Consider the following 50,977-nt stretch of genomic DNA (forward strand, 5'->3'; position numbering starts at 1 on the left):
GGTGAGGCCGGTCAGGGTGGCGTTGCGTCCGTTGCCCGAGATGTCGAGCAGGGCCGAGCCCGCGTCCGACACGTCGTAGTGCCCGCCGCGCCCCCCCTCCGCTCCCGTCTCGCCCCCTCGGAGCCGCCCGCCCGCAGCCCCCGCCGGTACCCGCGAGCCCCGCGCAGCCGCCGGACTCCGACTCTCCGCGTCAGCCGTCCCAGCCGCCGGGGAGGTCGCGGACCACCCGCCAGCGCGGGTCGAGCTGCGTCGCCGCCCCTCCGTTCCACGCGCGGCTGTGGAACCACGGCGCGATCACGTCGGCGCCGCCGTGCACGTGGTCGCCGAGATGCGCGCCCCAGTACGAGAAGGTCGAGTTCGTCAGCACCAGGCGGCGGGACGCGGCCAGCAGGGCGAGCTGCTGCGGCACCGGCGTCCCCGCCCCCGGGAAGCGCACCTCGAGGCCCTCGAGGACGCGGGCCAGCTTCACCCGGCACCAGTCGAGGTCGTCCGACACGATCAGGACGCTGCGCACGGGCTCCCGCTCGCGGGCCAGGGCGAGCGCCGCGTCGACGTACTCGACCACGTCGAAGGAGTAGCGGCCGCGGAAGGCCGGGACGCTGTAGTAGTCGCCGCGCCGGATGTTCACGGTGAGGTCCGCCTCCGGTCGCGCCGCCGCCGCCAGAGCGGTGAAGGGGCCGCCGGGCGGGAGCAGCATCGTCGCGACGAAGTCCGCCAGCTCGTCCGCTGTGAACTCCACGCCGAGCTCCTGGTGGACGCTCCCGAGCTCGCGGGGGCTGAAGAACGACATCTCCGCCGGGGGCACCACGAGCTCCTCGAGGACCCGCGGGAAGACCTCCGCCCACTCCGCGGTCCTCCGCGTCGCGCGCACCGCGGTCGGCACCCCGCGGCTCCGACGGGCGTGGGCCTGCAGCCAGAAGTAGGCGAGGTTCCCGATCCCGAACGACTCGCCGGGCAGCAGCATCGTCGTGCCCTTTCGGCGGAGGGGCGCCAGCAGTGCCGAGCGGACGTCGCCGAGCGTCACCACCGCGGGCCTCCCCCGCTCACGAGAGCTCTCCGAGCGCCACGAGCTGGGCGAAGCCGGGGTGCGCGGCCCGCACCTCCTCGAAGGTGCCGGCCCCCTCGATCCGGCCGCCGTCGAGGAAGAGCAGCCGGTCGGCGCCGCGCACGGTCGAGAGCCGGTGGGCGACCACGAGGACGGTCATGCTGCCGTGCAGCTCGGCGACGGCCCGCGAGATCTCGTGCTCCGTGCGGTTGTCGAGCGCCGAGGTCGCCTCGTCGAGGACGAGGACCGAGGGGCGCCGGTACAGCGCCCGGGCGAGGCCGAGCCGCTGGCGCTGGCCGCCGGAGAGGCGGACGCCGCGCTCGCCCACGCGGGTGTCCAGACCCTGCGGCAGCCCGCCGACGAACTCCTCGAGCTGCGCCGTCCGCAGCACCTCGCGCACGCGCTCGTGGTCGACCTCGGCCGCCGGCACCCCGAAGGCGACGTTCGCGGCGACGGTCGCGTCCAGGAGGAACACGTCCTGCGGCACCACGCCGAGCCCCGCGTACCAGGCCGCCGGGTCCTCGTCGATCGGCCGCCCGCCGCAGAGGATCCGACCGCTCGTGGGCGGGAGCAGGCCGAGGACCAGGTCGAGGAGGGTGCTCTTGCCGGCGCCGCTGGATCCGACGAAGGCGGTCGTGGCGTTCCGCTGGATCACCAGCGAGACGTCCCGCACCACGTCCACGTCGGAGTCGGCGTAGCGGTACGTGACGTGCTCGAGCGCGATGTCGCCGGAGTAGCGGCCGCCCGGCCCGGGCGTCTCGTCGTGCGCCCCCTCGGAGGCGAGCTCCTCGGCCGCCTCGGAGACGATCCGCAGCCCCGCCTGCCCGCTGCGCACGATCGCGAACGTGGCCGAGACGCGGTTGAGCGTCGGCAGGGCGCGGAGGGAGGCGGCCGCGAAGACGCCCAGGACGGAGAGCGCCTCGGCGCCGGAGCCGGTGGCGACGAGGATCCCCGAGACGCCCACGACGGCGACGACGAAGCCGATCTCGAGCAGGTACTTCGGCAGCTCCGAGACGAGCGAGAGGGAGCGCAGAGCCTGGGCGCTGCGGCGCTTGGCCCCGCTGAAGCCGGCGACCAGGCTCGCCGCGCTCGACGTGAGGCGCGCCTCGCGGAACCCGTCGAGCGAGGGGAGCAGGAACTGCCACGACTCCAGCGCCGCCTCCGCCATCTCCTCGCCGATCCGGCCCTGCCGCCGCCGCAGGAGGGCCTGGACGCCGCCGAGCAGCACCGCGAAGAAGACGGCCGCGAACAGGGTCGCGACCGGCGAGGCGACCAGCAGGATCGCCACGATCGCGACGAGCACCAGCAGGTCGGAGGCGATGCCGATCACGCCGAGCAGCACGCCGGCCGCCTGCGCGCTGGCGTCGTTGATGGTCCGGTACACCTCGGCGAGGCGCCGGGAGCGGTGGACGGCGTAGGGCGCGAGGACGTACCGCCGCAGCAGCTCCGTCGCAGCGTCGGCCGAGATCCGCGTGGTGCGGCCGAGCAGCCACCACCGGAAGACGATCGTCCCGGCGCTCTTGAGCACGAAGACGACCGCGACGAAGCCGGCGATGATCGGGAGGAGGGTCTGGACGTCCGTCGAGCCGAGGACGCCGGAGAGGACTCCGAGCGCGCCCGTGGTGGTGTCGGTCCCGGTGAGCAGCGCCATGAGCGGCACCATCGCGGCGACGCCCAGGGTGTCGAGGACCGCGAGCGCGAGGGAGCCCGCGACGGCGGCGGTGATCCACCCCGGAGAGGCGGCGCCGGCCAGCGAGAGGAGGGTGCGCAGCCCCGGTCGCAGGGACCCGCCGCTCACGCCGCCACCCCCTCGTACACGGCGGCGATCCCGCCGCACATGGCGGAGACGTCCCGCACGGCACGAGGAGCCGCGGCCCTCGACGCCTGCCGCTCCAGCGCCGCGGCCACCGCCTCCGGGTCGTCGGCGTCGACCAGCGAGTCCCGCTCGACGATCTCGGGGTTCCCGCCCACCGCGGAGGCGACCACGCCGATCCCGCGGGCGGCCGCATCGAGCAGCGTGTAGGAGCAGTTCTCCCAGACCGAGAGCTGGGCGACGACGTCCGCCGCGGCGAGCGCCGCCTCCGGATCGGCGAAGCCGGGGAAGGACACCGCGTCGCCGAGGCCGAGCCGCTCGGCCCGGGCGCGCAGGGCGCCGTCGAGCGGTCCCTCGCCCGCGACGGTCAGCGTGGCGCCGGGGACGCGCCGGTGCAGCACCGCGAAGGCCTCGAGCAGCGCGTCCAGGCGCTTCTCCGGCGCCAGGCGCGCGAGCGAGAGGACCCGGAGGGAGCCCGGCTCCCCCGGCTCGCGGTCGCGGGGCGCGGCGTCGACTCCGTTCAGCACGACCTGCACCGGCAGGCTCGGCCGCCACTTCTCGATCATGGTGCGGCGGGTGGCCTCCGAGACGGCGATCGCGCCGTGGAACGACTGCAGCCGCGCGTGGTGCGCCGCCGCGGTCGTCCGCGCCCGCAGTGCGGTGCGGTGGTAGACGTCGGGCCCGGCGATGCCGTGCTCCGTCGTGACGCGGCGGACCCCGCGGGGCAGCGGGGTCGCCGCGGTCACGAGGTCGGCGTGGGCGAGGTGGGAGTGGACGACCGCCGGGCGGAGAGCCGCCGCGGTCGCGCGCAGGGTCGCCACGGAGGCGGCGGCGCCGGCGGACGCTCCGAAGCGCCCGGTCGTCACGGCCGAGCCCTGCTCCCGCAGCCGCTCGGCGAGTGCTCCCTCCGGGCAGAGCACGACGAGGCGGTGGCCGGGGATCCCGTGCCGAGCGGCGTCGAGGACGTGGCGGGCCACCCCGCCGAACTCGCCGACCGGCACCGCCCAGAGCGCGAGCGGGGTCACAGCCACTCCTCCAGCCGCTCGAGCGCGGTCCAGAAGCCCTCGCCGCTGTTCACGTGCCCCTGCCAGATCTCGGGGATGAACGGCACCCCGGGCGCCAGCTCGTCGAGCGACGCCGCGAAGTCCGGCCAGTCGATCTCGCCCTCGCCGATCTGCACCCCCTCGCCGTCGACACCCGTCGCGTCGACGAGGTGCAGGTGCGCGCTGAGCGGAGCGAGCAGCGTCACCGCCTCCGAGAAGGCGAGCCCGAGGTGGTTCGCTGCGAGCTTGGTGTGCGAGGCGTCGAGGCAGAGCGGCGTGCCGGTCGCGGCCGCGAACTCGGCGGTGTCGCGCGGGTCCACGAAGAGGTTGTGGAACTGCTGCCCGCCCATGAGCCACGGGTAGGGCGGGAGGGTCTGCGCCAGCACGCGGACGCCGCTCGCGTCGATCCGCTCGAGGGCGTCGGCGACGCGCTCGTAGAGGGGAGCGCGCTGATCCGGAGCCACGTGCGCGTGCCGGGTGAAGCCGCCCATCGTGACGACCATCATCGGGTCCTCCTCCTGGCGGAACCAGCGCGCGAGGCTCCGGGTGGTCTCGACGGTGCGCTGCACCTCCGCGATCGAGCGCTCCCACACGTCATCGTCGAAGGAGGCGAGGTCGACGAGGAAGTCGCCCGCGAACAGGTCCGGCAGGTGGGTGGTGAAGCCGGAGTCGAGGCGGCGGGTGAACACGTCGTCCGGCTCGATCTCGAGGTCGCGGTACGAGAAGTGGAACTCGAGGAAGTCGGCGTTCGACTCCGCGGCGAGCGCCGCGTGGTCGTGGTACCGCACCGGCAGGCCCCAGGGGCGGCGGAACCGGAACGGCCGACCGGACGGCGTGCTCTCGCGCAGATCGCCGGCGAAGAAGAACCCGCCCTCCTCGACGTCGCGGTGGAGGGCGCGGCCGAGCAGCTGCGGCAGCTCGTTGGGCTGGAGGCCCCGGCCGGGGCTGCGGACGACGACGTCGGCGGCGCGCACCACGTCCCCGATCGAGAGGTCGCGGGAGGCGACCAGCGACTTCGCGAGCGAGACGCGGTTCATCGACTCCCCCGTCGAGACCGATCGGGCGTCGCGCGTGCCGAGCGAGTCCTCGATGTCGCGGATCTCGCCGACCATGCGGCGGAACTCGTCCGGGAGCAGGGACACCGTGTGGTCGTTGCCCTCCATCCCCCGGTCGACCGTGAAGTGCTTCTCGACGATGCGGGCCCCGCGGGCGACCGCGGCGACGGGGACGTGCCAGCCCCGCTCGTGGCCGGAGTAGCCGACGACGCCGCCGCCGATCTCGGCGAGCCGGTCGAGGTAGGCGAGGTTGAGGTCGCGGTAGGGCGCCGGGTACGTCGACTGGGTGTGCAGCAGGGCGAAGGAGGTGCCGAGCGAGCGCAGCAGCGCGACCGACTCGAGGATCTCGGACTCGCGGGACATCCCGGTGCTGAGCAGCAGGGGCAGCCCCCGGGTGCCGGCGTCCTCGATCAGGCCGTGGTTGGTGAGGTCCGCCGAGGCGATCTTGAGGCCCGGGATCCCGTAGTCGACGAGGGCCTGCACGCTCGGGGCGTCCCACGGGGTGCAGAGGACGTCGATCCCGGCCTCGGCCGCGTGGTCGAAGACCCGGAGGAGCGGCTCGGCGGGCAGCGAGAAGCGGCGCAGGAGGTCGATCGTGTACTGGGCGCCGAGGTCCTCCCCCGCGGTGGCCCCGCCGGCGCGCCGGTAGAGGGAGTCGAGGTCGCGCAGCTGGAACTTCACCGCGTCGGCGCCCGCCTCGACCGCGAGGTCGACCAGCCGCCGCGCCAGATCGACCGAGCCGTTGTGGTTGTTGCCGATCTCCGCGATCAGGAAGGCCGGGTGGCCGTCGCCCACCTCGTGGCGGCCGATCCGCAGCGCCCGGTCGCCCTCGACCGCGATCGCGACGAGGTGCCCGCGATCGTCGACGAGCGGGAGGTGGCTGATCCCGTCGCGGCCGAGCCGGGCGGCGATCGCGGTGGCCGGCTCGTCCGCTCCCGCCGTGCGGACGGCGGTGTTCGCGACGGCGAGGGCCGGGACGTCGAGGGAGGCCGTCGGGTTCGCGATGATCCAGCGGCGGAAGTCGCCGTCGGACACCGACCCGCGGAGGATCCCGTGCCCGTCGACGCAGAAGACGATCCGCTGCTTGTTCGCGTTGATCTTGGCCAGCGCGGTGAGCACCGGGTCCTCGGCGAAGACGATGAACGGGGCGAGGTGCCGGTCGATGATCATGCGCCGCCTCCCGCCGACAGGCCGAGGAGGGTCTGCTCGACCACCGCGAGGTCCGCCTCGGTGTCGATGTCCCCGCCCTCCGCCTCGTCCATGACGAACAGGCCGACCCGGCCGCCGATCCGGTTGCGCTCGCGCTCGTAGACCTCGGTGCGGGTGAGGTAGAGGGACCCGGTCTCCCGGTAGAAGAAGTCGGCCTCGGCGAGGTCCTGGCGCCGCGGCCGGGCCGTGACGTCGTACTGCGGCACGGAGGCGCCCTCCTGCAGCCGCCAGAGGAACGGCGTCTGCGGGACGACGCCCACCAGCGAGTCGACCCCCGTCGAGGCGAACTGCTCGAGCGCGCGGGCGAGGGTGCCCGGGAGCCGGATCGGCGAGGTCGCCTGGAGGAGCATCACCGCGTCCGGGCGGCGGCCCAGCGCGGCCCGGTGCTCGATCGCGTGGAGCACGACGGGCTCGGTCGCCGTCTCGTCGCGCGCCAGCTCGGCGGGCCGGAGGAACGGCACGTCCGCTCCCGCCCCCTCCGCGATCGCGGCCAGCTCGGGGTCGTCGGTCGACACGAGCACGTCGAGACCGGCGGCGAGCGCCTGCTCGATGCTCCAGACCACCAGCGGGCGGCCCGCGACGGGGCGGGCGTTCTTGCGCGGGACGCCCTTCGAGCCCCCGCGCACGGGGATGACGCAGAGAACGGTCACGGGGTGCCTCCTTCGGCGATGGCGAGTGCCCGGCGGGCGACGGCGACGGCCGGCTCGACGGACGGGACGGGCGGAGCCGCGGTCGGCGTCTGCCCGCCCCAGCGCGCGAGCCGGTACCGGCTCCAGAACTCGAGCACCCAGGCGGGCGGGTCCTCGCAGACGACCCACGCGGGGATCCCGGCGGCCGCGGCCTCGAGGACCCCGGTCGAGAAGATCGAGGCGACCGGCCGGGCCTGCGCGGCGAGGTCGCCGCCGCGGAGCACCCGGATGCCGCGGCGCTCCCACCGCGCGTGCTGCCAGCGCGAGCGGCGGTCGACCTCGGCGGGGTGGGGGCGGTAGTCGGCGCCCGCCTCGCGGCAGAAGCGGGAGGCGGTGGCCGCGGCCGTCCGCCGGGGCAGCTCCGCGCCGTGCAGCTGGCCGAGGAACAGGGGCCGCTCCTCGAGCCGCTCGGGGCGCGGGCGGCGCGACGCGGTCCAGAGCAGCTGGCTGCCGACGACCTCGGTCTCCACGTCGCTGCGGCCGGAGGTCCAGAAGGCCGCGTCCTCCTCCGAGAACGCCAGCAGCGTCGCTCCGGGCGGGAGCGGCGGGGCGGAGGGGGTGAGCAGGCCGTGCTGCACGACCAGGAAGCGGGCGCCGAGGATTCCGGACCAGCGGTGGGCGGCCGCTCCCGCCGCGAGGAAGTGGCCGGTGGCGATCACGGCGCGGAGGCCCCGCAGCTCGGCGGGCGGGTCCGCCTCCGGGTCGACCGGGTGCGCCCTCCAGCGGCCCGGCAGCAGCCCGGACAGCGCGTCGCCGGCTCCGGAGGGAGCGAGGACCGCCGCCGGAGCCCCGCCGAGAGGAGCGAGCGAGGCCGCGGTCGAAGCGAGGGCGCTCGCCGTCGACGCCTCCACCGCGAGCAGGACCGCGGGCCGGTCGCCGCGCACGTGCAGCACCAGGCGGGTCGGCTCGGAGCCCCGCAGCGCCGCCCGGGCGGTGCGCAGCGGGTCGCGGCCGCGCTGCCAGCGGCGCCAGGCCTCCAGGTCGGTCGGGTGCGTCAGCGCCACAGGGCCCTCACCTCCCGCATCCGGTGCACGAAGGTGTGCTCGGCGCCGGTGCGGCGCGCGCCCGCCTCGCGGATGCGCCGCGCCCACGAGGGGTCCGCGCCCGCCCGCCGCACGTGCTCGACGAGCTGGTCGCGCTCCTCGAAGACGAGCACCTCGCTGCCCACCTCGTAGAACTCCGCCACCTCGGGCCGGTCGATCAGGGTCAGCGCCCCGACGCCCGGCGCCTCGAAGGCGCGCATCGAGAGCCCGCCGTGGCCCGCGCCGTGCAGCGCCAGGGTCGCGGTCGAGCCGGCCATCACTCCGTAGTAGCCCGCCCGCGGGACGTCGCGGCGGGCGGGGACGCCGGCCGAGCGCCAGCGGCCGGTGCGCGCCACGTCCCAGGGATGGCGCGACCACTGCCGCCCGTACGCCTCGACCGCGACCCCACCGGCCGCGAGCTCCCGCAGCACGCGCTCGCGCTCGGGGTAGCGGGCGCCGACGAAGGTCACCGCGGAGGAGGGGCGGGGGCGGAAGGAGAGGAGGGAGTCGAAGGCGTCGGGCAGGTGCCCGGCCGGAACCCCCGCGCGGACGAGCTCGGCGACGTCGGCGACGGAGTAGCTGACGATCGACACCGCCTCCCCGGCGAGGGAGCGCAGACGGTCGACGGGGTGCCCCATGTTGCGGAGCTCGTCGTAGAGCCAGAGCACCACGGGGACGCCGGCGCGGCCGATCTCCTCCCACCAGGCGTCGCCGAGGGAGTCGCCCTTCACCACGAGGACGGCCCGGGGCCGGACGGCCCGCAGCGCCGCGATCGCGCGGTCGGTCTCGGCGCGCATCGACGAGCGCCGGAGCCGGCCCCCGGGGAGCCGGTGGCCGAGTGCGTCGCGCACGTGGCCCAGCCCGGTCGCGGCGTCGTAGCGGTGGACGACCACGTCGTCGCCCAGGTGGGCCAGCGCCGATTCGAGCGCCTCCCAGTAGCCGTGGAAGACCGGGCTCACCACGAGCACGGGCCCGCTCACCGGGACGCCGCCTCGGCGGCGGCGACGAGCCGGAGCTCGCGCCGGAGGACGGCCAGCGGGCGCACGTCGCTGCCGGCGGCGGCACGCACCGCGTTGGCGGCGAGGTTCACGGCGGAGGCGGCGCGCAGGGCCGCGGCGAGGGCGGCGGGGCGCCCGCCCCACTTGCGGGCGTAGCGCAGGCGCGAGGCGACCAGCCAGATCAGCCGGCGCGCGGGGTCGGAGGAGCCGCCTCCCGTGTGCTCGGCGACGACGGAGCCGGCGAAGACCGAGGGCACGCCGCGCTCGCGCAGCCGGCGCTGGAGGTCGACCTCCTCGCAGTTCATGTGGAAGGACTCGTCGAACCCGCCGACCGCGCGGAACTCGGCCACCGGCAGCAGCATCACGGCGCCCACCACCCAGTCCACCGGCACCGTCGCGCCCGGGGCGCACCGGGTGTCGTGGCCGACGGCGGCGTGCAGCCGCGGGCGCCAGCGCGCGAGCGGAGTGAGCCACTCCACGACGTAGTGGCGCAGCCGCGGGAAGCGCCGGCCGACCCACTGCCGCTCCCCGCCCGCGTCGACGAGGTCCGGAGCGACGACCGCGGGCAGCCACGGCCGTCCCGCCTCGAGCAGGTCGCGGAGGAAGGAGGGTCCGACGACGAGGTCGCTGTTGAGCACCAGGAGCAGCGGGTGGCGCGCCCGGGCGGCGCCCGTGTTCACCGCGGCGCCGAAGCCGCCGTTCCGCTCGCGCCGCACGACCTCCACTCCGTCGATCCCGGCCGGGAACGGGACCGGGGAGGCGTCGTCGACGACGACGATCTCGAGGGCGGGGGGCGACTCCTGGCTGCGGAGCCGCTCGACGAGGGCGAGCGCGGGCGCGGGGTCGCCGTAGTGCGGGATCACGACGCTCACCCCCTCGGCGGTCACCTCGCGACCGTCTCGGCGGCGCGGTCCCGGCGGAGCGAGCGGCGGGTGCTCCGGACGGTGGCGGCCGGGGGCTCCGCGCCGACGGGCAGAGCACCGAGAGCGGGGAGGATCACCCGGAGCAGGGCGTCGATGTCCTCGACGGCCGCCGCGGCGACGTCCGGTCCGCGCCCGAACGGGTCGGCGAAGTCGTCCTCGGCGCCGTAGGGGGCGGTGTCGTCGGCGAGCAGCCGCAGGAGCGGGACGCCGGGGGCGGCTCCCGCCAGCCGCGCCGCCCGGCGGACCGTGGTGGTGCGGCGCGCGGCGGCCGGGAAGTGGCGGGTGACCCACTCCCGCTGGCCCGCCTCGAACACCAGCACGGGATCGGTGCCGGCGAGCATCCGGCCGTCGGCCTGGCGCGCGCGGTGCCCGGCCGTGGAGAGTCCGCGGGCCCGCAGCGCATCGCTGAGCTCGGGGTCGAGCCCGCGGCCGGCCTCCGCGTGCGTTCCCGCGCTCTCGACCCGCCAGTCGGAGCCGGCGCCGAGCAGGCGCGCCGCGATCAGCTCGGCCGAGGGCGACCGGGCCACGTTCGCATGGCAGAGCAGGAGCAGGCGCCCGCTCATCGAGCCGCCCGGCGGGACGTCTGCGGAGGCAGGGCCCGCGACTCCACCGGGGCGAGCTCGGACCGGCGCGGTGCCGCCGCCGCGCGCTTGCGCCCCGTCGCCGGCTGCGGCTCGGCGTAGTACGCGTTCTTGCGGTCGTAGTAGTAGTACCCGGTGTCGCCGTCACGGGCGGTGACCATGTTGAGCACGGTGCCGAGCACGCGGGCGCGGACCTGCTGGACGATCCGCCGGGCGGCGACCACCTCGGGCCGGTGCGTCTGGTTCGAGGCGACGACGAAGACGACGCCGTCGACGACGGTCGCGACGATGGAGGCGTCGGTGACGGGCAGCACGGGCGGCGCGTCGATGATGACGAAGTAGTCCTTCGAGAGGCGCGCGACCAGGGCGCGCATCGCCTCGGAGCCGAGCATCTCGGACGGGTTCGGCGGGATGTGCCCGGCCGGGAGGGCGTAGAGGCCCGCGGTGCCGGTGGGGCGGATCGCGTCGTCCACAGGGATCTGGTGGCTGAGGACCTCGCTGAGGCCGATGGCGCCGTCGATGTCCAGCATCCGCGCCACGGAGGGCCGGCGGAGGTCCGCGTCGACCAGGAGGGTGCGCTGCCCGGACTCCGCGGTGACGCGGGCCAGTCCGGCGGCGATCGTGGACTTGCCCTCGGCCTGGTTGGCGCTGGTGATCACGACGCTGCGCGTCTCCTCGTCGACGCTGGAGAAGCGCAGGCCCGTCCGGAGCGAGCGGAACGCCTCCGCGGTGAGCGCGTCGGTGCCGCGGCGGCCGCCGGTCCGGCCCGGGCGTCCGGCCTTGGGGATGCGCCCGAGGACGCCGACGCCGAAGAGCTCGGTGAGGTCGTCGACGGTCCGCACGCGGATGTCGAGGGCCCGGCGGAGGAAGGCGAGACCGAAGCCGAGCACCAGGCCGCCCAGGGCGCCGAGCAGGATGTTCCGCACCCAGTCGGGGCTCGTCGGGGCGGCGGGCGGCTCCGCGTTCTCGAGCGGGACGACGGTGATCTGCGGTGTGCGGTCGGCGGTGGACTGCGTCTCGATGTCGGTGATGACGGCCGCCAGCGCCGCGAGCGCCCCGTTGGCCAGGGCTGCGGCGTTCTGCGCGGTCCCGGCCGCGGCGGTGACCTCGATCAGGGTGCTGCCCGGAGCGACCCTCGCGGTGAGGCGGCCGCTCAGGGCCTCTCCGCCGGGGTTCGCCTCCGGGTCGGCCTCGATCCGCTCGGAGACGGCGCTGCTCGAGATCAGCGGCAGGTAGGCGTTCGCCCGGGTCACCGCGGTCTGCGACCCGCTGATCGCATCGGCCGAGCTGCCGTCGCTCGCGGCGATCACGAATCCGGCCGAGCTCGACTCGTAGACCTTCGGAGTGAGGAACGAGAAGGCGGCCATCGCCAGAGCTCCGACGAGCACGGCGCCCACGAGGGTCCGCCAGTTCCGCCGGATGAATGCGATGAGATCGACGACAGTCACTGCGCACCTTTCTGCGTGCCGCGCATGCGCCGCACGACGATGCTGAGGTGTCGGTCACGCTAGCAATGCGGAGCGCCTTTCCCTAGGCGGTCCCCGACCCCTCGGGAGGCCCTTTCTGCGAGGATGACGACATGTCCGCGCCAGGGGGAGAGATCGTCGTCGAGAGGCGTTCCCCGCTCGTTCACGAGGCCTTTCCGATAGCACATTCCGCTCGGATACTCGATGCCGTCCTGATGGGCCTCCTGGTCTACCGGCTCCCCACCCCCTTCCTCCCGGGGAGCGTCCCGCTGGCCCAGACGGCGCTGGCCGCCCTGGTCCTCGTCAGCCTCTTCCGGCGGCCCACCCGCCGTCTCGGACGGGCCGCCTGGTACCCGTGGCTGTGCCTCGCCCTGCTCGCCTTCGTCCTCGCCGGCTCGTCCTTCGACGGCCTCGACGCCCTGCGCCGGGCGGCGAACATCGCGCTCGTCATGCTCGCCGCGGGCTTCCTCGCGAGCGGGCGGATCGACGTGGTCTCGGGGCTCAAAGGACTCGCCGCGGCGCTGTCGCTGAACGCCGTGCTGTTCGTCGCGGGACTCGCCCCGGACAGCTACCAGGGCGCCCTGACCGGCTACCTGCAGGACAAGAACGTGGCCGGTCTCGTCTACGGAGCGGCGGCGCTGCTGGTCTCGGCGCTCAGCTCGCGGCTGTGGCTGCGGGTCGGCGTGCTCGCGCTCGGGGCCGCCGCGGTCGTCGCCACCGACTCCCGCACGTCCATGGCGGCCTACGCCTGCGCGCTCGTGTGGCTCGTCGCGGCGCCGTACCTGCGCCTGCTCTTCCGCGCGCTCCTCGGCGGCGGCCTCGTCCTGCTGTTCCTCTGGGCCGAGCGGAACCTGGCGACGGCCGGCGACTACGGGGTGGAGCGGGCCGGCTCCGACGCCCTGCGCGCCCGCATCCTCGACGCCTCGGTCGACAAGGTGGCGCTCTCGCCGTGGACCGGCTCCGGGCTCGGAGAGGCGACCGCGCGGGTCGACGGGATCGACTGGTTCTTCCACAACTCCTACCTGGCGCTGATGGCCGAGGGCGGCGTCGTGCTGCTCGTCGGCGTCGTCGGCACCGTGCTCGTGGCCGGCTTCGCGACCACGGCCGCCGGGGCCGGGAGCCGCCCGGGGCACGCGGTCGGCGCGGCGAGCATCCTGGTGCTGCTGTGCGCGACGCAGCTGGGCGAGGTGTTCTTCGCCCCGATCTCGTTCGTCGTGATCGGCGCGGGTCTCGCTCTGCTCGCGGAGCGGTCCGCCCGCGCCCGCGCTCTGCCGCCGGAGTAGCGCCTCCCGCGTCCACCCGATCCGGCGCGGATCCACGGATCCGGGGCGCGGAGGTCCCGGTCGGCGGGCCCTTCCCGGTGGGGCGGAGGTCGCCCGGTGCGGCTCCGGTCGACCGCCGCTCAGGCGCGGCCGCGCTCGCGGACCGCGTCGCGGAGTACCGCGCGGACGCCCGCCCACATGCGCCGCGCGTTCAGCCCGGCCAGCACCCGCTCCCGGCCCGCGCGGGCGACCTCGGCCCGCTTCCCGTCGTCGCTCAGCACCGCCTCCAGCACCGCCGCGATCCCCGCTGGATCGTGCAGGGGCAGCGCGAAGGACGTCTCGCCGTCGCGGATGTAGCCGGTCATCGCGGCGCTCGCGGTGACCGCCGTGCAGGTCCCGCAGCCGGAGGCCTCCAGCAGGACGCTCTGGCCCGTCGGGTAGGCGAGGTCGTGGCTGGTGACGACGACGAGCTCGGCGTCGCGCAGGTTGTCGCGGTGCCGATCGACCGGGACGGGGTCGTGCAGGACGACGTTGGCCGGCAGCGCCCGGGACGGCCGCCGCGCAGGAGTGGTCACGATGTCGAACCGCCGGTGCGGCAGGCGCTCGGCGGCGGCGACCAGCGAGTCGAAGTCGCGCCCGCGGTCGACACCGACGGCGAGCACCTCGAACCGCTTCGGACGCGGCGGAACGGGCCGGTAGTAGTCGGAGTCGACCCCGAAGAGCACCGGTGCGATCCGCCGCTCGTCGACGCCGTGGCGGGCGAAGACCTCGCGCTGGTTCTCGCTGAGCACGACGAGCCGGTCCACGCCATGGAGCAGCCGGACCACCTGTCGGCGCCGCTCCGGCGAGCCGGTGAGCAGCTCCTCCGCCCACCAGCAGGAGAGGACCACGAGCGGCGTGCGGCCGTACGGCCCGAGCCGCGCGCGCCGGAGCAGGGCGGGGAGGCCCGCCTCCGGCTCGAGCACGCAGAGCACCGCGTCGGCCGAGCGGACCGCCCGGAGCGCGCGCAGCTGCGTGTCCACGTTCAGCCCCGTGCGGTGCTCCACGACGTCGCGGAGCTTCACGTGCGCGGGCCGAGACGCGTGACCGGGGACGAGGAGCCGCGTCGAGTCGTCCCGGAGGAGGTCGGCCCGGTACGGCAGCCTCCCGCGGGCGAAGGGCTCGCCCGGAGCCAGGCGCAGTGTCGAGTGCTTGAGGAACAGTCCGAGCACTCTGAGGACTTCCGGTTCGCGGGTCATCGTCGTCCTTTCCCGAGGGAGGAGGAGAGGCTCCCCGCGGCATTCCCCGGAAAGCGGATCGGTCTCCTGGCGGGAGGATCAGGAATCATCGGAGAGGGCCATCCGCGCCAGAAGTCCGTCGATAGCCGACTTCCCGGAGGACGGGGAGTAGGAATCGTTCCAGCGGGCACGATCCCTCTCCCGCGACTCCGATAGTCCTCTCTTCTTCCGGGCTCTGATCAGCTCGGCCAGAGCCCGCGGATCCCCGGCTCGGAACGTGGCGTCGATCGACGGGCCGACGACCTCGGGGAGCGCACCGCTATCGCTCACCACCACGGGGACGCCGGCCGACATCGCCTCCGTCACGACCAGGCCGAACGACTCCGGCTGCACCGACGGCACCACCAGGAGGTCGATCCGCGAGAAGAGGTCGCCGGGCTCGATCCACCCCGGCCGGTCCACCAGAGCGGCGACCGGAGCGAGGGCCGCCTCCACCTCGCGACGCTCCCGCTCCGCCACGAACCGGGGCTCGCCCGCCAGCACCAGGCGATACGCGCCCGGTTCCCCGGCCTCCAGCAGCGCCAGCGCCTCGGTGAGGACCCGCACCCCCTTCGCGAGCGAGGGACGCCCGAGGAAGCCGAGGACGGTCGTCCCGTCCTCCCGCGGCCGCGCCTCCGGCAGGTCGACGCGGCGGCTCCAGTTCGGCAGCACGGTCGACCCGGGGACGACCCCCGCCAGGTAGCGGGAGGGGACGAGGGTCGCCAGCGCGCCGCGGCGGGCCACGGGCGCGAGCAGCCGCTGCAGGCCGGACGGGCGCTGGTGCAGATGCACGATCCGCCGCGGACGCCCTGCGGTCGCGACGGCCGGCACCAGCCCGTTGCACCACAGCACGCCCTCGCGGGAGGAGGCGTCCCAGCGCCGCAGCGCGCGCATCCAGGCGGGTCTGCCCGTGGCCTCGAGCTCGACGACCCGGTGGCCGGCGGCGAGGGCGGCGACGACGAGCGCACGCGGCTCCGAGGGGCCGACGACCACGACCGGGACCTCGAGCGCCTCGAGCGCCTCCGCGATGCTCAGCAGCATCACCTCGCCGCCGCCGATGTCGCCGTTGTTGGTCGCGAGCGCCACCGGAGGCCGCCCGGCGCCGCCCGCTCCCCCGTGGATCATCCGCCGCCCCGCCCGCCTCCGTGCGGCGCCCCCGCGGCCCGCGGGCCCATCCTCACCGAGACGAGCGCTCCGCTCCACCGCCCCCGGCCGGGCTCCGCGGGCCGCAGGAGCGCTGGAATACTGACCGGATGGAGCTCGTGGGCGTTCTCTGGGCCGACGAGGCCGTGCCGCTGGTGTCGGCGTTCGTCCACCGGCGGGCCGACGCGGCGGGCCTGCGCGCACTCGTGCTCAAGGGACCGACCGCCGCCGCCGACCGGCTCCGGCCGCCCCGCGCCTCCGGCGACGTCGACCTGCTGGTCGCCCCCGACGACCTGCCCCGGATCCTGGCCCTCCTGGCCGCCGACGGCTGGACCGAGCGGCCCTGGCCGGACGGACCGACGCTCGCGGCCAAGCACTCGCGCTCCTACCGGCACGCCGCGTGGCCGGTCGACATCGACGTGCACTGGCGGTGGCCGGGATTCCTCGTGCCGCCGCGCGACGCCTTCGAGGCGCTGTGGAGCCGGCACCGGATCGTGGAGCTGGCCGGCCGTCCGGTCGCGACCGCCAGCGTCGCCGACTCGGCACTCGTGCTGGCGCTGCACGCGCTCCGCGACGCCTGGCAGATCACCGACCCGCGCCTCACGCGGCCCTCCGACTACGACCTGCTCGTCGAGGCGGTGGCCGCCCGCGCGGAGCTGCACGCTCCGCTCCGGGCGGCTGCGGAGGAGCTCGGCGCCGTCCAGACCGCGCAGCCCTTCCTCGACGCGCTCGGCATCCGCGCGCGCGCCGGGGAGGTGCCCGCGGCCGAGCTGCGGGCGTGGCGGATCAACGCGAGCTCGCCCCACGCCTCCGCGGGGTGGGTGCAGGCCGTGCGCGCGGCCGGCTGGCGGCAGCGGCCGCTGCTCCTCGCCCGCGCCGTCTTCCCCGCTCCCCACGCCCTGCGCGCCGCCGACCCCGCCATCGGCCCGCGCCGGATCGACGTGGCGGCCGGCTGGTGGCGGCGGCTGCGCCGCGGCGCCCGCACGGCTCCGCTCGCGTGGGACCACCTCCGACGGACGGACAGGACCTGACATGACCCGCCGACTGATCCGCGCCCCCTTCGGGCTCGGCGTGCGCTTCACCTTCGACGACACCGTCCCCGACCGCTTCGTGGCGGAGGTGGAGGAGTCGTGGAACGACGTGGACGACGACGCCGATCGCCCGGGCTCCGAGTACCGGGTGTCGCTGACCGAGCCGGTCGGGGAGCCCGGAGTGATCGCGCAGCCGACCGAGGACGCCCTCGCCGAGCACATCGGCGCCGCGCTCACCCTCGCGGCGGCCGACGCCTGCGAGGGCCGGCTGCTCAGCGTGCACGCCGCCGCGGTCGCCCTGCCCGACGGCCGCGTCGTCGCGTTCGCCGGCCGGCCCGGTGCCGGGAAGTCGACGCTCGTGAGCCTCGCCGCGCGCCGGTACGGGTACGTGACCGACGAGACGCTCGCCGTCCGCCGCGACGGGCGGGTGCTGCCGTTCCGGAAGCCCGTCGCCCTCCTCGACGGCGGCGACTGGAAGCGGCACCGCTCCCCCGCCGCGATGGGCCTGCAGCCGCTGCCGGACGCTCCGCTGCGCCTGGCCGCCCTGCTCCTGATCGCCCGCGACCCGTCCGGCCCGGCGGAGCCCCGGCTCGAGCCGATCGCCTTCGACGAGGCGCTCTCGGTGCTGCTGCCCGAGCTGAGCCACTTCGCACGACTGCCCGCGGCGCTGCACCACCTCGCCGGGCTGCTCGACTCCGTCGGCGGGGCGCAGGTGCTCCGCTACCGCGAGGCGGAGACCGTGCTGCCGCTCCTGGAGCGGATCGGGGAGCCGTCGCCGGTCGTCGCCGACGCGCCGGAGGCCGATGCGGCGGCGCCCGGCCCGGGCCTGCTCGCGCGAGCCGCCGGCGTCGAGTGGGTCGAGCGCGACGGAGTGGTCAGCTGCCTCCTCGACGAGCGGGTCGAGACGCTGAACGGGATCGGCCCGGTGCTGTGGCGCGCTCTCGGGACGCCCGCGACGGTCGACGCGCTGACCGGGGCCGTCGTCGCCGAGCACGGCGCCCCGCCCGCGGGCGACCCCCGGGCGCACGTCGAGGCCGTGCTCGACGCGATGGTCGAGCACGGCCTCGTGGTCCGCGGCGCCTGACGGCGCCGAGCGGGGCTAGCCCGTGCGGACGTTCGGCCCGACGGAGCCGCGGGCGATGAACAGGTCGAGCAGGTTCACGAGCCCCACCGCGCGGATGTAGAGCGCCGCGACGTCGTAGCGGCCGACGGGGAGCGCCTCGAGGGCGGCCGGCCCGGTCGGGTTGGTGGAGCGGTTCTGCGCGTTGACGTCGATCTGGATGACGTCCCGCAGGGCGGTGAAGACCGGGGTGATCGCGGTGGTGACAACGGCTCCGACAAGAGCAGGCAGGGCCGCGAGCAGCGGGTTCAGCACGTTCAGGACCAGGGTCAAGACGCTGGCGAGCACGCCAGCGCCGTTCAGCGGAATCCCAAGGATCCTGATGTTCTCGCGCAGCCGCTGTGTGAGCACGGTGACCAGCGACGTCGTGAAGGCGGTCAGGGCCGCCGCCGGAACGCCGAGTCCGCTGTCCACGAGGAGCGTCGAGTTCGGCGGGAGGTTGTTGAGGAAGGCGGAGTAGGAGCCGAACTGCGTGTTCCCGGGCTGCCCGGGAGCCGGCCCGAGGAGGGAGGCGAGATCGATGGTCAGTGTCGCCGGAGTCGTCCCGAGGCTCGCCTGGATCGGCTGACCTCCACCCGGCAGGTTCCCCGCGAGGATGGCGGCGGTGTCGACGGTGACAAGACCGATATTGCCGATCGTCGTCAGGGCGGTCGTCACTTGAGTGACGAGAGCTGTCAGCGCCGTCGACGTGAGCACCAGGTTCAGCCTGGTGATCTGGTAGTCGCGCTGCAGGTTGTCCGACCCGGGCACGCAGGCCGACTGAAGAGCTGCGCGTCCGGTGACGGCGCCGATCTGCAGAGTGAGCCCGGCAACGTTGGTCAGGAGGTCAGACAGACCAGGCCCGCCGACGGCGGCGAGGATCGCCTGCAGGTTGACGGTGCCGAAGTCGGGGTAGCTCCCCGACGTCGGGGTCAGCGCCAGCTGGCCGGCATTGGTGATCGCACCGGAGGCTCCGCGGACGGTGCCGGTGGTGCTCGCCTCCGCGTACTGGTTGAGGGTGCCGACGCCGGCGGGAGCCGCCAGCGTGAGGAGGGAGGAGAGCGTGCCGGTCAGCCCGGTCGCGTTCACGGCGATGCCGTTCAGTACCGTGGCGTTGACGCCGCCCGTCACGACGACCGGGTCGGGCGGATTCGGTCCCGACGCCGGCGCAGTCGCCGTCACGCCCGAGACACCGGCGACATTGTCGAGGTTCACGCCGCCGAGGAAGCCGCTGAGGAGGCGTCCGCGGGCGACCGCCTGGAAGACCGTGCCCACCGGGAAGCAGCTGATCGAGACGGCGGAGGCGGACTGCGCCAGCATCACCGCGGGCACCGACCAGACCGCTCCGGCCACGACCGTCCGCCGTGCGAAGACGCCCGCGGAATTCGCGCTCTTCTTCTCGCTCTTATCGCTGATATCGCTGGATGCGAGCGGATTAGACTCCGACATTGGCGGCCCTCCGGTGCTGTCGCTCGACGTACACCCCTTGGCGCGTCGGCGGCAAACATAGCGAGAGAGGCGTCGCGATAAGAGGCGCTGGCGGATTTCTACTCGCACTGGCGGTGATCAGCGGAGAGGACGCGGAGAAGATGGCAGAGGACCCCCGGCTCCTTCTCTGGCGGCGCCGCCCGGACACGGCCTCCGTCGATCTGAACGGGCGCGTCCTGGTGCTCCCGCTGGACGTCTCCCCGATGGGCAGCCCCTACGCGCTGCGCGAGAGCGTGGCCGCGACCTGGCGCGCGCTCGACGACGAGCCGCAGGACTTCTCCGGCCTGGCCGACCGGCTCGCCCGCCTCCACACCACCGATCCCGGCGCCATCGCCGACGACCTGGCGCGCGTGCTGAGCGGGCTGGAGGAGCTGCTCCTGGTCGAGAGCAGCCCGCGCGGCGAGGAGCCACGATGAGTGTCGCGAGCGTCGTCGTCCCCAGCTACGCGGGGGCGGCCCGCCTGCCCCGCCTCCTCGCCGCCCTCGCGGCTCAGACCCACCGCGACCTCGACGTGGTCGTGGTCCTCGACGGCGTCGTCGATGCCAGCGAGCCCGCCCTCGACGCCTCCCCCGTGCCCGTGCGCCGCGTCGTGCTCCCCGAGAACCGGGGGCGCTCCGCCGCGCTCACCGCCGGCTTCGACGCCGCGCGGGGCGACGTGCTGATCCGCTGCGACGACGACCTCGAGCCCGGCCCGGGCTGGGCCGCCGCGCACGTCGCGGCCCACCGGGACGCGGTCATCGGCGTCGTCGGCCTCTGCCCCGACGTCGACCCGGGCACCGCCTACTCCCGCGCCTACGGCCGGCCCGCCGGCGAGCGCTTCCGCCGCGGCGCCTACGCGGCGGGTTCCGACGCCTCCTGGCGCTACTGGGGCGGCAACGTCTCGGTGACGCGGGCGACGTACGACCGGGTCGGCGGCTACAGCACCGACTACCGCGAGTACGGCTGGGAGGACGTCGACTGGGGCTACCGGCTGCACCGCCTGGGAGTGCCGGTGCGGATCGAGCCCGGCGCCGAGGCCCTGCACCACGGCGCCTCCGTCTCGGCGGCGGTCCGCAGCCGGCGCGCGTTCCTCTCGGGGGCGGCCCGCCGCACCTTCGAGCGGCTGCACCCCGAGCAGGTGCGGGAGGCGGTGCCCGCAGCCGGCGCGTGGGACGCAGCCGTGCGCCTCCTGGCCCGCGACGGGAGCGAGCGGCGGACGGCACTGGTCGCGGGATTCGCGGACGCCGCGCTCGGAGTGGTGCCCCGCCCGGTCGGCGAGAAGCTGGTCGCGCTCGCCGTCGAGTCCGCAGCGATCGCGGGCTACGACCGCGGCAGAGGGCGTCCCGCGCACGGGTGACGGCGGCGCGGATCGACGGATCCGCGGGCCCGACAGCGGCGCCGACGCCGTGCGGGAGCCGATCTAGGCTCCCCCGCATGCGAGTCCTTCTGGTGGGCGGAGCGGGCTACATCGGGAGCCACACCGCCGTCGCGCTCCTCGAGAGCGGCCACGAGGTGCTGGTCGTGGACGACCTCTCGCACGCGAGCGAGCGGACCCTCGACACGGTGGAGGAGCTGACCGGCTCGGTGGTCCCCCGCCTGATCGCCGACGCGCGCGACACGGCCGCACTGACCCGCTTCCTCGCCGCCCACGGCCCGGTCGACGCCCTGGTCCTGCTCGCCGGGCTCAAGTCGGTCGGCGACTCGGTGCGGCGGCCCGTCGAGTACTGGACGGTCAACGTCGGGCTCGCCACCGCGGCGTTCTCGGTCGCAGCGGAGGCGGGGATCCGCACCGTCGTGTTCTCGAGCTCGGCGGCCGTCTACAGCCCGGGCGGCGCGATGCCGGTCGGGGAGGACTCCCCCGCCGGGCTCAGCGCGGCGAGCCCCTACGGCGCGACCAAGCGCGTCATCGAGGAGATCCTCGGCGACGCCGCGCGCGCCGATCCCCTCCTGCGCGCGGTCAGCCTCCGCTACTTCAATCCCATCGGCGCGCACCCGTCGGGGCGGATCGGCGAGGATCCGGCCACGGCGCCGGGGAGCCTCCTGCCCGTGCTGACGCGGGCCGCGGGCGACCCCTCCCGGTGCGTCGACGTCCTCGGCGACGACTACCCGACCCCCGACGGCACGGGGCTGCGCGACTACATCCACGTCTGCGATCTCGCGGCCGGGCACGTCGCGGCGCTCGAGCGCGCGCGGCCCGGGCACCGCGTCTACAACCTCGGCACGGGCTCGCCGACGAGCGTCCTCGAGCTGATCGACGAGGTCGAGCGGGCGAGCGGGGAGACGGTCCGGTGGCGGGTCGTGGAGCGTCGGCCGGGCGACCTCGCCGCGAGCTGGGCCGACCCGGCACGCGCCGAGCGGGAGCTGGGCTGGCGGGCGGTGCGCACCGTCCGCGAGGGCGTCCGCGACCAGTGGCGGTGGCAGACCCTGCAGCGCATCGGCGTCTCCTGATCCTTTCGGCACGGCGTCACTGAAAGAGTGACTTCTTCTTCTCCGCGGCTCTTCTCCATCGTTGTGACCTCCAAGGGAATAGCGCCTCCGCGACGCACTCCAGACGATCCTCGCCATTCCACTCGCGGCTTATCCGGATTATCGGACTCTCCTTTCCCCGTCGTTCTGCGACGACTCGTACTCGCCTTTCGATTCCTTCTCCACGAGCCGGTTAGCTTCTACTGCACTGCTGATCGGTCACCGACGACGGATAAGCATTCGGAGCCGCTCCCGTCTCCGGATGGCCGCCCGATCCTCACCGCACGCCCGGGGGAAGGGGCCCATCATCACTGCCGTCATCGACGCGACCACCCGTTCCCGATCCGTCCCCCCGGTCGGTCCCGGCCTGATCGTGCACGAGTGGGTCGAGCGCCGCGGAGGCGCCGAGCGCGTGCTCGAGGCGATGACCGAGGCCTTCGCCGACGCCGACGTCCGCGTCCTCTGGAGCGACTGCGCCGAGGTCGTCGGCAGGCCCGTCTCGGAGTCCTGGCTGGCGCGCACGCCGCTGCGCCGCCACAAGGTCCTCGCCCTGCCGGCGATGCTGCCCACGTGGCGGCTCCCGGTCGGCGCCTCCCGCGAGTGGGTGCTGGTCAGCTCGCACCTCTTCGCCCACCACGTCCGCACCAGCGGACCGACCCGCAAGCTCGTCTACGCGCACACCCCGGCCCGCTACATCTGGGAGCCCGACCGCGACGGCCGCGGCAGCAGCCTCGCCGCCCGCACCGCGAGCCTGCTCCTCAAGCCGATCGACCGCCTCCGCGCCGCCGAGGCCTCCTCCATCGCCGTGAACAGCCTCTTCACCGGGCAGCGGGTGCGCGACGCGTGGCACCAGCCGTCGCGGGTCATCTACCCGCCGGTGAACACCGAGCTGCTCTCGACGATCACCGACTGGCGCTCCCCGCTCGACGACGACGAGCTGCGCCTCCTCGACTCGCTCGCCCGGCCGTTCATCCTGGGCGCCTCGCGGTTCGTCCCCTACAAGCGCCTCGAAAAGGTCATGGACGCCGGAGCCCGCACCGGGCTCCCGGTCGTCATCGCCGGGCACGGCCCCTGGGAGGCGCGGCTCCGCGCCTACGCCGAGGAGATCCGGGCCGACGTGACCTTCGTCATCTCGCCCTCCGACCAGCTGATCCGCGCGCTCTACGCGCAGGCGCTCGTGTACGTCTTCCCCGCCGTCGAGGACTTCGGGATCATGCCCGTCGAGGCGATGGCCTGCGGGACGCCGGTCATCGGGACCGACATCGGCGGAGTGCGCGAGAGCGTGTCCCTCGCCGGCGGGGGCGTCATCGCCGACCTCGAGGGCGATCCCGACTGGAGCGACCTGCTGCGGCGTGCGCTCGCGCTCGACGTCGACGCCTTCCGGGCTCGCACCCGGGTCTTCTCGCGCCGGCGCTTCATCGCCGAGATCCAGGACTGGGTCGCCGAGCAGACCGCCTGACGACGGCGCTCCCCGCCGCGGGAGGCCGTCCGTGCGCGCGTCACCGTGCGTGCGGACGACCCTCCCGCGGAGGGATCAGAACAGGCCGCGCGGGGGCTCGATCGAGGCGAGGACGCCGGGAGCGGCGATCACGCTGAGGCGGCCGACCTCCTCCGGGGTCAGCTCGGGCAGGCGCTGCGCGAGGTCGAGGAAGCGCTCGATCTCGGACTCCTCGAGCACGTCGGCGGCGAGCGTGCGGAACTTCGACACGTACTGCTCGCGGCTGAACGGATGCGCGCCCAGCGGATGCGCGTCCGCCACCGCGATCTCGTCGACGATCGTCGTGCCGTCCGTCATCAGGATCTCGACGCGCGCGCCGAACGCCTTCTCGCCCGGATCGGTGGAGTGGTAGCGGCGCGTCCACTCCGCGTCCTCCTGCGTGGTGACCCGGTGCCAGAGCGCGATGGTGTCGGCGCGGGCGGCCCGCTCGGGGGCGTAGCTGTGCACGTGGTGCCAGGCGCCGTCCTGCAGCGCCACCGTGAAGATGTACGGCACGGAGTGGTCCAGCGTCTCGCGGGACGCGGCCGGGTCGTACTTCTGCGGGTCGTTCGCGCCCGAGCCGATCACGAAGTGCGTGTGGTGCGAGGTGTGCAAAACGATCCGCTCGACGCGCTCCGGGTCGGCGGCCTCGGGGTGCGTGCGGTGCAGGCGGCGGGCGAGGTCGATCAGCGCCTGCGCCTGGTACTCGGCCGAGTGCTCCTTCGTGTACGTGTCGAGGATCGCGCGCTTGGCCTCGCCGCGGTCGGGCAGCGGGACGTCGTAGCTCGCGTCGGCGCCGTCGAGCATCCAGGCGATGACGCCGTCCTCGCCCTCGTAGATCGGCGACGGGCTGGTCTCGCCGCGCATCGCCCGGTCGACCGCCTCGATCGCCATCTTGCCCGCGAAGGCCGGCGCGTACGCCTTCCAGCTCGAGATCTCGCCCTTGCGCGACTGCCGCGTGGCGGTCGTCGTGTGCAGGGCCTGCGCGACGGCCTGCTCGATCGTCGCGACGTCGAGGCCGAGCAGCGTGCCGATCCCGGCGGCGGCCGAGGGGCCGAGGTGCGCGACGTGGTCGATCTTGTGCCGGTGCAGGCTGATCGCGCGCACCAGGTCGACCTGGACCTCGTAGCCGGTGACGATGCCGCGGACGAGCTGCGCCCCGCCGATGCCCGCGTGCTGGGCGACGGCGATCAGCGGAGGGATGTTGTCGCCCGGGTGCGAGTACTCGGCCGCCAGGAACGTGTCGTGGTAGTCGAGCTCGCGCACGGCGACCCCGTTGGCCCAGGCCGCCCACTCGGGCGAGACCCGGCGGGCCGGGTCGACGCCGAGGACGACCGAGCCCTGGCCGCCGATGGAGGCGGGGTGCGCGAGAGCCTGCGCGCGGGCGGCGACGACCGGGCGGCGCAGGAGCGACGCGGTGGCGACGGCGGCGTTGTCGATGACCCGGTTGACCACCATCTCGGCGACCTCGTCGTCGATCTCGACCGGATCGGCGGCGACCTCGGCGAGCGCGTGGGCGAGCTGCCCGTGTCGCGGGAGCTCCTCGTCGCTGCGGTGGACGCGGACGTGGTGTTCGTGCACGGGCGGCTCCTTCGTCTCTCCCCCAGGCTATCGCCCGCCTCCGGCCCCGGCCGCGCGGGCAGAATGGGCGGATGTCCTCCCCCACGCGCGTCGCGGCGCTCGACTGCGGCACCAACTCCCTCCGCCTGCTGATCGCCGACGTGGAGGGCGGCCGCCTCCGGGACGTCCAGCGCCGCACCGAGCTCGTGCGGCTGGGCCGCGGGGTCGACCGCACCGGCCGCTTCGACCCGGCCGCGCTCGAGCGGACCCTCGCCGTCACCCGCGAGTACGCGGCCGCCGCGCAGGAGGCCGGCGCCGAGCGCCTCCGCTTCGTCGCCACCTCGGCCACCCGCGACGCCGCCGACCGCGAGGACTTCCTCGCCGCCGTCGAGCGGATCCTCGGCGTCACCCCGGAGACGATCTCCGGCGAGGAGGAGGCGCGGCTCTCCTTCCGCGGCGCGGTCTCGGCCGTCGACTCCGCCCGGCCCGTGCTGGTCGTCGACCTCGGCGGCGGCTCGACCGAGCTCGTGCTCGGCGGAGCGGAGCCGGAGCAGGCGCACTCGATGGACGTCGGCAGCGTCCGCCTGACCGAGCGCCACCGCCGGGCCGCCGCACCGACGGAGGGCGAGCGCGCGGCGATGCGGGCGGACGTGGCCGCCGCGCTGGCCGCCTCCTCCGTCGACCTCTCGCAGGCCCGGAGCGTCGTCGGCGTCGCCGCGACCGTGCTCACGATCACCGCGCACGTCCTCCGTAGCACCGACCGCGCTGCGCTCGAGACGTCCCTCCCCCTCTCCGACGTCCTCGCCGCCTGCGACGAGCTCGCCGCGCTGTCTCCGGAGGGGACGGCGGCCCTCCCCTGGGTGCGCCCGGGGCGCGAGGACGTGCTGGCGGCCGGCGCGCTGGTCTGGGGAGAGGTCCTCCGCGCGGTCCACGAGGCGTCGCCGGGCGTCGACCGGGTCCGCTCGACCGCGCACGACATCCTCGACGGGATCGCGCTCGGCCTCGCCTGACGCCCGCGCGGGTCAGGCGGTGAGGGCGCTCCCGGAGTCGCGCGGGAGCCGGGCGGCGGCGGCGAGCGGCACGAGGGTCAGCACCGCGAGGGCGAGGAAGGCGACGCGGTAGGGGACGAGGCCGGGCCCGATCGCGGTGCCGACGGCGAGCGCCACCGCGCCCGCCGCGACTCCGAGTCCGGCCGCGATCTGCTGCGTGGTGGCGTTGAGGGTGTTCGCGCCCGACATCCCCTCCTGCGGGACCTCGGCGAACGTGACGGTGTTGTACGCCGTGAAGCCCGCCGAGCGGGCCACTCCGCTCAGCACCAGCAGCGCCACCACGAGCGCCACCGGAGTCGCAGGCTCGAGGAACGCCATCGCCGCCATGCACGCCGCCCCGACCGCGCTCGCCGCGACCAGCACCCCGCGGAAGCCGAGGCGCCGCAGCAGCGGAGTCGTGGCCGGCTTGATCGCCAGGTTGCCGGCGAAGAGCGCCAGCACCACGGAGCCGGCCTGCACCGGGCTCCAGCCGAACGCGTCCTGGAACAGCAGCGGGAGCAGGAACGGCACCGCGTTCACGGTCGCCCGGTAGAGCGATCCGCTCGCGTTGGCGACCCGGAAGGTGCGGAAGCGGAAGGCGTCGAGCCGCACGAGCGGATGCTCGGCGCGGCGCAGGTGCCGCACGGCGAGCGCCGTCACGACCGCGCCGACGAGCAGCGGCGCCACCGCCCGCCCGTCCAGCTCGGAGCCGGTGAGGAGCCCCGCCGCTCCGACCAGCGCGCCGAGCCCGACCGCGACGAGCACCAGCCCCGTGACGTCGAGCGGGGTCGGCGCGCTCTCGGAGGTGGCGGGGACGATCCGGCGCGCGATCGCGAACGCGACGACCCCGAGGGGCAGGTTGATCAGGAAGATCCAGTGCCAGGAGGCGACGGTGGTGAGCAGCCCGCCGAGGAACGGCGCGATCACGGGGGCGACCAGTCCCGGCCAGACCAGGATCGCGATGGCGTGGATGATCCCCTCCCGCGGAGTCGCCCGCAGCACCGCGAGCCGGCCGACCGGCACCATCAGCGCGCCGCCGACGCCCTGCAGGACCCGGGCGCCGACCAGAAGCGGCAGCGTGGGGCTGAGCGCGCAGAGCAGGGAGGCGAGGGTGAAGACGGCGATCGCGGTGGTGAAGACGCGGCGCACGCCGAAGCGCTCGCTGAGCCAGCCCGAGGCCGGAATGAGGACGGCGACGGTGAGGAGGAACGCGGTGACGGTGATCGAGACCGCGGCGGAGTCGACGCCCAGGTCGGCGGCGATCGCGGGCGCGGCGGTCGTCACGATCGTGGCGTCGAGGTTCTCCATAAAGAAGCAGCCGGCGACGAGCAGCGCGAGGGAGCGGTGGCGGGGGTCCGTGCTGTCCTCCTCGGCGTGGGGCTGTCGGCGGCGAGCGTAGCGCGGCGACGGCGCGGCCGCCGGGCGGGTACCGTCGCAGCATGAGCGCTGCAGCCGAGACCAGGACGATCCAACTCCGACGCTACGAGCTGATGGACGGGGTGATGGACGACTTCCTCGCCTGGTTCCCCGAGCGGATCGTGCCGGCGCGCGAGGCCCACGGCTTCCGGATCGAGTTCGCCTACGCCGACCGCGAGGTGAACGAGTTCGTCTGGGCGGTCAGCACGGCCGGCGACGCCGACGCGTTCGCCGAGATCGAGCGGGCGTACCTGGCCTCGCCCGAGCGCGACGCCGCCTTCGCGGGCGAGCCGAAGCGCGTCGCGGTGCAGCACGTGCGGCTGGTCGAGCGGATCGTCTGACCCGGGCGGCGTCCGAGCCGAGCGGCGTCCGACCCGGGCGCCGTCGTCTCCGGGGCGCCGCCGACTCCGGGCGCCGTCGGGTCCGGGCGCCGTCGGGTCCGGGCCCGTCAGCTCCGGGCGCGCCGCACGGCCGCGAGGACGCCGCGGACCACGAGCGTCCCGACCGCGATCGACCCGATCGCTCCGGTCAGGCGCGCCCAGACGTGCTTCGGCCGGTCGATCCCGGCGCGGTCGGCGGGCGAGGGGAGCGAGGCGGGCGCGAGCGTGCGGCCCGCGGCTCCCGCCTCGGCCATGTGGGCGAGCCGGCGCACGGCCTCGCGGTTGCGGATCCAGAGGAACGAGTGCATCAGCGGCTTCGGGATGAGCGTGCCCGGGCCCTTCACGGGCGCCTCGTGCATCCGCACCTTCGCGCCGCGCGCGTGCGGCTCGACCTCGACGCGCACCCGGGCCTCGCCGAGCGGCCAGCCGGCGGCCTGGATGACCATCCGGCGCGGCGGGTCCCACTCGAGAACCGTGGTGCGGTCGTCGATCACGAGCGGCCACAGGCCGAAGGAGTGGTGCAGCTGCGAGCCCACGTGCGGGAAGTCGGCGTCGACCTTCCGCATCCGCGACGCGCCGACGACCCAGCTCGGGAACAGCCAGCCGGAGGCGAGCACCGCGAAGACGGACTCGGGCGGGCAGTGGACGACGCGGGTGGTGCGGGACATCGCGGGCTCCTTCGAGTGGTGGTGGGGCGCGTGGCGGCGCCGTCCCTCAGCCTGGCAGGCCGGGGGCGGCGACGGGCGCAGCGCAACGGCGGCGGCTCAGGCCGGCTGCGCCTCCGGCGACAGGTCGGGCGACGCGCGCACCCCGAACTCGTGCCGCAGCGCGCTGCGGGCGGCGTGCCAGCCGGCCATGCCGTGCACGCCCGGCCCGGGCGGGGTGGACGAGGAGCAGAGGTAGAGCCCCTTCGCGGGCGTCCGCCACGGGTCGGTCGTGGGGACCGGGCGCGAGAGCAGCTGCGCGACGCTCGCGGCGCCGGCGGCGATGTCGCCGCCCAGGTAGTTCGGGTTGTAGGCCTGCATGTCGCGGGCGGTCATCGAGGAGGCGCCGATCACGCGGTCGCGGAACCCGGGGGCGAAGCGCTCGATCTGGGCGGTGATCGCCTCCTGCTGGTCGGCGGGCGAGTACCGGGGGACGTGCGTGTACGCCCAGAGGACGTGCTTGCCCTCGGGCGCCCGGGTCGGATCGGCGATCGAGGGCTGCGCCACCAGCACGTAGGGGCTGCGGCTGTGCCGGCCGCGCTTCACGTCGCGCTCGGCGGCCGCGATCTCGGCGCGGCTGCCGCCCACGTGCAACGTGCCTGCGCCGGCGAGCTCCGGGTTCGTCCACGGCACCGGCCCGTCGAGGGCGAAGTCGACCTTGGCCACGCCGTTGCCGTAGCGGAAGCGCTGGAGGGCCGCGGCGTACGCCGGGGGCAGCCGGTCCCCCGCCATCGCGAGCAGCGCCGTCGGCGTGCCGTCGACGAGCACGGCGCGGGCCGGGGGCAGCTCGGAGAGCGAGGTCACCTCGACGCCGGTCTCGATGGTGCCGCCGTGCGCCCGGAGGTCGTCGGCGAGCGCGTCGACGATCGACTGGCTGCCTCCGATCGGCACCGGCCAGCCGCGCGCGTGGGCGTAGGCGCCGAGCGCCAGGGCGGCCGCGGCCGTCGACGGGCTCGGCATCGGGCGGATCGAGTGCGCGGCGACCCCGGAGAACATCGCCGGGGCGACGTCGTCGCGGAAGCGCAGGTTCCACACCGGGGTGCCCTGCTCGAGCACCCGCAGTCCGAAGCGGATCAGCACGCTCGGGTCCGTCGGGATCCGCAGCAGCGCGTCGTTCGTGAAGCCCGCGACGCGGTCGGCCCGCTCGGAGAGAGGTCCCATCAGGGCGCGCCACGCCGCTCCGTCGCGCCCCAGCGCCTCGGCCGTGCGGTCGAGGTCGCGGTAGGCGATGCCCGCGCGGCCGCCGTCGAGCGGATGCGCGTACGAGATCTCGGGGACGACCAGCTCGATGCGCCGGTCGAGCCCGAAGGCGCGGAAGAAGCCGGACGCGAGCGCCATCGGGTGCACCGCCGAGCAGACGTCGTGGTGGAACCCGGGCAGTGTCAGCTCCGCCGTGCGCGCGCCGCCGCCGATCGTCTCGTTGCGCTCGAGCACGGTGACCGAGAGCCCGGCCCGCGCGAGCGTGACCGCGGCGGCGAGGCCGTTGGGCCCCGCCCCGATGACGACGGCGTCGACCACGGTCACTTCCTCCGCAGGGCCGAGACGACGCCCGCGGCGCCGGCGGCGAGGGCCGCGGCGGCCCCCGCGTAGCTCAGGGCGCGGTGGCGGATCATCCAGATCTGGGGCGTCATGGTGTGCGCGCGGTCGCTGAAGAGGCCGCGGGCGCCGTGATCGCCGGGGACCGGCTCGTACACGTTGTTCGGGAGCATCGGCTCCGTCTTGTCGGGGGCCTGCTGACCGTCGAAGGCGCTGCGGGCGAGGTACCAGTCCATGAAGCGCCCGGCGAAGCGGTCGCCGAGGATGGTGCCCGCGGTCGGCTCGCCGACCCAGGTGCGGCGGCGCGGCTTGTCGGCCACGTCGGCGATCGCGATCGCGCCCACCTCGGGCTCGTAGATCGGCGGCACGGGCTGCGGGTGGTGCGGCAGCTGCGACTTCACCCAGTTGAACTGGATGGTGTTGAGCGCCGGCATGTCGACCTCGGACAGGCGCACGCGGCTCTTCGCGTGCAGCAGCTCCGCGGTGACGGCCTCGGTGAAGCCTCGGGCGCCGAACTTGGAGGCGCAGTACGCGGCCTGCAGCGGGATGCCCCGGTGCGCGAGGGCGGAGCCGACCTGGATGACGTGCCCGCGGTCGCGCGGGGTCATCCGGGAGAGGGCTGCGCGGGTGCCGTTGACGAAGCCGAAGAAGTTGACGCCCACGGCGCGCTCGAAGTCGGCGGGCTCGGTCGAGAGGAACTCGCCGAAGACGCCGACCATCGCGTCGTTGACCCACAGCTCGATCGGGCCGAGCTCGGCCTCGACCCGGTCGGCCGCCGACTCGACGGCCTCGCGGTCGGCCACGTCGGTCGGGATGCCCAGCCCGCGCCGGCCCTTCTGCTCGATCTCGGCGACCGTGGCCGCCAGTCCGTCCTCGCCGCGCGCCAGCACGGCGACGTCCCAGCCGCGGGAGGCGAGCTCGCGGACCGTGGCGCGTCCGAGCCCGGCCGTGCCGCCCGTGACGACGGCGACTCCGCGGCTCATGCGCGGGCCTCGCGGGAGGAGGTCTCGAGGCGGGGGTGCTGCGTCATGGTGCGGGCTCCTTCGTGAGGGCGCGGTGTGCGTCGGGAGTCCCACGCTAGGCGGGAGCGGCGGCGCGGCGCGCGGGGTTGCGCCCGATCGGTGGAGAGCTCGGTGGATCCGCGCCCGGGGAGGAGAATCGCTCCCGACAGCTCCCGGCTCTCCTCCAGAGACCGCCGCCAGACTGACGCCCGCCCGAGCACCCTCCGACCGGATCGACGCATGACCTCTCTCCTCGACCTGAGCCTCGTCTCCGGCCCCCTCGTCGTCGCCGTCTACGTGCTCGCGATCGGAGCGCTCCTCCTCCTGCTCGCCGCCCACGTCCGCGCTCCCCGCCGCGGGCGCTCCCGGCGCGGCGGGATCGCCGTCGCGGTCCTCCTCCTGGGCCTGATCGGCGGCGCCGCCCTGGCCGCCCTCGTCGACGGGCCCGACGGCCCGTTCGGCGTCGACTTCACGCCGGTCACCCGGGTCGCGATCGGCCTCGGGATCGGCGGGCTGGGCGTCGCCCTGGTCGTCCTCGGGCACGCGATCGCCCGCCGCCGCGCGCGGGGGGTTCTCGCATCGCTCGCGGCCGGAGTGCTCGTCGTCGCGGCGGCCGCGATGACCGTCAACATCGACTTCGGCCAGTACCCCACGGTGCGCAGCGCGCTCGGGATCAGCGCGTACTCCGACTCCTCCGTGCCGGTCGCCGCCGCGGACGGACCGCACTCGGACCTCGCGACCTGGACGGCCCCGGCCGGGATGCCCGCCGTCGGCTCGGTCTCGACGGTCGCCATCCCCGCCACCGCGTCGGGCTTCCCGGCCCGCGACGCGGTGGTCTACCTCCCGCCCGCGGCCCTCACCGCGGCACCGCCGCTGCTGCCGGTGATGATCATGCTCTCGGGGCAGCCGGGGTCGCCCTCCGATCCGCTCTCGACCGAGAAGTTCCAGCAGACCCTCGACGCCTACGCCGCCGCTCACGCCGGCCTCGCGCCGATCGTCGTGTCGCCCGACCAGCTGGGCGATCCGGACAGGAACCCGATGTGCGTCGACTCGCCGCTCGGGAAGTCCGCCACCTACCTCACCGTCGACGTCCCGAACTGGATCCGCGCCAACCTGCCGGTGCTCGGCGACGCGCAGCACTGGGCGATCGGCGGCCTCTCGCAGGGCGGGACCTGCTCGATCCAGCTCGGCGCCGGCCACCCGTCGCTCTTCGGCAACATCGTCGACGCCTCGGGCGAGCTCGCGCCGACCCTCGGCAGCGAGGCGGCGACGGTCGCGCAGGGGTTCGGCGGCGACCAGGCCGCCTACGAGACCGCGAAGCCGGTGAACGTCCTCGCGGCGAACGCCCCCTACACCGGCACCGTCGCGATCTTCGGAGTCGGCGCCGAGGACACCTCGTTCCTCCCCGGAGCGAAGACCGTCTACGCCGCGGCCGTCGCCGCCGGCATGAGCGCCACCTACCTCGAGGTGCCGGACAGCGCCCACGACGTCACGGCGTGGTCGGCGACCTTCGACAAGGGCCTCGAGATCCTCGCCGACCGCTGGAAGCTCGTCCCCGCCTCCTGAGCGGCTCCGGGCCTCAGGCGCTCTCGACCAGCCGGACCGCCGCCTCGATCCCGCCGCTCCACGGCGCTCCGTGGCCCGGGACCACCCAGCGCGCCCCGGTGGGCAGGAGCGCCCGGAGCGACGCGAGCGCCTGCTCCGGCTCGTCGGTGAAGGGCGCGGGCTGCGGACCCGTGCGGCCGGTGAGCACGTGGCGGGTGGTCAGCCCGTCGCCGACGAAGACCGCGTCGGCCGGCGGCACGTGCACGGCGATGCTCCCCGGGGAGTGACCCGGGAGCGCGATCACGCGGGGAGCGCCCGGCAGGTCGAGCGTCTGCCCGTCGTGCACTTCGACGACCTCGGTGAGCGGCGGGACCTTCGCGATGCCCTTCCGCAGCGCGTAGGCCGCGAAGCCGAGGAGCGGCAGGACGCGCAGCCGCGGTGTCGCGGTCCTCGGCTTCGCCCCGCCCTTCGCCCGCTCGGCGTCGGCGGCGTGCACGTGGACCGGCACGCCGTGGTCGCGGCGCAGGCGCTCGGCGAAGCCCACGTGGTCGGAGTCGCCGTGGGTCAGCACGACGCCGCGCACGTCGTCGAGGGTGCGGCCCATTGCGCGCAGCTCGGCCAGGAGCTCCGGCCAGAGACCGGCCGGCCGCGTTCCTCCTCGTGACGGCCCCCGCTCCCGGCATGCCCGTCGCCGCCCAGGAGTACCGCGACGCGGCGAGCGCCCGCCTCCTGGACCTCGCCGCGCAGCTGGCGGGCGAGGAGGACGCCCTCGAGGCGGCGCGCATGCTGACCGCCTGGGCGACGGGGTTCATTGGGATGGAGATCACCGGCGCCTTCACCCTCGGCGGCGACGTGGAGAGCGCCTGGCGCTTCGGGCTGGGGCGGATCGTCTCCGCGCTCGCTCCGGCCGCGTCGCGCTGAGCGCCGCCGCTCAGGCCCGGCGGAGCGCCGCCTCGTCCTCGAGGAACCGCGGACGGCACGCGACGATCCCGCTGACCAGCAGCACCGCCACTCCGGCGAACAGCAGCGCGTACGCGCCGCTCCAGTCCCCCTGCGCCTCGTAGAGCACGCCGATCAGCAGCGGGCCGAGGCAGGCGAGCCCGTAGCCGAGCCCCTGCGTGGCGCCGGAGAGGGTCGAGGAGCCGGTGGTCGTCCGCGTCCGCGCGTTCACGAGCGTCAGCGTCATCGGGAACGTGCTGACGCCGAGCCCGAGGCAGACCACCCACGCCACGGCTCCCTCCAGCGGAGCGACGACGAGGCCGGCGTATCCGACGGCGAGCAGCGCGCAGCACACCACCACGACCACGACCGGGTTGCGCATCCCCAGCGTCAGCGGCGGCACCACGAAGGCGGCGGCGAGGCCGAACACCGAGAACAGCGCCAGCAGCGCACCGCCCTGCGCCGGATCCGCGCCCGCGTCGACGAGGATCGTCGGCAGCCAGGTGATGATCCCGTAGGTGGGCAGACCGGTCATCCCGAGCATCAGCACCATCGCCCAGAGCAGCGGCGTGCGCCAGGCCCCGTCCACGCGGCCGCCGGCGGCGGCCGGAGCCGCCCCGCCTCCTCCGCGGGCCGCGAGCGCCGCCCAGAGCAGGCAGGCCGCGGCCGTCATCACGGCCCAGATCCCGATCGCCCAGCGCCACCCCGCCGTCGAGGCCAGCGGCACCGCGACCAGCGGAGCGACGAACTGGCCCACCTGCAGCAGCGCCAGGTAGAGCGAGCTGACCGTCTTGATCCGCTCGGCGAAGTACCGCTTCACGATCGGCACGATGAGCACGTTCGTGGTGCCCACGCCCGCGAAGGCGACGACGGTCGAGAGCACCAGAGCGACCGGGCTCGGGCTGAGCGCGCGGAGGGCGATGCCCAGTGTGGTCACCAGCGTCGCGATCGCGAGCGTGCGCTCCAGGCCGATCCGGCGCGAGACGGCCGCGGCGACGAAGCCGAAGACGGCGAAGGAGGCGGTGACGATCGTCCCCAGCGCCCCGTAGAGCGAGGGCCCGAAGCCGAGATCGGCGCCGATCGTGTCGAGCAGCGGGCTGAAGCCGGTGACGGCGGTGCGGAGGTTCAGCGCGGTGATCGCGATGGCGGCGAGGGCCAGGAGGGCGGTGGCGCGGAGCGTCGGTGCTGCGGTCATGGAGTCCCCGAGAGATAGGATGATGGGATGAATCCTGGCGAGTCTAGCCCCGCGGCGCCGTTCCAGCGCGAGAGCGTGATCGACCACGTCACGGCGCTGTTCCACGAGGAGATCCGCTCCGGCCGCTGGGCCGTCGGCGAGCGGATCCCGGTGGAGGCCGAGCTCGCCCGCTGGACCGGCGCCGGACGCAACTCCGTCCGCGAGGCCGTCCAGGCCCTCGTGCAGGCGGGCCTCGTGCGGCGGGAGCAGGGGCGCGGCACGTTCGTCACCGCGCGCTCGCAGCTCGCCGAGTCGCTGCGCCGCCGCATCCCGAGCGCCGCCCGCCGGGAGGGCCTCGAGCTGCGGTTCGCGATCGACGGGGCGACGGCCGCGCTGGCGGCCGAGCGCCGCACCGGGGAGGACGTCGCCGCCCTCCGCGCCCTGCTGGCCCGCCGGGCCCGCTCGTGGGAGGCGCCGGAGCTCGCCGAGCGGATCGCCGCGGACACCGCGCTGCACCGGGCCGTCGTCGTCGCGACCCACAACGACCTGTTCGTCGAGCTCTACGACGGCCTCACCGGCATGTTCGAGTCGGTGCTGGAGGAGGACGTCGTCGGCGAGGAGGACGTGCACGCCCGCCAGCACGCCGAGCTGGTCGAGGCGATCGCCGCGGGTGACGCCGAGGGGGCGCGGCGCCGGATCGAGGAGCTGCTCGCGCCGCTGCTGGCCGAGGCGCAGCACGACGTCTGAAGGGAATCCTCCGCGGCCGGCGGCGGACGGCACGCGCTCGAGGCCGGTTCCGTGCCGCCCGCCGAGAGGGATCAGCCCCGCGGACGACGGGTCGACCAGAGCGCCCACGCCACCAGTAGCGGCTGGAACGCGAGGCGCACGGCGCGCTTGCGGTCGGTGTCGAGGCCGAAGGCGCTCGTCCGCGTCACCCACTGCGAGACGTTGCCCGGGAAGATCGCGGTGAAGAAGGCGGCGGCCACGGCTCCGACCAGCGGCGCCCGTCGGCGCGCGAGCACCAGCGAGGCGCCCAGGCCGATCTCGACCACGCCCGAGGCGAGCACGACCGCGTCCTTGTCCAGCGGCACCCACTCGGGCACCTGCGCCTGGAACTCCTCCCGCTTGCGGGTGAGGTGGCTCACCCCCGCGAAGAGGAGGGCGGAGCCGAGGAGCACCTTGGCGCCGGTGCGGAGGAGGGACGGGGAGGAGGATGTCATGCGCTCCATCGTTCCCGATGCGGGCCGCCGCCGCCGCCGTGGCGCGGCCACTGCGCACGAACGTGCCAGTGTCGGAGGCGGCGCCTAGTCTGATCGCGTGACTGACCGCATCCTCGTCCTCACCACCGGTGGCACCGTCGACAAGGAGTACTCGCTCGCGGGCGAGCTCGAGATCGGCGCCCCGATGGTGCCGCGCCTGCTCGCCCCGGTGCTCACCACGCTCGAGTTCCGCGTCGAGGAGGTCCTCGCCAAGGACAGCCTCGAGCTCGACGACGCCGATCGGGCCCTCATCCGCGAGCGGGTGCTCGCCGCCGAGGAGGACCGGATCGTCCTCACCCACGGCACCGACACGATGACCGCGACGGCCGAGGCCCTCGGCGTCGTCCGCGATCGGGTGGTCGTCCTCACCGGCGCGATGCAGCCCGCACGGATGCTCGACAGCGACGCCGCGTTCAACCTCGGCACCGCGGTGGCCGCCGTGCAGCTGCTGCCGCCGGGCGTCTACCTCGCGATGAGCGGGCGGGTGCTGCCCGCCGGCTCCGTGGTGAAGGACCGGTCGATCGGGGTGTTCCTCCCGGCCTGAGCCGGACCAGGATCGACGGTCGCCCGCGGACGGGCTCCCGGCCGGACCGGCCTCAGGCCTCGGCGAGCTCCGTGGTGCAGGCCGCGCAGAGCCCGAAGACGTCCACGACGTGGTGCGCGTCCGTGAATCCGTTCTGCGAGGCGACCGAGCGCGCCCACTCCTCGACCTCGTCGGCCGCGATCTCGACCGTCAGCCCGCAGCGGCGGCAGATCAGGTGGTGGTGGTGCGTGCCCGGCGTGCAGGCGCGGTAGAGGCTCTCGCCCTCGGGCGACTGCAGCGAGTCGGCCTCGCCCTCCACGGCCAGGTCCGAGAGCGCGCGGTAGACCGTCGCGAGCCCGATCGGCGAGCCGGAGGCGTGCAGCGCACTGTGCAGGCCCTGGGCGCTGACGAAGTCCTCGCGACGCCCGAGAGCCTCGCGCACCGCCTCGCGCTGCCACGTGTTGCGCTTGACCACTGGACCACCTCCACTCCGCACGACCCGGGCCACGCTACCGCCCCCCGCCGACGGCGAGCCGGGAGCGCCGGACGCCCTTGCGGCCGATGATCCGGCAGACCGCGTAGATCGCGAACGAGATCGTCGTCACGTAGGGGCTGATCGGGATCGATCCGCCCAGCGCGAGCAGGATGCCGCCCACCAGCGCGCCGACGGCGAAGAGCACGCTCAGCAGCGGCACGATCACCGGCGAGGCGGAGAGGCGCAGCGCCGCGGCCGCCGGCGTCACCAGGATCGCGAGCACGAGCAGCGAGCCGACGATCTGCACCGAGACGGCGACCGCGAGGCCGAGCAGGAGCATGAACGCGATCGAGAGCGCCCGGGTGGGGATGCCGCGCGCGGCCGCCACGTCGGCGTCGACGCTCGCGAAGGTGAGGGGGCGCCAGATCAGCGCGAGACCGACGAGGACGACCACCGAGATGCCGATCAGCCACCCGAGCTGCGGGTCGTCGACCGCGACGATCTGACCCGTGAGCAGGCCGAACTTGTTCGCGCTGCGGCCCGGGTAGAGGGCCAGGCAGAGGATGCCGATGCCGAGTCCGAACGGCATCAGCACCGCGATGATCGAGTTGCGGTCGCGGGCGCGCGAGCCGAGCACGCCGATCAGGACCGCCGCGATCAGCGAGCCGACGATCGATCCCTCGACGACGCCGACGCCCAGCAGCAGCCCCGCGGAGGCCCCCGCGAACGAGAGCTCGCTGATGCCGTGGACCGCGAAGGCCATGTCGCGCGACATCACGAAGACGCCGATGAGCCCGCCGACCACTCCGAGGACCGCGCCGGCGATCACCGAGTTCATCAGGAGCGACAGCAGCGCTCCGTAGTCCGAGAAGTCGAAGATCTGCGACCAGACGTCCGTCACGACTGCCCCTCCTCGTGCTCGTGCACGTGCGAGTGGTCGGGTGCGCCGACCACGATGACCCGGCCCCGGGCGCGGATCACGTCGACGGGTGCATCGTAGAGCTCGCTGAGCACCTCCGAGCGCAGGACCTCGTCGGGGGTGCCGATCCGGAACCGGCCGCCGGCGAGGTAGAGCACGCGGTCCACCATGCCGAGCACCGGATTCACGTCGTGCGTGACGAAGAGGACGCCGAGGTTCCGCTCGCGGCGGTGCCGGTCGATCAGCTCACTGACCGCCCGCTGGTGGGCGAGGTCGAGCGCGATCAGCGGCTCGTCGCAGAGCAGGAGCGCCGGGTCGCCCGCGAGCGCCTGGCCGACGCGGACGCGCTGCTGCTCGCCGCCGGACAGGCTGCCGATGGGGGCGTCGGCGAAGGCGGTGGCGCCGACGGCCTCGAGCAGCGCGTCGACGGCCGCGCGCCGGGAGCGGGAGGGCAGGGGCAGGCCGAACCGGTGGCCGTCGATCCCGAGCCCGAGCAGATCGCGGGCGCGCAGCGGAGTGCCCTCGTCGGCGAGCTTCTGCTGCGGGATGTAGCCGATGCGCCGGTTGCCGCGGTGCACGGGCTCGCCGAGCACCTGCAGCTCCCCCGCGCTCAGCTGCTGCTGGCCGAGCACCGCGCGCAGGAGGCTCGTCTTGCCGGAGCCGTTCGCCCCGAGCACCGCGACGAACTCGCCGGCGCGCACGTCGAGGTCGACGCCGCTCCACAGCTCGCGGTCGCCGAAGCGGAGCCCGGCGCCGCGCAGCCGCAGCACGGACGCCGAAGGGCCCGCCTCCGGGGAGACGGGCCTGGTCGGGGAGTCGTGGCTCACTGGGAGAGGGCTCCCTCGATCGCGTCGAGGTTGGCGGTCATCCAGCCGGTGTAGTCGTCGCCCTCGGGCAGCGTCTCGGTGACGGGGACGGCCGGGATCCCGGCGGCCTTCGCGGCGTCGAGCACCGCGTCCGTCTGCGCGCCCTCGGTCTGCTCGTTGTAGATCAGCGCGTCGACGGCCTCGCCGGAGAACAGCGCCAGCGTCTCCTGGAGCGTGGTCGCGGGGACGTCGGTGCCCTCCTCGACCGCCTCGCTGAAGGCCTCGGGAGTCGCGTCGGTCAGGCCGAGCGCATCGGTCATGTACAGCGGGACGGGCTCGGTGATCGCGATGGAGCGGCCGGAGAGCGTGCCCTTCAGCTCGCCCTCGCGGGCGATCAGGGCGTCGAGCCCCTCGTCGAGTGTGGCGAGATTGGCGGAGTAGGCGGAGGCGTTGTCGGGGTCGAGCGCGGCGAGCTCGTCGCCGATCCGCCCCGCGACCTCCTTCATCACCGAGAGGTCGTACCAGACGTGCTCGTTGAACTCCGCGTGCTCGTGCCCGCCCTCCGACTCCTCCTCCTCCGCGTGGTCGTGGACGTCCTCCAGGCCGGCGATCACGGTGGCCGTGATGACGGGGGCCTCGGTGCCGGCCGCGCTGATCATGGTGTCGAGGAAGTGGTCGTAGCCGCCGCCGTTCTCGATCACGAGGGTCGCGCCGGACACGGCGAGCTGGTCGCGGGCGGTGGCCTCGTACTCGTGCGGGTCCTTGTCCGGGCTGTCGATGATGCTGGTCACCTCGACCAGGTCGCCGCCGATGCTCGAGACGAGGTCGCCGTAGACGTTCGTCGACGCGACGACCTTCACGATCCCGCCCGCGGCGGCGGCGGAGGAGCTGTCGGAGGCGCCGCCCGCTCCGGAGCAGCCGCTCAGGGCGAGCGCGGTGCCGCCGAGGAGGGCGGTGAGGGCGAGGAGGCGGGTCTTCACGGTGAGCCGATCTGGGTCAGGGGCCGGGCGGGTGCCCCCACGCTAACGGCTATTGATAACGATTGTCAAAATCGTGCGGAGGTTCCCGCCGGTCATCCGCGGACACACGCGGACACGGGGCGACACGCGCCTCGCTCCGAGCACCTCGCCCCTGGCACAGTCGCTGCACACCGCCCCCGACGAGACGAGGACACCGTGACCACCACCGCACCCACGACCACCGGCGCCGACGCCGCGACGACGATCGGCGCCGCCGCCGAGCACTGGACGGACGCACCCCGGCCCGACTCCCCCGACGCCTGGCTCGTCCGCGCCGAGGAGGTCGCCGCCGTGCTCGCGACCGACGCCCTCGAGCGCGACCGCGCCGGCGCCGCCCCCTTCGCCGAGGTCGCCCTGCTCAAGGCGGCCGGCCTCGTCACGCTGCTCGGGCCCGCCGAGCACGGCGGCGGCGCCCAGGAGTGGACCACCGCCCTCCGCGTCGTCCGCACCGTCGCGCGCGGCGACGGCTCGATCGGCCAGCTGCTCGGCTACCACTACCTCTGGGCCTGGGCGGCCCGCCTCGTGGGGACCCCTGAGCAGATCATCGCGGTCGAGCAGCTCGCGACCGAGGGGGACCTCCTCTACGGAGGCGCGGTGAACCCGCGCGACTCCGACCTCACCGTGCGGGAGGAGGGCGACGAGTTGGTCTTCACCGGCCGCAAGTCGTTCTCGACCGGCGGCGTGGTCAGCGACCTGACCGTGCTCGAGGGGGTGCTCGAGGGGACGGACACCCACCTCTTCGCGATCGTGCCCACCGATCAGGAGGGGATCGTCTTCGGCCGCGACTGGGACAGCCTCGGCCAGCGCCTCACCGAGTCCGGCTCCGTCGAGATCCGCGGCGTCCGCGTGCCGTGGGCGGCGGCGGCCGGCTTCGTCGACAAGGTCTACCGTCCGCTCGTCTACAACACCCTCAACGTGCCCGTCATCCAGCAGGTCTTCGCCGAGTTCTACCTCGGCATCGCGCAGGGAGCGCTCGAGCGCGCGGCGCAGTACACCCGCGAGCGCACCCGGGCCTGGCCGTACGGCGGCGACGACAAGGAGCGCGCCGGCGACGAGTGGTACGTGCTCGAGGGATACGGCGACCTGCAGTCCCGGCTCTGGGCCGACGAGGCGCTGATCGACGCGACGGGGGCCGCGCTCTCGGCCGCGCTGCACGCTCCGCGCGAGGAGCTGACGCCTCGGCGCCGCGGCGAGATCGCCGTGCGGATCGCCGCGGCCAAGGCGCGGATCGTGGAGGACGGCCTCGCGACGGCGACCCGCGTCTTCGAGCTGACCGGCGCCCGCGCCTCCGCGAGCTCGGTCGGACTCGACCTCTACTGGCGGAACCTCCGCACCCACTCCCTGCACGATCCGCTGCCCTACAAGCGCCGCGAGGTCGGCGTCTTCGCCCTGCTCGACACCGTCCCCGAGCCCAGCTGGTACACCTGATCGGCCGCGGGGCGCGTCCTGCTCCGGCGACGCGCCCCGCCCGCACGCCGCCCCGGCGTCGATCCGCGACAGGCCGGAGCGGAGCCCCGGGGTAGCGTGAGGGCCGAGCGGAGGGAGGACCGTGGCCGTCACGCTGCACGACGTCGCCCGCGCCGCCGACGTCTCGATCAAGACCGTCTCGAACGTGATCAACGACTATCCGCACGTGCGCCCGGCCACCCGCTCCCGGGTGCAGGCGGCCATCGCGCAGCTGGGCTACCGCCCCAACCTCTCCGCGCGGAGCCTGCGCCGCGGCCGCACCGGCGTGATCGGCCTCGCCCTGCCGGAGCTGAGCCTCCCCTACTTCGCCGAGCTCGCCGACAGCGTGATGCGCGCCGCCGACGAGCGCGGCCTGACGGTGCTGATCGAGCAGACCGGCGGCGACCCCGAGCGCGAGCGGAGCGTCCTGGCGAGCGAGCGCCGGCAGCTCACCGACGGCCTGCTCTTCAGCCCGCTGGGCCTCGCCGACGAGGACGCACTCGCGGTCGGCTTCCCCCTGGTGCTGCTCGGCGAGCGGATCTTCACCGGGCTGGTCGACCACGTCACCATGCAGAACACGGCGGCGGCGCACGCTGCCACCGCGCACCTGCTCGCCTCCGGCCGGCGCCGGATCGTGGCGCTCGGGACCCACCCCGACGCCGCCGTCAGCTCGGCGTCGCTCCGCCTCGAGGGCTACCACGCCGCGCTCGCCGAGGCCGGCATCGCCTACGACGAGCGGATGATCGGCGTCTCGGGCCCGTGGCGGCGCTCCGGCGGCGCCGAGGCGATGCGCCGCGTGCTCGCCTCCGGGCTCGACTTCGACGCCGTGTTCGCGCTCAACGACACCCTCGCGCTCGGCGCTGTCCGCGCGCTCCAGGAGGCGGGGGTCCGCGTCCCCGAGGAGGTGGCGGTGATCGGCTTCGACGACATCGACGAGGCGGGCTACTCCTCCCCCAGCCTCTCCAGTGTGGACTCGGGGCGCGACGAGATCGCGCGGACCGCGGTCGAGGTGCTGCAGGCCCGGATCGAGGGCACCCGCACCGGCCCGGGGACGCTCCACGAGGCGGCGTTCACCGTGGTCGCCCGGGAGTCGACCGCGGGCCGTCCGATCGCGGAGGACCCGTCGGTCGGCCGGGCGTCGGCCGGGGCCTAGGCGCAGGTCCCGCTGCCGCAGATCTCGCGGCGGATCCACGCGCCCGCGTCCGCGACGGCCAGCTCGCCGCGGCGGAGGAGCCGGCTCCACTCCACGGCCCGCGTCGTCAGCCGGTCGTCGGCCGAGCCGCGGACGTCGCCGCCGACGGTGCGGAGGAACAGGTGCGCGAGCGGGCCGCCGAGGTACAGCGTGGCGCCCGCGACGCCGGCGAAGTGGCGGGCCTGGCCGCGGGTGCCGTCGTCGTAGGGGCGGCGGAAGCCCTTCCCCCGGACCCGGTTGCGGCCGCCGTGCGCCAGGTCGAGGGCGCCGAGCGGGGCGCTGCGGATGCCGGCGACGTCCTTCGCGACGGCCGCGAGGAACGCGCGCGGGCGGGGATGCGACGCCGCGAGGGCGTCGGCGCGGTCGGCGAGCTCGGAGCAGGCGTCGGTGACGGCATCGGAGGAGGGCACCCGCCCAGTCGAGCACAGGTGCGCTGAGCGGCGGCGGGGAGGGCCGACGCGCGAGGAGGTCGGCCGACCTCGGCAGCGGCACGCAGCGAGGCGGGTGGGCCCGTGCCGCTCTTGACAGCAGCGGAGGCGGGGCAGACCATCGTGTACAACGTTAGAAAGACCGCTCGCCGCCGAGCCCGCTGCGGGAGCCCGAAGCCCGAAAGGCCCTCATGACCGACGCCCCCGCCGCCACCGCGCGCATCAGCCTCGACCCCGCCGCGGTCGTCGCACCCGTCACTCCGCGCCTCTTCGGCTCGTTCGTCGAGCACCTCGGCCGCTGCGTGTACGACGGCATCTACGAGCCCGGCCACCCCGCCTCGAACGAGGACGGCTTCCGCCTCGACGTGGTCGAGCTGGTCAAGGAGCTGGGCACCACGACGATCCGCTACCCCGGCGGCAACTTCGTCTCGGGCTACCGCTGGGAGGACGGCGTCGGCCCGCGCTCCGAGCGCCCCCGCCGCCGCGACCTGGCCTGGCACTCGCTCGAGACCAACGAGGTCGGGCTGGACGACTTCGCGAAGTGGGCGGAGCTGACCGGCAGCGAGATCATGTACGCCGTCAACCTCGGCACCCGCGGCGTCCTCGAGGCGCTCGACGTCCTCGAGTACGCCAACGGACCGGCCGGCACCGCTCTCGCCGACCAGCGCATCGCCAACGGCGGGACCGAGCCCTACGACATCCGCATGTGGTGCCTCGGGAACGAGATGGACGGCCCCTGGCAGGTCGGCCACATGAGCGCCGACGACTACGGCAAGCTCGCCTCCCGCACCGCCAAGGCCCTCAAGATCGCCGACCCCTCGCTCGAGCTGGTCGTCTGCGGCTCGTCGAGCTCGTCGATGCCGACCTTCGGCGAGTGGGAGCGCGTGGTCCTCGAGCACGCGTACGACGACGTCGAGTACGTCTCGTGCCACGCCTACTACCAGGAGTACGACGGAGACCTCGGCTCCTTCCTCGCCTCCTCCCTCGACATGGAGTACTTCATCGCGACCGTCGCGGCGACCGTGGACCACGTGAAGTTCAAGCTCAAGAAGACGAAGGACATCAAGCTCTCCTTCGACGAGTGGAACGTCTGGTACCTCGAGGAGTGGCAGGCCAAGGAGAAGGCCGACGCCGAGGGCGACCAGAGCACCCGCGAGTGGGCCTACGCCCCGCGCCTGCTCGAGGACGTCTACTCCGTCGCCGACGCCGTCGTCCTCGGCAACCTGATGATCACGCTGCTGAAGAACTCCGACCGGGTCACCTCCGCCTCCCTCGCGCAGCTCGTCAACGTGATCGCGCCGATCATGACCGAGCCGGGCGGAGCCGCGTGGCGCCAGACCACGTTCTTCCCGTTCTCGACCACCGCGCGCCTGGCCTCCGGCTCGGTGCTGCGCCCCCGGATCGACGCGGGGACCTACTCGACCGCCCGTCACGGCGACGCTCCGCTCATCGACTCCGTCGCCACCGTCGACGAGGGCCGCGCGGCCGTCTTCCTGGTGAACCGGTCGCAGACGGAGCCGATCGAGGTCACCGTCGACGTCAGCGGCCTCGGAGTCTCGAGCATCGCGGAGGCGCTGGCCCTGTTCGACGAGGACCCCTACGCGAAGAACACGCGTGACGACCAGAACCGCGTGCGCCTGCGCGAGGCCACGGCGACGCTCGAGGACGGCGTGCTGACGCTGACCCTCCCGCCCGTCTCGTGGACGGCGGTCGCGCTCACGGCGTAGCGACGTCCGACCCGCGGGACCGCGTCCGGCTTCCCGGAGCCGCGCGGACCCGCGGGCCCCGTCGGGAACCGTCCCGGCTCAGGCCGCGGGCCACAGCGGGGAGGAGGCGCTCGAGCTGGTCCGCGAGGTCGTCCGCCACCCCCACGAGTACGTGGCGGGGATCGGGCTCGACAACCTCGAGACGGCGGGTCCGCCCGAGCGCTTCGCCGACGCCTACCGCCTCGCCGGGGAGGCCGGCCTGGGCCGGACCGCCCACTCCTCCGAGCACGCCCCGACCGCGGCCAACACGACGACCTGCCTCGATCTGCTGGGCTGCGACCGGATCGACCACGGCTACTTCGTCCTCGAGGACCCCGCCGTCGTCGAGCGCGTCCGCGAGCAGGGCGTCGTGTTCACCGTCGCCTCGACGACCTCGCGCCGCTCCTGGCGGCCCTGGCGGCGCGCGTCCATCCGGGCGATGCTCGACGCGGGACTGCGGGTCGTGCCGTGCTCCGACGATCCCAGGATGTTCCCGACCACGCTCGCCGACGAGTACCGTCTCGCCGCCGGCCCGATCGGCGCGACCGCCGCTCAGCTGCGCGCGATGGCGCTCACCGGAGCGGAGGCCTCCTGGCTGCCCGCCGACGAGAAGGAGAGTCTGCGCGCGTCGTTCGCCGCGGAGCTGGACGCGCTGGACGCGGAGTTCGGGCTCGTCTGAGGCCCGGGACGCGACGGGCTCCCCGCCCTGACAGAGTGGACGGATGAGCCCCCTCCCCGATCCCCTGGCCTTCGACCTCGAGGCGCTGCGCCGGGAGGTGCTGCCGGACGACGGGGGCGAGGTCGACGACAGCATCCCCGCGCTCGCGGACGCCGACCCGGGACTCTGCGCGATCGCGCTCGTCCTGCCCGACGGGTCCGTCCGCGCGAGCGCCGACGCGGAGTCGGGGTTCAGCATCCAGTCGGCCGTCAAGCCGTTCCTGTTCGCGCTCGCGCTCCTCGACACCGGCGGTGACGCGCTCGACCGCGTCGGCATCGAGCCCACCGGCGAGGCCTTCGACGCCCTCAAGCTCGAGAGCGGCACCGGGCGTCCGCCGAACCCGATGGTCAACGCGGGAGCGCTGCTGACCGCCGCCCTGGTCGACGGGGGCGACGCCGACGGCCGGAGCGAGCGGATCCTCCGCGGCCTCTCCGCCTTCGCCGGCCGCCCGCTCTCCGTCGACGAGAGCATCGCCGCCGACGAGCACCTCCTCGGCGACCGGAATCACGCCCTCGCGCACCTGATGCGCGCGGAGGGCACCCTGCACCGCAGCGCCGACGACGCCGTCTCCGCGTACGCCCGGGCGTGCGCCGTGCTGGTCGACGTCCGCGACCTGGCCGCGATGGGCGCGACGCTCGCGTTCGGCGGCGTGCACCCGGGGACCGGCGAGCGGGTCGTGCCGGCCTCGGTCGCGCGCGACGTGGTCGCGGTCATGGCGACGTGCGGCGTCTACGACGGCTCGGGCCGCTGGATGCGCGCGGTCGGCGTCCCCGCCAAGTCGAGCGTCTCGGGCGCCCTCGTCCTCTCCGCTCCCGGTCGCCTCGGCGCCGCCGTCGTCAGCCCGCCGCTGGACCCCCAGGGCACCAGCGTCCGCGGCGCCCGCGTCGCCGCCCGCCTGAGCGACGCCCTCGCCCTGCACTCCTTCGCCGTCTCCCCCCGCTGACCGCTGCCGTTCCCCCGCTCTCCCCGCTCCACGAAACGCCCCACCTCGTACAGCCGACCGCGGAACGGATGACGACGAAGGAGGAATCCGCCCGATCGAGCACCGCCCAGCTCACCGCCGAATCGCGTTCCAGCGATTCGCCGTAGCGGTACGCTCCCCGCTCCACGAAACGCCCCACCTCGGACAGCCGACCGCGGAACGGATGACGACGAAGGAGGAATCCGCTCAATCGAGCACCGCCCGCTCAGTCGAGCAGCAGCGCCGGTTCCTCCAGCACGCTGGCGACGTCGGCGACGAAGCGGCTGACGACGTCGCCGTCGACGACGCGGTGGTCGAAGGAGCCGCCGACCGTGGTGACGAAGCGGGGGCGGACCTCGCCGTCGACGACCCAGGGCTTCTGCTTGATCGTGCCGAGGGCGATGATCGCGACTTCGCCGGGGTTGAGGATGGGGGTGCCCGTGTCCATCCCGAACACGCCGATGTTGGTGATGGTGATGGTGCCGTTCTGCATGTCGGCGGCGGTGGTCTTGCCGTCGCGGGCGTCGAGGGTGAGCTTCTCGAGGGCCTGCGCCAGTTCGAGGAGGCTCATCGACTGGGCGTCCTTGACGTTGGGGACGAGCAGTCCGCGCGGGGTGGCCGCGGCGATGCCGAGGTTGACGTAGTGGCGGACGACGATCTCGGTGTCGGTCCAGGCGGAGTTGACGGTGGGGTTGCGGCGGACGGCCCAGATGATGGCCTTGGCCATGATGAGCAGCGGCGAGACCTTGACGCCGGCGAAGTCGGGCGAGTTCTTGAGGCGCTTGACGAACTCCATGGTGCGGGTCGCGTCGACGTCGACGAAGACGCTGACGTGGGGCGCGGTGAACGCGCTCGTCGACATCGCGGCGGCGATCGCCTTGCGGACGCCGCGCACGGGGATGCGCTCCTCGCGGTCGTCGCCCCAGGCGGGGGTCTGGATGTTGCGGAAGACGCTGGCCTGGGAGGCGTGGCGGATGACGTCGTCGCGGGTGACCTCGCCGGCGAGGCCGGTGGCCTGCACCTCGAGGAGGTCGACGTCGAGGTCCTTCGCGAGCTTGCGGATCGGCGGCTTCGCGATGACGGGGAGCGCGGCGGCGGCCGGCACGGAGGCGGGCCGGGATCGCGGGCACCTCGGAGCCGATCGAGCCGGCTCCGGCCTGGACGGTGATGATCGCGGTGCCGACGTCGACCGTCTGGCCCTCGTCGACGAGCACGTCGACCACGGTGCCGCTGAACGGCGAGGGGAGCTCGACGAGCGACTTGGCGGTCTCGATCTCGACGAGGACCTGGTTGACGGCCACCTCGTCGCCGACCTTGACCTTCCAGGCCACGATCTCGGCCTCGGTGAGACCCTCGCCGACGTCGGGGAGGAGGAACTGCTCTGTCATCGGGGGGACTCCTGTGGGCTCGTGCGGGCGGATGTCGCGCGCGTCAGTACGCGAGCGAGCGGTCGACGGCCTCGAGCACGCGGTCGACGTCGGGGAGGAAGAGCTTCTCGACCTTGGCGGGCGGGAAGGGGGTGTCGAAGCCGGCGACCCGGAGGACCGGCGCCTCCAGCGAGAAGAAGGCGCGCTCGGTGACGGTCGCCGCGATCTCGGAGCCGAGGCTCACGTTCGCGGACGCCTCCTGCGCGACGACGAGCCGGCCGGTCCTGCGGACCGACGCGAGCAGCGGCTCCCAGTCGATCGGGGAGAGCGAGCGCAGGTCGACGACCTCGACGCTCGTGCCCTCCTCGCCCGCGAGCTCGGCGGCCTGGAGGAGGACCGCGACCATCGGGCCCCAGCCGACCAGCGTGACCTCCGTGCCCTGGCGGACGACGCGGCTGGCGTGCAGCGGCGCGGCGGAACCGCTGAGGTCGACGTCGCCCTTGGGCCAGTAGCGGCTCTTGGGCTCGAAGAACATGACGGGGTCGTCCGAGGCGATGGCCTCCTGGATCATCCAGTAGGCGTCGTTGGGAGTCGACGGGCTGACCGCGCGCAGGCCCGCGGTGTGCGCGAAGTACGCCTCGTTGCTCTCCTGGTGGTGCTCGACCGCTCCGATGTGCCCGCCGTAGGGCACGCGGATGACGACGGGCATGGTGATCGCACCCTCGTGGCGGTTGGTCATCTTGGCCAGCTGCGAGGTGATCTGGTCGAACGCCGGGTAGATGAACCCGTCGAACTGGATCTCGCAGACCGGGCGGAAGCCGCGCATCGCGAGCCCGATCGCAGTGCCGACGATGCCGGACTCGGCGAGCGGCGTGTCGAGCACGCGCTTCGCCCCGAACTCGGCGTGCAGGCCCTCGGTGATGCGGAAGACGCCGCCCAGGGGGCCGATGTCCTCGCCCATCAGGAGGACTCGGTCGTCCTGCGTCATCGCGCGGCGGAGGCCGGCGTTGAGCGCCTTGGCCATGGACATGGACTCGAGCTGCGACCCGGTGAGGGGCGGCTGCGCGGCCGTCGTGCTGGTGTCGATCGTCATCACTCGCCTCCGAACGATTCTTCGTAGCGCTGCAGCCACGCCTTCTGCTCCTCGACGAGCACGTGCGGCTCCGAGTAGACGTGGTCGAACATGACGCCCGTGGGTGGGACCTCGAGGGCGAGGAGGCGGCGGCGAATGTCGGACGCGAAGTCCTTCGCCTCCTCGTCGACCTCGTCGAAGAAGGACTGCTCCACGCCCTCGCTCCGCAGGAACGCGGCGAAGCGGGTGATCGGGTCCTTCGCGACCCACGAGGCGAGCTCGTCGTCGGTGCGGTACTTCGTCGGGTCGTCGCTCGAGGTGTGCGCGCCGATCCGGTAGGTCAGCGCCTCGATGAACTGGGGACCGCCGCCGGAGCGCGCGTCCTGCAGGTGCTTGGCGGTGACCGCGTAGCTCGCGAGCACGTCGTTGCCGTCGATCTGCACGCCGGGGATGCCGAAGCCGGAGGAGCGGAGGTAGAGGGGGCTGCGCGACTGCGTGGCCACGGGGACCGAGATCGCGTAGTGGTTGTTCTGGAGGAAGAAGACCTCGGGAGCCTGGTAGCTCGCGGCGAAGACCATCGCCTCGCTGACGTCGCCCTGGCTGGAGGCGCCGTCGCCGAAGTAGACGACGACGGCCGCGTCCTTCTCGGGGTCGCCCGTGCCGGTCGCTCCGTCGAGGGTGAGGCCCATCGCGTAGCCGGTCGCGTGCAGGGCCTGCGAGCCGAGCACCAGCGTGTAGAGGTGGAAGTTCCCGTTCGTCGGGTCGGTCGGGTCCCAGCCGCCGTGCGTCGTGCCGCGCAGGAGCGCGAGGACGCCGAGCAGGTCGATGCCGCGGATCTTGCCGACGACGTGCTCGCGGTAGGAGGGGAACACGTGGTCCTGCGGGCGCATCGCGAACGCGGAGCCGACCTGCGCCGCCTCCTGCCCGTGGCTCGGGACCCACAGTCCGAGCTGGCCCTGGCGCTGCAGGTTCGCGGCCTCGGTGTCGAAGCGGCGGACCACCGCCATCTCGCGGTAGAAGGAGCGGTGCTGCGCCTCGTCCACCCCGTCGAGGTAGGAGGCGTACTGCTCGGCCGCGGGGGTCGGCGAGAACCGCCCGTCCGCGGAGAGGAACTGGACAGTCGGCGACTCCGTGCTGGTGGCTACCACCCGACTAACCTATCCGTCTCGCGGGGTGGCCCTCGGGGAGGGAAGCCACAATCTCGGCCGCCGCGCTGAGGAGCTTGTCGACAGAGCGCGCCTCGCCGACGGAGACGCGGATCCCCTCCGGCGGGAACGCGCGGACCACGACCCCGGCGCGCTCGAAGACCTCGGCCGCCCGCGCCGTGTCCTCGCGGGTGTCGAACCAGAGGAAGTTCGCCTGCGGCTCCGGGATCGTCCAGCCCTGGTCGAGCAGCGCCCGCCAGAGGTCGTCGCGGAGGCGGGTGATGCGGTGGACGCGCTCGAGGAGCTCCTCGCGGTGCTCGAGGGAGGCGACCGCCGCGGTCTCGGCGAACCGGGTGACCGAGAGCGGGATGGCGGTGGAGCGGGCGGCGTCGAGGATCCGCGCGTGGCCGATCGCGTAGCCGACGCGGAGGCCGGCGAGGCCGTACGCCTTGGAGAAGGTGCGGGCGATCACGAGGTTCGGGTAGCGGCCGAGCAGGCGGGTGCCGTCCACGGCCCGCTCGTCGTCGACGAACTCGGCGTACGCCTCGTCGAGGAGCACGAGGACGTCTCCCGGGACGCGCTCGAGGAGCGCCTCGACGTCGTCGGCGGTCGCGACGGTGCCGGTGGGGTTGTTGGGGCTGCAGACGATCAGCAGGCGGGTGCGCTCGGTGACGGCCTGCGCCATGGCGTCGAGGTCGTGGGTGTCGTCGGCGCGCAGCGGCACGCGCACGCTGGTGGCGCCCGCGGTCGTGACGAGCGAGGGGTAGGCCTCGAACGAGCGCCAGGCGTAGACGACCTCGTCGCCCGGGCCCGCCGCCGCGGTGATGAGCTGGGCGATGACCGCGACGGAGCCGGCTCCGACGATCACCTCCTCGATCGGGACGCCGTACTCCGCGGCGAGCGCTGTGCGCAGGGCGGTCGCCGCCGCGTCCGGGTACCGGTTGAAGTCGTCCACCTCGCGGACCCGCGCGAGCACGGAGGGCAGCGGGTCGAACGGGTTCTCGTTGGAGGAGAGCTTGAAGGCGTCGGCGGCGGCCGCGCGGCCCTGCTTGTAGGCGGGGAGCGCCAGGATCTCGGGGCGGAGGCGGACGGGAGGCTCCTGCTGGTCGGTCACCCGCCCCATGCTAGGCGGCGCGGCGGCGGGCGCCCCGCCGTTCCGCGCGCGCCGTCCCCCGCCCTCGACGGGTGTGCGCCGGGCCCCCTTCCCACCGGTCGAGCGCCGTGGGTGCGGCCCGGAGGTGCGGCCGACCCGGGTCTCGGATGCGCGAACCGCCCCGCTGACCGGCGCCCACGGCGGCCGTCCCCCGATTAGGGTGCAGTGATGCGGAGTCGAGGGCGAGCCGAGCGGCGCGGGGGTGCGCGCCCGCTCCTCCGGGGCGCCACGGCCGCGATCGCCCTGCTCGTCGCCGCCGGCGCGCTCACCGGATGCACGCCCTCCGCGGAGGGCACGCAGGCGACCCCGACTCTCCGCGAGACGTCCATCGACGTCGCCGCGCCTCCGGCCTACACCGCCGCGCGCGAGGCCGGCCTCGCGCGCGGCGGTGTAGGCCGGAGGCGCGGCGACGTCGATGGAC

The 50,977-nt window shown here is 74.6% G+C and carries 46 protein-coding genes and 3 pseudogenes; 19 read left to right on the top strand and 30 right to left on the bottom strand.

The window, feature by feature from the left end:
* Positions 1-190: 190 nt before the first annotated feature.
* Genes C5C71_RS12830 through C5C71_RS12875 form a run of 10 tightly spaced genes read right to left on the bottom strand, consistent with a single transcriptional unit; the run spans position 191 to position 11,826 of the window.
* Positions 191-1,027: an alpha-1,2-fucosyltransferase gene (locus C5C71_RS12830; RefSeq protein ID WP_104337826.1), complete on the bottom strand. Its 837-nt coding sequence runs from the start codon at positions 1,025-1,027 to the stop codon at positions 191-193.
* Between the two features lie 16 nt (positions 1,028-1,043).
* Positions 1,044-2,843, bottom strand: a complete 1,800-nt coding sequence (locus C5C71_RS12835) for an ABC transporter ATP-binding protein (protein ID WP_104224510.1) — start codon at positions 2,841-2,843, stop codon at positions 1,044-1,046.
* Entirely contained in the window at positions 2,840-3,883 is a 1,044-nt protein-coding gene (locus C5C71_RS12840; protein WP_104337827.1) for a glycosyltransferase family 4 protein, read from the bottom strand. The genes C5C71_RS12835 and C5C71_RS12840 overlap by 4 nt, the downstream gene beginning before the upstream one ends.
* Positions 3,880-6,126, bottom strand: coding sequence for an N-acetylneuraminate synthase family protein (locus C5C71_RS12845; RefSeq protein WP_104337828.1), 2,247 nt, complete (start codon positions 6,124-6,126; stop codon positions 3,880-3,882). The genes C5C71_RS12840 and C5C71_RS12845 overlap by 4 nt, the downstream gene beginning before the upstream one ends.
* Positions 6,123-6,815: a cytidylyltransferase domain-containing protein gene (locus C5C71_RS12850; protein ID WP_104273571.1), complete on the bottom strand. Its 693-nt coding sequence runs from the start codon at positions 6,813-6,815 to the stop codon at positions 6,123-6,125. The genes C5C71_RS12845 and C5C71_RS12850 overlap by 4 nt, the downstream gene beginning before the upstream one ends.
* A complete protein-coding gene (locus C5C71_RS12855) occupies positions 6,812-7,858 on the bottom strand; it encodes a hypothetical protein (RefSeq protein WP_104337829.1) in 1,047 nt (348 codons plus the stop codon). The genes C5C71_RS12850 and C5C71_RS12855 overlap by 4 nt, the downstream gene beginning before the upstream one ends.
* Entirely contained in the window at positions 7,849-8,856 is a 1,008-nt protein-coding gene (locus C5C71_RS12860; RefSeq protein WP_104263340.1) for a glycosyltransferase, read from the bottom strand. Before C5C71_RS12860 ends, C5C71_RS12855 begins: the two co-directional genes overlap by 10 nt.
* Positions 8,853-9,761 carry a glycosyltransferase family 2 protein gene (locus tag C5C71_RS12865; protein WP_104297711.1) on the bottom strand — a complete coding sequence of 303 codons (909 nt, stop codon included), beginning with the start codon at positions 9,759-9,761 and terminating at the stop codon, positions 8,853-8,855. The genes C5C71_RS12860 and C5C71_RS12865 overlap by 4 nt, the downstream gene beginning before the upstream one ends.
* Entirely contained in the window at positions 9,758-10,360 is a 603-nt protein-coding gene (locus tag C5C71_RS12870) for a hypothetical protein (RefSeq protein WP_104227202.1), read from the bottom strand. The genes C5C71_RS12865 and C5C71_RS12870 overlap by 4 nt, the downstream gene beginning before the upstream one ends.
* Positions 10,357-11,826, bottom strand: a complete 1,470-nt coding sequence (locus tag C5C71_RS12875) for a polysaccharide biosynthesis tyrosine autokinase (RefSeq protein ID WP_104247947.1) — start codon at positions 11,824-11,826, stop codon at positions 10,357-10,359. The genes C5C71_RS12870 and C5C71_RS12875 overlap by 4 nt, the downstream gene beginning before the upstream one ends.
* Before the next feature lie 233 nt (positions 11,827-12,059).
* Here C5C71_RS12875 and C5C71_RS12880 point away from each other — a divergent pair, with 233 nt between their 5' ends.
* A complete protein-coding gene (locus C5C71_RS12880; RefSeq protein WP_104337830.1) occupies positions 12,060-13,127 on the top strand; it encodes an O-antigen ligase family protein in 1,068 nt (355 codons plus the stop codon).
* A gap of 119 nt (positions 13,128-13,246) precedes the next feature.
* Here C5C71_RS12880 and C5C71_RS12885 read toward each other — a convergent pair whose 3' ends face one another.
* Positions 13,247-14,344 (bottom strand): glycosyltransferase family 4 protein, encoded by a 1,098-nt coding sequence (locus C5C71_RS12885; RefSeq protein WP_104337831.1) that lies wholly within the window; start codon positions 14,342-14,344, stop codon positions 13,247-13,249.
* 78 nt (positions 14,345-14,422) lie between these two features.
* Positions 14,423-15,487, bottom strand: a complete 1,065-nt coding sequence (locus C5C71_RS12890; RefSeq protein ID WP_104247944.1) for a glycosyltransferase family 4 protein — start codon at positions 15,485-15,487, stop codon at positions 14,423-14,425.
* 128 nt (positions 15,488-15,615) lie between these two features.
* Here C5C71_RS12890 and C5C71_RS12895 point away from each other — a divergent pair, with 128 nt between their 5' ends.
* Together C5C71_RS12895 and C5C71_RS12900 are read left to right on the top strand one after the other, a co-directional pair.
* Positions 15,616-16,536, top strand: coding sequence for a nucleotidyltransferase family protein (locus tag C5C71_RS12895; protein WP_104248013.1), 921 nt, complete (start codon positions 15,616-15,618; stop codon positions 16,534-16,536).
* Position 16,537: 1 nt separating this feature from the next.
* Positions 16,538-17,620 (top strand): PqqD family protein, encoded by a 1,083-nt coding sequence (locus C5C71_RS12900; protein ID WP_104337832.1) that lies wholly within the window; start codon positions 16,538-16,540, stop codon positions 17,618-17,620.
* A 15-nt stretch (positions 17,621-17,635) separates the two neighbouring features.
* On the opposite strand, the gene C5C71_RS12905 is transcribed toward C5C71_RS12900, so the two are convergent.
* The gene (locus C5C71_RS12905) at positions 17,636-19,084 is read right to left on the bottom strand and encodes a choice-of-anchor G family protein (protein WP_146084464.1); all 1,449 of its coding nucleotides are present in this window, start codon (positions 19,082-19,084) and stop codon (positions 17,636-17,638) included.
* A gap of 140 nt (positions 19,085-19,224) precedes the next feature.
* On the opposite strand from C5C71_RS12905, the gene C5C71_RS12910 reads away from it, so the two are divergent.
* The 4 genes from C5C71_RS12910 to C5C71_RS12925 all read left to right on the top strand — a co-directional run bounded on the left by C5C71_RS12910 (position 19,225) and on the right by C5C71_RS12925 (position 23,027).
* Entirely contained in the window at positions 19,225-19,539 is a 315-nt protein-coding gene (locus tag C5C71_RS12910; protein ID WP_146084465.1) for a hypothetical protein, read from the top strand.
* Positions 19,536-20,459: a glycosyltransferase gene (locus tag C5C71_RS12915; protein WP_104309963.1), complete on the top strand. Its 924-nt coding sequence runs from the start codon at positions 19,536-19,538 to the stop codon at positions 20,457-20,459. Before C5C71_RS12910 ends, C5C71_RS12915 begins: the two co-directional genes overlap by 4 nt.
* Before the next feature lie 77 nt (positions 20,460-20,536).
* Entirely contained in the window at positions 20,537-21,550 is a 1,014-nt protein-coding gene (galE, locus tag C5C71_RS12920; RefSeq protein WP_104337835.1) for a UDP-glucose 4-epimerase GalE, read from the top strand.
* Between the two features lie 280 nt (positions 21,551-21,830).
* A complete protein-coding gene (locus C5C71_RS12925) occupies positions 21,831-23,027 on the top strand; it encodes a glycosyltransferase (protein ID WP_104224527.1) in 1,197 nt (398 codons plus the stop codon).
* 75 nt (positions 23,028-23,102) lie between these two features.
* Here the strand turns inward: C5C71_RS12925 and C5C71_RS12930 are convergent, their stop codons facing one another.
* A complete protein-coding gene (locus tag C5C71_RS12930; protein ID WP_104251037.1) occupies positions 23,103-24,626 on the bottom strand; it encodes an MmgE/PrpD family protein in 1,524 nt (507 codons plus the stop codon).
* A 71-nt stretch (positions 24,627-24,697) separates the two neighbouring features.
* On the opposite strand from C5C71_RS12930, the gene C5C71_RS12935 reads away from it, so the two are divergent.
* Positions 24,698-25,615 (top strand): exopolyphosphatase, encoded by a 918-nt coding sequence (locus C5C71_RS12935; protein WP_104324645.1) that lies wholly within the window; start codon positions 24,698-24,700, stop codon positions 25,613-25,615.
* A 12-nt stretch (positions 25,616-25,627) separates the two neighbouring features.
* On the opposite strand, the gene C5C71_RS12940 is transcribed toward C5C71_RS12935, so the two are convergent.
* Positions 25,628-26,941, bottom strand: coding sequence for an MFS transporter (locus C5C71_RS12940; RefSeq protein WP_104337836.1), 1,314 nt, complete (start codon positions 26,939-26,941; stop codon positions 25,628-25,630).
* 131 nt (positions 26,942-27,072) lie between these two features.
* Here C5C71_RS12940 and C5C71_RS12945 point away from each other — a divergent pair, with 131 nt between their 5' ends.
* Entirely contained in the window at positions 27,073-27,390 is a 318-nt protein-coding gene (locus C5C71_RS12945) for an NIPSNAP family protein (RefSeq protein WP_104337837.1), read from the top strand.
* Between the two features lie 107 nt (positions 27,391-27,497).
* Here C5C71_RS12945 and C5C71_RS12950 read toward each other — a convergent pair whose 3' ends face one another.
* The 3 genes from C5C71_RS12950 to C5C71_RS12960 form a co-directional block, all read right to left on the bottom strand.
* The gene (locus C5C71_RS12950; RefSeq protein WP_104224532.1) at positions 27,498-28,097 is read right to left on the bottom strand and encodes an SRPBCC domain-containing protein; all 600 of its coding nucleotides are present in this window, start codon (positions 28,095-28,097) and stop codon (positions 27,498-27,500) included.
* Positions 28,098-28,193: 96 nt separating this feature from the next.
* The gene (locus C5C71_RS12955) at positions 28,194-29,651 is read right to left on the bottom strand and encodes a phytoene desaturase family protein (RefSeq protein WP_374954294.1); all 1,458 of its coding nucleotides are present in this window, start codon (positions 29,649-29,651) and stop codon (positions 28,194-28,196) included.
* Positions 29,652-29,653: 2 nt separating this feature from the next.
* A complete protein-coding gene (locus C5C71_RS12960) occupies positions 29,654-30,652 on the bottom strand; it encodes an SDR family oxidoreductase (RefSeq protein WP_104233564.1) in 999 nt (332 codons plus the stop codon).
* 258 nt (positions 30,653-30,910) lie between these two features.
* Between C5C71_RS12960 and C5C71_RS12965 the strand changes: the two genes are divergently transcribed.
* Positions 30,911-32,236, top strand: coding sequence for an esterase family protein (locus C5C71_RS12965; protein WP_104315537.1), 1,326 nt, complete (start codon positions 30,911-30,913; stop codon positions 32,234-32,236).
* A gap of 13 nt (positions 32,237-32,249) precedes the next feature.
* Here the strand turns inward: C5C71_RS12965 and C5C71_RS12970 are convergent, their stop codons facing one another.
* Positions 32,250-32,837, bottom strand: coding sequence for an MBL fold metallo-hydrolase (locus tag C5C71_RS12970; RefSeq protein ID WP_258068730.1), 588 nt, complete (start codon positions 32,835-32,837; stop codon positions 32,250-32,252).
* 59 nt (positions 32,838-32,896) lie between these two features.
* Between C5C71_RS12970 and C5C71_RS12975 the strand changes: the two genes are divergently transcribed.
* Positions 32,897-33,136 carry a TetR-like C-terminal domain-containing protein gene (locus C5C71_RS12975; protein WP_146084466.1) on the top strand — a complete coding sequence of 80 codons (240 nt, stop codon included), beginning with the start codon at positions 32,897-32,899 and terminating at the stop codon, positions 33,134-33,136.
* A gap of 10 nt (positions 33,137-33,146) precedes the next feature.
* Here C5C71_RS12975 and C5C71_RS12980 read toward each other — a convergent pair whose 3' ends face one another.
* Positions 33,147-34,349: an MFS transporter gene (locus C5C71_RS12980; RefSeq protein WP_104337841.1), complete on the bottom strand. Its 1,203-nt coding sequence runs from the start codon at positions 34,347-34,349 to the stop codon at positions 33,147-33,149.
* A gap of 27 nt (positions 34,350-34,376) precedes the next feature.
* Between C5C71_RS12980 and C5C71_RS12985 the strand changes: the two genes are divergently transcribed.
* On the top strand, positions 34,377-35,075 hold the full coding sequence (locus C5C71_RS12985; protein ID WP_104269546.1) for a FadR/GntR family transcriptional regulator: 699 nt from the start codon (positions 34,377-34,379) through the stop codon (positions 35,073-35,075).
* A gap of 71 nt (positions 35,076-35,146) precedes the next feature.
* On the opposite strand, the gene C5C71_RS12990 is transcribed toward C5C71_RS12985, so the two are convergent.
* Entirely contained in the window at positions 35,147-35,548 is a 402-nt protein-coding gene (locus C5C71_RS12990; protein WP_104283069.1) for a hypothetical protein, read from the bottom strand.
* Positions 35,549-35,645: 97 nt separating this feature from the next.
* Between C5C71_RS12990 and C5C71_RS12995 the strand changes: the two genes are divergently transcribed.
* Positions 35,646-36,131 (top strand): asparaginase domain-containing protein, encoded by a 486-nt coding sequence (locus tag C5C71_RS12995; protein WP_104224541.1) that lies wholly within the window; start codon positions 35,646-35,648, stop codon positions 36,129-36,131.
* A gap of 52 nt (positions 36,132-36,183) precedes the next feature.
* Here the strand turns inward: C5C71_RS12995 and C5C71_RS13000 are convergent, their stop codons facing one another.
* Genes C5C71_RS13000 through C5C71_RS13015 form a run of 4 tightly spaced genes read right to left on the bottom strand, consistent with a single transcriptional unit; the run spans position 36,184 to position 39,290 of the window.
* A complete protein-coding gene (locus tag C5C71_RS13000; RefSeq protein ID WP_104296046.1) occupies positions 36,184-36,585 on the bottom strand; it encodes a Fur family transcriptional regulator in 402 nt (133 codons plus the stop codon).
* A gap of 34 nt (positions 36,586-36,619) precedes the next feature.
* Positions 36,620-37,423, bottom strand: coding sequence for a metal ABC transporter permease (locus tag C5C71_RS13005; RefSeq protein WP_104233592.1), 804 nt, complete (start codon positions 37,421-37,423; stop codon positions 36,620-36,622).
* Between the two features lie 59 nt (positions 37,424-37,482).
* The gene (locus tag C5C71_RS13010; protein ID WP_104227225.1) at positions 37,483-38,331 is read right to left on the bottom strand and encodes a metal ABC transporter ATP-binding protein; all 849 of its coding nucleotides are present in this window, start codon (positions 38,329-38,331) and stop codon (positions 37,483-37,485) included.
* On the bottom strand, positions 38,328-39,290 hold the full coding sequence (locus tag C5C71_RS13015; protein WP_104337842.1) for a metal ABC transporter solute-binding protein, Zn/Mn family: 963 nt from the start codon (positions 39,288-39,290) through the stop codon (positions 38,328-38,330). The genes C5C71_RS13010 and C5C71_RS13015 overlap by 4 nt, the downstream gene beginning before the upstream one ends.
* A gap of 195 nt (positions 39,291-39,485) precedes the next feature.
* Between C5C71_RS13015 and C5C71_RS13020 the strand changes: the two genes are divergently transcribed.
* Together C5C71_RS13020 and C5C71_RS13025 are read left to right on the top strand one after the other, a co-directional pair.
* Positions 39,486-40,757 carry an acyl-CoA dehydrogenase family protein gene (locus tag C5C71_RS13020; RefSeq protein WP_258068727.1) on the top strand — a complete coding sequence of 424 codons (1,272 nt, stop codon included), beginning with the start codon at positions 39,486-39,488 and terminating at the stop codon, positions 40,755-40,757.
* 121 nt (positions 40,758-40,878) lie between these two features.
* Positions 40,879-41,928 (top strand): LacI family DNA-binding transcriptional regulator, encoded by a 1,050-nt coding sequence (locus C5C71_RS13025; protein WP_104337843.1) that lies wholly within the window; start codon positions 40,879-40,881, stop codon positions 41,926-41,928.
* Here the strand turns inward: C5C71_RS13025 and C5C71_RS13030 are convergent.
* Positions 41,925-42,377, bottom strand: a complete 453-nt coding sequence (locus tag C5C71_RS13030; RefSeq protein ID WP_104224546.1) for a hypothetical protein — start codon at positions 42,375-42,377, stop codon at positions 41,925-41,927. The two genes, C5C71_RS13025 and C5C71_RS13030, sit on opposite strands and share 4 nt — an antisense overlap.
* 209 nt (positions 42,378-42,586) lie before the next feature.
* Between C5C71_RS13030 and C5C71_RS13035 the strand changes: the two genes are divergently transcribed.
* From C5C71_RS13035 to glsA, 3 genes and pseudogenes are all read left to right on the top strand, one after another.
* Positions 42,587-44,122: an alpha-N-arabinofuranosidase gene (locus C5C71_RS13035; protein WP_104227228.1), complete on the top strand. Its 1,536-nt coding sequence runs from the start codon at positions 42,587-42,589 to the stop codon at positions 44,120-44,122.
* Between the two features lie 112 nt (positions 44,123-44,234).
* Positions 44,235-44,819 (top strand): annotated as a pseudogene (locus tag C5C71_RS13040) (adenosine deaminase); the annotation flags it as partial.
* A gap of 43 nt (positions 44,820-44,862) precedes the next feature.
* The gene (gene glsA, locus C5C71_RS13045; protein ID WP_104337845.1) at positions 44,863-45,801 is read left to right on the top strand and encodes a glutaminase A; all 939 of its coding nucleotides are present in this window, start codon (positions 44,863-44,865) and stop codon (positions 45,799-45,801) included.
* Positions 45,802-46,045: 244 nt separating this feature from the next.
* On the opposite strand, the pseudogene C5C71_RS13050 reads toward glsA, so the two are convergent.
* The 4 genes and pseudogenes from C5C71_RS13050 to hisC all read right to left on the bottom strand — a co-directional run bounded on the left by C5C71_RS13050 (position 46,046) and on the right by hisC (position 50,526).
* Positions 46,046-47,207 (bottom strand): annotated as a pseudogene (locus tag C5C71_RS13050) (dihydrolipoamide acetyltransferase family protein).
* A gap of 43 nt (positions 47,208-47,250) precedes the next feature.
* Complete coding sequence (locus C5C71_RS13055; RefSeq protein ID WP_181027250.1) at positions 47,251-48,216, bottom strand: alpha-ketoacid dehydrogenase subunit beta; 966 nt, start codon at positions 48,214-48,216, stop codon at positions 47,251-47,253.
* Positions 48,217-48,278: 62 nt separating this feature from the next.
* Positions 48,279-49,406 (bottom strand): thiamine pyrophosphate-dependent dehydrogenase E1 component subunit alpha, encoded by a 1,128-nt coding sequence (locus C5C71_RS13060; protein ID WP_104226633.1) that lies wholly within the window; start codon positions 49,404-49,406, stop codon positions 48,279-48,281.
* A gap of 4 nt (positions 49,407-49,410) precedes the next feature.
* Positions 49,411-50,526, bottom strand: a complete 1,116-nt coding sequence (gene hisC, locus C5C71_RS13065) for a histidinol-phosphate transaminase (protein WP_104287790.1) — start codon at positions 50,524-50,526, stop codon at positions 49,411-49,413.
* Positions 50,527-50,724: 198 nt separating this feature from the next.
* Between hisC and C5C71_RS13070 the strand changes: the two are divergent.
* Positions 50,725-50,977, top strand: a pseudogene (locus tag C5C71_RS13070) (hypothetical protein); the annotation flags it as partial.

It is taken from the genome of Rathayibacter sp. AY1C1, from assembly GCF_002932105.1.
Lineage (GTDB): Bacteria > Actinomycetota > Actinomycetes > Actinomycetales > Microbacteriaceae > Rathayibacter.

Coding starts and splice junctions, on each gene's coding strand:
- C5C71_RS12845 (WP_104337828.1), bottom strand. CDS start 6,126: ATGATCATCGACCGGCACCTCGCCCCGTTCATCGTCTTCGCCGAGGAC.
- C5C71_RS12870 (WP_104227202.1), bottom strand. CDS start 10,360: ATGAGCGGGCGCCTGCTCCTGCTCTGCCATGCGAACGTGGCCCGGTCG.
- C5C71_RS12880 (WP_104337830.1), top strand. CDS start 12,060: ATGGGCCTCCTGGTCTACCGGCTCCCCACCCCCTTCCTCCCGGGGAGC.
- C5C71_RS12885 (WP_104337831.1), bottom strand. CDS start 14,344: ATGACCCGCGAACCGGAAGTCCTCAGAGTGCTCGGACTGTTCCTCAAG.
- C5C71_RS12890 (WP_104247944.1), bottom strand. CDS start 15,487: ATGATCCACGGGGGAGCGGGCGGCGCCGGGCGGCCTCCGGTGGCGCTC.
- C5C71_RS12895 (WP_104248013.1), top strand. CDS start 15,616: ATGGAGCTCGTGGGCGTTCTCTGGGCCGACGAGGCCGTGCCGCTGGTG.
- C5C71_RS12900 (WP_104337832.1), top strand. CDS start 16,538: ATGACCCGCCGACTGATCCGCGCCCCCTTCGGGCTCGGCGTGCGCTTC.
- C5C71_RS12905 (WP_146084464.1), bottom strand. CDS start 19,084: ATGTCGGAGTCTAATCCGCTCGCATCCAGCGATATCAGCGATAAGAGC.
- C5C71_RS12910 (WP_146084465.1), top strand. CDS start 19,225: ATGGCAGAGGACCCCCGGCTCCTTCTCTGGCGGCGCCGCCCGGACACG.
- C5C71_RS12915 (WP_104309963.1), top strand. CDS start 19,536: ATGAGTGTCGCGAGCGTCGTCGTCCCCAGCTACGCGGGGGCGGCCCGC.
- galE (WP_104337835.1), top strand. CDS start 20,537: ATGCGAGTCCTTCTGGTGGGCGGAGCGGGCTACATCGGGAGCCACACC.
- C5C71_RS12925 (WP_104224527.1), top strand. CDS start 21,831: ATGGCCGCCCGATCCTCACCGCACGCCCGGGGGAAGGGGCCCATCATC.
- C5C71_RS12935 (WP_104324645.1), top strand. CDS start 24,698: ATGTCCTCCCCCACGCGCGTCGCGGCGCTCGACTGCGGCACCAACTCC.
- C5C71_RS12940 (WP_104337836.1), bottom strand. CDS start 26,941: ATGGAGAACCTCGACGCCACGATCGTGACGACCGCCGCGCCCGCGATC.
- C5C71_RS12945 (WP_104337837.1), top strand. CDS start 27,073: ATGAGCGCTGCAGCCGAGACCAGGACGATCCAACTCCGACGCTACGAG.
- C5C71_RS12950 (WP_104224532.1), bottom strand. CDS start 28,097: ATGTCCCGCACCACCCGCGTCGTCCACTGCCCGCCCGAGTCCGTCTTC.
- C5C71_RS12960 (WP_104233564.1), bottom strand. CDS start 30,652: ATGAGCCGCGGAGTCGCCGTCGTCACGGGCGGCACGGCCGGGCTCGGA.
- C5C71_RS12965 (WP_104315537.1), top strand. CDS start 30,911: ATGACCTCTCTCCTCGACCTGAGCCTCGTCTCCGGCCCCCTCGTCGTC.
- C5C71_RS12975 (WP_146084466.1), top strand. CDS start 32,897: ATGCCCGTCGCCGCCCAGGAGTACCGCGACGCGGCGAGCGCCCGCCTC.
- C5C71_RS12980 (WP_104337841.1), bottom strand. CDS start 34,349: ATGACCGCAGCACCGACGCTCCGCGCCACCGCCCTCCTGGCCCTCGCC.
- C5C71_RS12985 (WP_104269546.1), top strand. CDS start 34,377: ATGAATCCTGGCGAGTCTAGCCCCGCGGCGCCGTTCCAGCGCGAGAGC.
- C5C71_RS12990 (WP_104283069.1), bottom strand. CDS start 35,548: ATGACATCCTCCTCCCCGTCCCTCCTCCGCACCGGCGCCAAGGTGCTC.
- C5C71_RS13005 (WP_104233592.1), bottom strand. CDS start 37,423: ATGAACTCGGTGATCGCCGGCGCGGTCCTCGGAGTGGTCGGCGGGCTC.
- C5C71_RS13035 (WP_104227228.1), top strand. CDS start 42,587: ATGACCGACGCCCCCGCCGCCACCGCGCGCATCAGCCTCGACCCCGCC.
- glsA (WP_104337845.1), top strand. CDS start 44,863: ATGAGCCCCCTCCCCGATCCCCTGGCCTTCGACCTCGAGGCGCTGCGC.
- C5C71_RS13055 (WP_181027250.1), bottom strand. CDS start 48,216: ATGTCCATGGCCAAGGCGCTCAACGCCGGCCTCCGCCGCGCGATGACG.
- hisC (WP_104287790.1), bottom strand. CDS start 50,526: ATGGGGCGGGTGACCGACCAGCAGGAGCCTCCCGTCCGCCTCCGCCCC.